The sequence below is a fragment of the Anditalea andensis genome, from assembly GCF_000714815.1.
Lineage (GTDB): Bacteria > Bacteroidota > Bacteroidia > Cytophagales > Cyclobacteriaceae > Anditalea > Anditalea andensis.
Genome location: NZ_JMIH01000014.1, coordinates 230,685 through 288,355, shown reverse-complemented (window position 1 = coordinate 288,355; position 57,671 = coordinate 230,685). Strand labels below are relative to the sequence as shown.

The 57,671-nt window shown below is 39.0% G+C and carries 54 protein-coding genes (2 of these 54 cut by a window edge); 24 read left to right on the top strand and 30 right to left on the bottom strand.

Translation table 11 applies throughout. From position 1 onward, the window contains the following. Nucleotides 1-175, top strand: partial view of a TIGR02757 family protein gene (locus EL17_RS04850; protein WP_035070953.1) — the end only. The gene continues 596 nt to the left of window position 1, outside the view; 175 of the gene's 771 nt are visible here — the last part of the coding sequence; its start codon lies off the left edge, out of view; the stop codon is at nt 173-175. Nucleotides 176-301: 126 nt separating this feature from the next. On the opposite strand, the gene EL17_RS04845 is transcribed toward EL17_RS04850, so the two are convergent. From EL17_RS04845 to EL17_RS24175, 3 genes are all read right to left on the bottom strand, one after another. Further along, on the bottom strand, nt 302-1,468 hold the full coding sequence (locus EL17_RS04845) for a DegT/DnrJ/EryC1/StrS family aminotransferase (RefSeq protein WP_035070950.1): 1,167 nt from the start codon (nt 1,466-1,468) through the stop codon (nt 302-304). Nucleotides 1,469-1,505: 37 nt separating this feature from the next. Then, nucleotides 1,506-2,096 carry a sugar transferase gene (locus EL17_RS04840; RefSeq protein WP_035070948.1) on the bottom strand — a complete coding sequence of 197 codons (591 nt, stop codon included), beginning with the start codon at nt 2,094-2,096 and terminating at the stop codon, nt 1,506-1,508. A 146-nt stretch (nt 2,097-2,242) separates the two neighbouring features. Beyond that, nucleotides 2,243-2,374: a hypothetical protein gene (locus EL17_RS24175; RefSeq protein ID WP_262482650.1), complete on the bottom strand. Its 132-nt coding sequence runs from the start codon at nt 2,372-2,374 to the stop codon at nt 2,243-2,245. A gap of 110 nt (nt 2,375-2,484) precedes the next feature. Between EL17_RS24175 and EL17_RS04835 the strand changes: the two genes are divergently transcribed. Next, nucleotides 2,485-2,988, top strand: a complete 504-nt coding sequence (locus EL17_RS04835; RefSeq protein WP_035070946.1) for a UpxY family transcription antiterminator — start codon at nt 2,485-2,487, stop codon at nt 2,986-2,988. 55 nt (nt 2,989-3,043) lie between these two features. Here EL17_RS04835 and EL17_RS04830 read toward each other — a convergent pair whose 3' ends face one another. Continuing rightward, the gene (locus EL17_RS04830; RefSeq protein WP_035070944.1) at nt 3,044-3,835 is read right to left on the bottom strand and encodes an SDR family NAD(P)-dependent oxidoreductase; all 792 of its coding nucleotides are present in this window, start codon (nt 3,833-3,835) and stop codon (nt 3,044-3,046) included. 237 nt (nt 3,836-4,072) lie between these two features. On the opposite strand from EL17_RS04830, the gene EL17_RS04825 reads away from it, so the two are divergent. Further along, on the top strand, nt 4,073-4,600 hold the full coding sequence (locus tag EL17_RS04825; RefSeq protein ID WP_164674960.1) for a hypothetical protein: 528 nt from the start codon (nt 4,073-4,075) through the stop codon (nt 4,598-4,600). 174 nt (nt 4,601-4,774) lie between these two features. Here the strand turns inward: EL17_RS04825 and purL are convergent, their stop codons facing one another. The 3 genes from purL to EL17_RS22525 form a co-directional block, all read right to left on the bottom strand. Continuing rightward, nucleotides 4,775-8,458, bottom strand: coding sequence for a phosphoribosylformylglycinamidine synthase (purL, locus tag EL17_RS04820; protein WP_035070939.1), 3,684 nt, complete (start codon nt 8,456-8,458; stop codon nt 4,775-4,777). Nucleotides 8,459-8,726: 268 nt separating this feature from the next. Then, nucleotides 8,727-9,398, bottom strand: a complete 672-nt coding sequence (locus EL17_RS04815) for a DUF502 domain-containing protein (protein ID WP_035070937.1) — start codon at nt 9,396-9,398, stop codon at nt 8,727-8,729. A gap of 203 nt (nt 9,399-9,601) precedes the next feature. Beyond that, the gene (locus EL17_RS22525; RefSeq protein ID WP_084166134.1) at nt 9,602-10,429 is read right to left on the bottom strand and encodes a helix-turn-helix domain-containing protein; all 828 of its coding nucleotides are present in this window, start codon (nt 10,427-10,429) and stop codon (nt 9,602-9,604) included. 192 nt (nt 10,430-10,621) lie between these two features. On the opposite strand from EL17_RS22525, the gene arfB reads away from it, so the two are divergent. Next, complete coding sequence (gene arfB, locus EL17_RS04805; RefSeq protein ID WP_051719810.1) at nt 10,622-11,029, top strand: alternative ribosome rescue aminoacyl-tRNA hydrolase ArfB; 408 nt, start codon at nt 10,622-10,624, stop codon at nt 11,027-11,029. Nucleotides 11,030-11,099: 70 nt separating this feature from the next. Here the strand turns inward: arfB and EL17_RS23990 are convergent, their stop codons facing one another. After that, the gene (locus tag EL17_RS23990; protein WP_035070935.1) at nt 11,100-11,318 is read right to left on the bottom strand and encodes a hypothetical protein; all 219 of its coding nucleotides are present in this window, start codon (nt 11,316-11,318) and stop codon (nt 11,100-11,102) included. Nucleotides 11,319-11,809: 491 nt separating this feature from the next. On the opposite strand from EL17_RS23990, the gene EL17_RS04795 reads away from it, so the two are divergent. Genes EL17_RS04795 through EL17_RS04780 form a run of 4 tightly spaced genes read left to right on the top strand, consistent with a single transcriptional unit; the run spans nt 11,810 to nt 18,329 of the window. After that, nucleotides 11,810-12,424, top strand: a complete 615-nt coding sequence (locus EL17_RS04795; RefSeq protein ID WP_035070933.1) for a TetR/AcrR family transcriptional regulator — start codon at nt 11,810-11,812, stop codon at nt 12,422-12,424. Next, complete coding sequence (locus tag EL17_RS04790) at nt 12,414-13,766, top strand: TolC family protein (RefSeq protein WP_035070931.1); 1,353 nt, start codon at nt 12,414-12,416, stop codon at nt 13,764-13,766. Before EL17_RS04795 ends, EL17_RS04790 begins: the two co-directional genes overlap by 11 nt. Nucleotides 13,767-13,786: 20 nt before the next feature. After that, on the top strand, nt 13,787-14,920 hold the full coding sequence (locus tag EL17_RS04785; protein ID WP_035070930.1) for an efflux RND transporter periplasmic adaptor subunit: 1,134 nt from the start codon (nt 13,787-13,789) through the stop codon (nt 14,918-14,920). Nucleotide 14,921: 1 nt separating this feature from the next. Further along, entirely contained in the window at nt 14,922-18,329 is a 3,408-nt protein-coding gene (locus tag EL17_RS04780) for an efflux RND transporter permease subunit (protein ID WP_035070928.1), read from the top strand. Nucleotides 18,330-18,731: 402 nt separating this feature from the next. Here the strand turns inward: EL17_RS04780 and EL17_RS04775 are convergent, their stop codons facing one another. Beyond that, a complete protein-coding gene (locus EL17_RS04775) occupies nt 18,732-20,567 on the bottom strand; it encodes a M1 family metallopeptidase (protein ID WP_035070926.1) in 1,836 nt (611 codons plus the stop codon). Nucleotides 20,568-21,008: 441 nt separating this feature from the next. On the opposite strand from EL17_RS04775, the gene EL17_RS04770 reads away from it, so the two are divergent. Both EL17_RS04770 and rfbB read left to right on the top strand, forming a co-directional pair. Continuing rightward, nucleotides 21,009-22,061, top strand: a complete 1,053-nt coding sequence (locus EL17_RS04770) for an NAD-dependent epimerase (protein ID WP_035070924.1) — start codon at nt 21,009-21,011, stop codon at nt 22,059-22,061. A 70-nt stretch (nt 22,062-22,131) separates the two neighbouring features. Beyond that, entirely contained in the window at nt 22,132-23,181 is a 1,050-nt protein-coding gene (gene rfbB, locus EL17_RS04765) for a dTDP-glucose 4,6-dehydratase (protein ID WP_035070922.1), read from the top strand. Between the two features lie 174 nt (nt 23,182-23,355). Here rfbB and pyrE read toward each other — a convergent pair whose 3' ends face one another. After that, the gene (gene pyrE / locus EL17_RS04760; RefSeq protein ID WP_035070919.1) at nt 23,356-24,003 is read right to left on the bottom strand and encodes an orotate phosphoribosyltransferase; all 648 of its coding nucleotides are present in this window, start codon (nt 24,001-24,003) and stop codon (nt 23,356-23,358) included. Nucleotides 24,004-24,089: 86 nt separating this feature from the next. Here pyrE and EL17_RS04755 point away from each other — a divergent pair, with 86 nt between their 5' ends. Continuing rightward, complete coding sequence (locus EL17_RS04755; RefSeq protein ID WP_035070918.1) at nt 24,090-24,776, top strand: NUDIX hydrolase; 687 nt, start codon at nt 24,090-24,092, stop codon at nt 24,774-24,776. Here EL17_RS04755 and coaD read toward each other — a convergent pair. The 4 genes from coaD to EL17_RS04735 are packed head-to-tail and all read right to left on the bottom strand — an operon-like array spanning nt 24,764 to nt 27,208. Beyond that, the gene (gene coaD / locus EL17_RS04750) at nt 24,764-25,219 is read right to left on the bottom strand and encodes a pantetheine-phosphate adenylyltransferase (protein WP_035070916.1); all 456 of its coding nucleotides are present in this window, start codon (nt 25,217-25,219) and stop codon (nt 24,764-24,766) included. The two genes, EL17_RS04755 and coaD, sit on opposite strands and share 13 nt — an antisense overlap. Nucleotides 25,220-25,228: 9 nt before the next feature. Further along, nucleotides 25,229-26,044 carry a DUF3822 family protein gene (locus EL17_RS04745; RefSeq protein ID WP_084166115.1) on the bottom strand — a complete coding sequence of 272 codons (816 nt, stop codon included), beginning with the start codon at nt 26,042-26,044 and terminating at the stop codon, nt 25,229-25,231. Nucleotides 26,045-26,067: 23 nt separating this feature from the next. Next, nucleotides 26,068-26,649 carry a hypothetical protein gene (locus tag EL17_RS04740; protein WP_035070912.1) on the bottom strand — a complete coding sequence of 194 codons (582 nt, stop codon included), beginning with the start codon at nt 26,647-26,649 and terminating at the stop codon, nt 26,068-26,070. A 55-nt stretch (nt 26,650-26,704) separates the two neighbouring features. After that, nucleotides 26,705-27,208, bottom strand: coding sequence for an NUDIX domain-containing protein (locus EL17_RS04735; RefSeq protein WP_035070910.1), 504 nt, complete (start codon nt 27,206-27,208; stop codon nt 26,705-26,707). Nucleotides 27,209-27,231: 23 nt separating this feature from the next. On the opposite strand from EL17_RS04735, the gene EL17_RS04730 reads away from it, so the two are divergent. Then, on the top strand, nt 27,232-28,659 hold the full coding sequence (locus tag EL17_RS04730) for an ATP-dependent DNA helicase (protein WP_035070908.1): 1,428 nt from the start codon (nt 27,232-27,234) through the stop codon (nt 28,657-28,659). Between the two features lie 25 nt (nt 28,660-28,684). Then, nucleotides 28,685-29,089 (top strand): DUF1573 domain-containing protein, encoded by a 405-nt coding sequence (locus EL17_RS04725; RefSeq protein ID WP_035072065.1) that lies wholly within the window; start codon nt 28,685-28,687, stop codon nt 29,087-29,089. Nucleotides 29,090-29,589: 500 nt separating this feature from the next. Here EL17_RS04725 and EL17_RS04720 read toward each other — a convergent pair whose 3' ends face one another. From EL17_RS04720 to EL17_RS04700, 5 genes are all read right to left on the bottom strand, one after another. Then, on the bottom strand, nt 29,590-30,207 hold the full coding sequence (locus EL17_RS04720) for an SGNH/GDSL hydrolase family protein (protein ID WP_240485936.1): 618 nt from the start codon (nt 30,205-30,207) through the stop codon (nt 29,590-29,592). Nucleotides 30,208-30,300: 93 nt separating this feature from the next. Then, a complete protein-coding gene (locus EL17_RS04715) occupies nt 30,301-31,344 on the bottom strand; it encodes a S66 peptidase family protein (protein WP_035070903.1) in 1,044 nt (347 codons plus the stop codon). A gap of 9 nt (nt 31,345-31,353) precedes the next feature. Continuing rightward, nucleotides 31,354-32,649 (bottom strand): D-alanyl-D-alanine carboxypeptidase/D-alanyl-D-alanine-endopeptidase, encoded by a 1,296-nt coding sequence (locus EL17_RS04710; protein WP_035070901.1) that lies wholly within the window; start codon nt 32,647-32,649, stop codon nt 31,354-31,356. A 20-nt stretch (nt 32,650-32,669) separates the two neighbouring features. Beyond that, a complete protein-coding gene (locus EL17_RS04705; RefSeq protein ID WP_035070900.1) occupies nt 32,670-33,044 on the bottom strand; it encodes a DUF423 domain-containing protein in 375 nt (124 codons plus the stop codon). A 7-nt stretch (nt 33,045-33,051) separates the two neighbouring features. After that, nucleotides 33,052-33,720: a YggS family pyridoxal phosphate-dependent enzyme gene (locus EL17_RS04700; RefSeq protein ID WP_035070897.1), complete on the bottom strand. Its 669-nt coding sequence runs from the start codon at nt 33,718-33,720 to the stop codon at nt 33,052-33,054. Between the two features lie 93 nt (nt 33,721-33,813). On the opposite strand from EL17_RS04700, the gene EL17_RS04695 reads away from it, so the two are divergent. Both EL17_RS04695 and EL17_RS04690 read left to right on the top strand, forming a co-directional pair. Next, nucleotides 33,814-35,358: a GH3 family domain-containing protein gene (locus tag EL17_RS04695; RefSeq protein ID WP_035070895.1), complete on the top strand. Its 1,545-nt coding sequence runs from the start codon at nt 33,814-33,816 to the stop codon at nt 35,356-35,358. After that, complete coding sequence (locus EL17_RS04690; protein WP_035070893.1) at nt 35,355-35,975, top strand: LysE family translocator; 621 nt, start codon at nt 35,355-35,357, stop codon at nt 35,973-35,975. Before EL17_RS04695 ends, EL17_RS04690 begins: the two co-directional genes overlap by 4 nt. A gap of 138 nt (nt 35,976-36,113) precedes the next feature. Here EL17_RS04690 and EL17_RS04685 read toward each other — a convergent pair whose 3' ends face one another. The 4 genes from EL17_RS04685 to EL17_RS04670 all read right to left on the bottom strand — a co-directional run bounded on the left by EL17_RS04685 (nt 36,114) and on the right by EL17_RS04670 (nt 40,418). Next, the gene (locus EL17_RS04685) at nt 36,114-37,334 is read right to left on the bottom strand and encodes a hypothetical protein (protein WP_035070891.1); all 1,221 of its coding nucleotides are present in this window, start codon (nt 37,332-37,334) and stop codon (nt 36,114-36,116) included. Nucleotides 37,335-37,617: 283 nt separating this feature from the next. Beyond that, a complete protein-coding gene (locus EL17_RS04680; protein ID WP_035070889.1) occupies nt 37,618-38,664 on the bottom strand; it encodes a vWA domain-containing protein in 1,047 nt (348 codons plus the stop codon). Next, nucleotides 38,651-39,547: a hypothetical protein gene (locus tag EL17_RS04675; protein ID WP_035070887.1), complete on the bottom strand. Its 897-nt coding sequence runs from the start codon at nt 39,545-39,547 to the stop codon at nt 38,651-38,653. The genes EL17_RS04680 and EL17_RS04675 overlap by 14 nt, the downstream gene beginning before the upstream one ends. Then, on the bottom strand, nt 39,540-40,418 hold the full coding sequence (locus tag EL17_RS04670; RefSeq protein ID WP_035070886.1) for a DUF58 domain-containing protein: 879 nt from the start codon (nt 40,416-40,418) through the stop codon (nt 39,540-39,542). The genes EL17_RS04675 and EL17_RS04670 overlap by 8 nt, the downstream gene beginning before the upstream one ends. Before the next feature lie 99 nt (nt 40,419-40,517). Here EL17_RS04670 and EL17_RS04665 point away from each other — a divergent pair, with 99 nt between their 5' ends. Beyond that, nucleotides 40,518-40,856, top strand: coding sequence for a DUF4296 domain-containing protein (locus tag EL17_RS04665; protein ID WP_035070883.1), 339 nt, complete (start codon nt 40,518-40,520; stop codon nt 40,854-40,856). 2 nt (nt 40,857-40,858) lie between these two features. Further along, nucleotides 40,859-43,249 (top strand): endonuclease MutS2, encoded by a 2,391-nt coding sequence (locus EL17_RS04660; RefSeq protein WP_035070881.1) that lies wholly within the window; start codon nt 40,859-40,861, stop codon nt 43,247-43,249. Nucleotides 43,250-43,361: 112 nt separating this feature from the next. Here EL17_RS04660 and EL17_RS04655 read toward each other — a convergent pair whose 3' ends face one another. Genes EL17_RS04655 through EL17_RS04635 form a run of 5 tightly spaced genes read right to left on the bottom strand, consistent with a single transcriptional unit; the run spans nt 43,362 to nt 48,491 of the window. Further along, nucleotides 43,362-43,997: an ABC transporter ATP-binding protein gene (locus EL17_RS04655; protein WP_035070879.1), complete on the bottom strand. Its 636-nt coding sequence runs from the start codon at nt 43,995-43,997 to the stop codon at nt 43,362-43,364. A 1-nt stretch (nt 43,998) separates the two neighbouring features. Further along, nucleotides 43,999-44,778 (bottom strand): acyl-ACP--UDP-N-acetylglucosamine O-acyltransferase, encoded by a 780-nt coding sequence (lpxA, locus tag EL17_RS04650; protein WP_035070877.1) that lies wholly within the window; start codon nt 44,776-44,778, stop codon nt 43,999-44,001. After that, nucleotides 44,775-46,169: a bifunctional UDP-3-O-[3-hydroxymyristoyl] N-acetylglucosamine deacetylase/3-hydroxyacyl-ACP dehydratase gene (locus tag EL17_RS04645; protein ID WP_035070875.1), complete on the bottom strand. Its 1,395-nt coding sequence runs from the start codon at nt 46,167-46,169 to the stop codon at nt 44,775-44,777. Before EL17_RS04645 ends, lpxA begins: the two co-directional genes overlap by 4 nt. A 53-nt stretch (nt 46,170-46,222) precedes the next feature. Beyond that, nucleotides 46,223-47,245, bottom strand: a complete 1,023-nt coding sequence (lpxD, locus tag EL17_RS04640) for a UDP-3-O-(3-hydroxymyristoyl)glucosamine N-acyltransferase (RefSeq protein WP_035070874.1) — start codon at nt 47,243-47,245, stop codon at nt 46,223-46,225. Nucleotides 47,246-47,255: 10 nt separating this feature from the next. Continuing rightward, nucleotides 47,256-48,491, bottom strand: a complete 1,236-nt coding sequence (locus EL17_RS04635) for an HD domain-containing protein (RefSeq protein WP_035070871.1) — start codon at nt 48,489-48,491, stop codon at nt 47,256-47,258. Nucleotides 48,492-48,556: 65 nt separating this feature from the next. Here EL17_RS04635 and porX point away from each other — a divergent pair, with 65 nt between their 5' ends. The 3 genes from porX to EL17_RS04620 are packed head-to-tail and all read left to right on the top strand — an operon-like array spanning nt 48,557 to nt 51,756. After that, nucleotides 48,557-50,116, top strand: coding sequence for a T9SS response regulator signal transducer PorX (gene porX, locus EL17_RS04630; RefSeq protein WP_035072063.1), 1,560 nt, complete (start codon nt 48,557-48,559; stop codon nt 50,114-50,116). Between the two features lies 1 nt (nt 50,117). Continuing rightward, the gene (gene tsaE, locus EL17_RS04625) at nt 50,118-50,552 is read left to right on the top strand and encodes a tRNA (adenosine(37)-N6)-threonylcarbamoyltransferase complex ATPase subunit type 1 TsaE (RefSeq protein WP_035070869.1); all 435 of its coding nucleotides are present in this window, start codon (nt 50,118-50,120) and stop codon (nt 50,550-50,552) included. Then, on the top strand, nt 50,542-51,756 hold the full coding sequence (locus tag EL17_RS04620; RefSeq protein ID WP_035070865.1) for an alanine dehydrogenase: 1,215 nt from the start codon (nt 50,542-50,544) through the stop codon (nt 51,754-51,756). The genes tsaE and EL17_RS04620 overlap by 11 nt, the downstream gene beginning before the upstream one ends. On the opposite strand, the gene EL17_RS04615 is transcribed toward EL17_RS04620, so the two are convergent. After that, nucleotides 51,753-52,223 carry a response regulator gene (locus tag EL17_RS04615; RefSeq protein WP_035070862.1) on the bottom strand — a complete coding sequence of 157 codons (471 nt, stop codon included), beginning with the start codon at nt 52,221-52,223 and terminating at the stop codon, nt 51,753-51,755. The genes EL17_RS04620 and EL17_RS04615 overlap by 4 nt on opposite strands. A gap of 250 nt (nt 52,224-52,473) precedes the next feature. Here EL17_RS04615 and EL17_RS04610 point away from each other — a divergent pair, with 250 nt between their 5' ends. From EL17_RS04610 to EL17_RS04595, 4 genes are all read left to right on the top strand, one after another. Next, nucleotides 52,474-53,577: a ThiF family adenylyltransferase gene (locus EL17_RS04610; RefSeq protein WP_035070859.1), complete on the top strand. Its 1,104-nt coding sequence runs from the start codon at nt 52,474-52,476 to the stop codon at nt 53,575-53,577. After that, nucleotides 53,567-54,280 carry a hypothetical protein gene (locus EL17_RS04605; protein ID WP_035072061.1) on the top strand — a complete coding sequence of 238 codons (714 nt, stop codon included), beginning with the start codon at nt 53,567-53,569 and terminating at the stop codon, nt 54,278-54,280. The genes EL17_RS04610 and EL17_RS04605 overlap by 11 nt, the downstream gene beginning before the upstream one ends. A gap of 100 nt (nt 54,281-54,380) precedes the next feature. Further along, entirely contained in the window at nt 54,381-56,411 is a 2,031-nt protein-coding gene (locus EL17_RS04600) for a 7TM diverse intracellular signaling domain-containing protein (protein WP_240485935.1), read from the top strand. Then, on the top strand, nt 56,411-57,496 hold the full coding sequence (locus EL17_RS04595) for a hybrid sensor histidine kinase/response regulator (RefSeq protein WP_164674991.1): 1,086 nt from the start codon (nt 56,411-56,413) through the stop codon (nt 57,494-57,496). The genes EL17_RS04600 and EL17_RS04595 overlap by 1 nt, the downstream gene beginning before the upstream one ends. A gap of 33 nt (nt 57,497-57,529) precedes the next feature. Here the strand turns inward: EL17_RS04595 and EL17_RS04590 are convergent, their stop codons facing one another. After that, nucleotides 57,530-57,671 carry the 3' portion of an SIMPL domain-containing protein gene (locus EL17_RS04590; RefSeq protein WP_035070847.1) on the bottom strand. 563 nt of this gene lie beyond the right edge of the window, so only the last 142 of its 705 coding nucleotides appear in the window; the start codon falls outside the window, past its right edge; the stop codon is at nt 57,530-57,532.

Sequence of the window (57,671 nt, the reverse complement as noted above, 5' to 3'; positions counted from 1 at the left end):
TCCATGCGATGTACATGTAGATAGGGTAGCACGTAAACTGGGGCTGATCACCCGGAAACAGACAGACTGGCTGACGGCAATAGAACTGACAGAAAATTTGAGAAAATTCGATGCTGATGATCCGGTGAAATATGATTTTGCACTGTTTGGGCTAGGCGTGGAGGAGAGGTTGTGATTTTATAGGCTAAAATGATATGGCTGGCTTGCCATCCATAATCATTGGTAGGCACTTTATGAAGGCCTATTTCTATACCTTTAAAAATAAGTAGCACTTTTAAAAAAGGTACCTGGATCAATATTATTACCTATTCAATGTAACCGGGGCCTTGGACCTTTTCAATAATCTAAGGAACACATCAAAAATTCTTTGGAAATCATCCTCTTTTAAATTACTTCCACTGGGAAGACAGATGCCTCTTTCAAATAAATTTTGGGCAATATCTGAACCAAAATACCTTGCATGCCTATAAACGGGCTGCAAATGGAGAGGTTTCCAAAATGGACGGCTTTCAATTCCGGCCTGCTCCATTTCAAAGGTCAATTTGGGTATAGTTATATCATCCCAGATAACAGGATCCAAAACTATAGTAGTCAACCAGCAATTTGAATAATATGCTGAACTGGGCTCTGATTGCATTTTTATACCTTTAAAGTCTGAAAAAAAGTTATGATATCTTTTATAATTTGCTCTACGGCTATGGATCCTGGCACCTAGCAATTCCATCTGGCCCCTGCCTATGCCCGCACTGATGTTACTCAAGCGGTAGTTATAGCCGATTTCCGAATGTTGATAATAAGCTTGCTGCTCTCTTGCATGGGAAGCTAGGTATCTAGCCCTTTGGATTAAATTCTTATCCGGAGAGACCAATGCACCGCCGCCACCTGTGGTAATAATTTTATTTCCATTGAATGAAAATATTCCAAAATCACCCATCGCTCCACAAGGGAAATTACGATAAGTGGATCCTAAGGCTTCAGCTGCATCCTCTATTAAAGGTATATTATAAGTGTGGCTGATTCTTAAAAAATCGGCCATATGAGCTGGCATTCCATATATATGGACTATAATAATCGCTTTTGGTTTTTTGTTCTCTAATAGGAGTTCTTGGATGGCCGCTTCACATAGGATCGGGCACATATTATAAGTGTCTTCTTCTGAATCTATAAATATGGGTTCGGCACCCTGATAGACAATAGGCGCTGCTGAGGCTGTAAAACTCAGAGTAGGACAGATGACACAGTCCCCAGGTTTAATACCCAGTATGACTAAGGATAGGTGTATTGCAGCGGTCCCCGAGCTTAAAGCTGCCACATGGCCACACCCCAGAAAATCAGATATGTCCTTTTCAAATCCATCCACATTAGGACCTATGGGAGCTATCCAATTACTGGTAAAAGCTTCTTCAATGTATTTTTTTTCATTGCTTCCAATATGTGGAGGGGATAGTAAGATTTTCTTTAAACCCATTGCAGTAAGGATTTTCTGATGTCAAACTTTATTTAGCCTATTTATTGTACTTTTGGACAAAAAGGTTCTCTTTAGGATATACTCCTTCCCCCGTACAGATTTTAATCAAGGTTAGGCATATTATTTTTAAATCTATCAAAAATGATATATTATTTACATACCATATATCCAAAGTAAATTTTTCTTCCCAAGGCAGATCGTTTCTTCCATGTACTTGGGCCCAACCTGTCATACCTGGTTTTACTTGGTGTCTGTTAAAGTGATGTGGACCATATAAGGGTAAATATTCCAACAGTAAAGGACGAGGCCCTATGATACTCATATCTCCTTTGATTACATTCAGGAGCTGTGGAAGTTCATCCACTGAATATTTTCTTAAAAGATAGCCTATATACGTAATCCTTTCAGCATCCGTCTGAGCAGGATGAGTGGGGGCAGAGAGTGTTTTAAATTTATAAATAGTAAAAGAGCGCCCATGCTTTCCTGGTCTTATTTGTGTGAAAAATGGGTTTTCCTTATATATCCATACTAAGAGTATGGATAATATGACCATTCCTGGTAATAGTAAAGTTATTCCTACTACAGCAATTAAAAGGTCTAAGCATCTTTTATAAAAAACATATGGCATATCCTTCAATAAAAATGTTAAATATTATAAAAATTGGAATTTTTTATATGATAAAAATATAACTGAAATTTTATTTTAACTTAATTTTAAGTACTTAATATTTGCAAATAATATTTTATAATGTTCTTAATAAGGATGGTATTTATCTATAATGCCCCGTCTATGGAAGATGATGTCTCCAAATGAGTCAGCTGCGAAAATGCTCCTTGGAATATGATGTGTTCTTTATAGGGCAATTTGCCTGTCTCCTGTTTGAGGTCTGGAAGTAGTTGGATCATTTAGCATCATGCATCATGGATGTATAAAATGATTGTATATGCATCTGAGCGATTTTATTAATTTTTTAATCTTACTATATTTTATAAATTTGTTGAACGAATATATTTATATGAGTGAAACTAGTAAGTGGTACGTGATGTATACTGCGCCCCGGGCAGAGAAGAAGGTTGCGCAAAGGTTGGTAGAAAATGGTCTGGAAGTTTTTTTACCTATGGTAGAAGAAGTGAGGCAATGGAGTGATAGAAAAAAAAAGGTGCAAAGGGCACTTTTTAACGGTTATTTATTTGTTAAGACTACTAAGGATAAATTATGGGAGTCGCTTCAGGTACAGGGTGCTGTTAAATTCGTTAACTTTTCGGGAGTTCATGCTACTGTGAGGGATGAAGAGATATTATTGATCCAGCGGGTATTGGAGACAGGAGTGTCTGTAGATGTAGAAGCTACAGAAATTGAGCCTGGTGAAAAGGTTAAAATATTAGGAGGTCCACTCCAAGGTTTTACAGGTGAGTGTATACAGAAAGGGAACCAGGATTATTTCATCATCCGTATTCCAGGCATCATGCAGACTATTATGGTGAATTTACCTAGAAAATACCTTGAAATTATATCTTAATATAGATAAGTTAAAACAAAGTCCTATAAAACAATATAGGACTTTGTTCTTTTAATTATTCTTTTGGTTTTTGCTGTTTGTTCATACTTTCAGCAGCCAGGTTATCTGGAAGGATATTAGCCATACCCACCATGATTTTATTCATCAGTCCTGAGGTTACGCTATGTTTGCCTGCCATCAGCGCATCATATCCATCTTGTGCTACTTTGGCCGGATCAGCAAGATTTCCATCCTGTACCATTTTGGATTCTTCCATATCTGCCTTATCAAAAAATTCGGTATCGGTAGCCCCTGGCCGTAATAAGGTGATGGTGATATCAGTATCTTTCACCTCATTACGAATGGCTTCTGTAAAAGAGTTTACAAAAGCTTTTGTTCCATGATAGACAGCCTGCCAAGGCCCTGGTGTCTCTCCTGCAATAGATCCCACGTTTAGAATCTTACCTCTATTACGTTCCACCATATCTTTAAGAAAATACTTGGTTAGGATCACGTATGAACCTATATTAAGGTGTATTATTTCCAGTTCCCTGTCTACATTGTTGTCCAGGAATTTGCCATATTCTCCCTGGCCCACATTATTGATAAGTACATCTACCTCACCTACTAATTCTTTAATGTCTTGATAGAGTTGCTTAGTATTTTCGTGATTTTTGAGATCTACTGATATTGTGTGGACCTTGACATTAAATTCCGTTTCTAGCGATTTTGATGCTATATGGAGTTTTTCTTCTGATCTAGAGACCAGAATAAGCTGATAACTGTCCTTTGCAAATAATCGGGCAAGTTCAAAACCGATTCCTTCGGTTCCACCTGTTATTAATACGGTTTTTTTAGTAGTTTCCATGGTTAAGTGGTTGATTTTTATGGTTAACAATTATAATGTGGACTACCTTATAGTAAGTTTTAAATAGCCTATTAATACTAACCTTTAACCTCATCCAATGTTTTTTAGGAATTATGTAACTTATTCAAAGCAGGGCCTTCCAGTATATTTTTGATAAAATTTATTTTTCAGCAATCCATTTTACAATAGCCCCTCGTATCTCATTCTAAATCCAACTTACTCACTTAAATATTTAATATGAAAAACGTAATGAATAAAATTCCGCTATTGATGGCCCTGGCTTGTATGATAATAGTATCAAGTTGTAATAAGGAGGATGACGAGCCTATGCTGAGAAGTCAGGTGTTTGAATATTCTTTTAATGATGGGCAACTAGTAGGGCCTGCTACTTCATATGTAGGAGAGCATCCGCGCAACCTTTCTGCTAGAATGGAAGTCATGGAAATGCCCAATGGCATGGCTAAGATCATGGTAACTTTAAATAATACTATGGCAGGTCAAATGTATATGATCCATGCACATGACATGGCTGATCCTGATACCACTCCTAATGGTACGCCATATAATGAAACACCAAATGCTAATGTACTCTCTGAAATGGTTACTCCTCAAGGTACTACTGCGATGGTGGAACATTTGACAATGTTGACCTATGATCAATTACTGCAGGAATATGACGGGTTTCTGGTAGTGCATGATCCTACCCAACCTTTAAGTACTACAGATCTCACCACTTACCTTATATTAGGAGTAGTGGCTAGATAAAATTACATAGTGGTTAATTTTTTATAAAGGGATGTTTGGTAGGCATCCCTTTTTATTACCCTATATTTTATTCTTTCATACAGAATAACCAATGCTCCGATAAAGAAAAACCGCAGAAGATAATTCTCCTGCGATCTTACTTTTGATGCCCTTTATAAATAATCACTATTCATACTAATCCTGCTCAGATACCCATATCCTAGCATTGACAAATGCTTCTACCCAAGGAGTAACTTCATCAGATGGATGCTGACCATCATAGTGAGGCCAGTTCCAGGGAAATAATGATCTTTCTATGTGTGGCATGATAGCCAAGTGTCTACCGTCTTTTGAGCTGATTCCGGCTACGCTATGATCAGAACCATTCGGTGCTCCAGGGTAGGCTTCATAGCTGTAGGACATACTGATATGGTAATTTTCCCTGCCTTCTGGAAGGTAAAATTTACCTTCTCCATGAGCCACCCATACGCCAAGACGCTGTCCCGCCAAAGTCCTAAACATTACGGAATCGTTCGCAGGAATGGTTACATTTACGAAAGCGGATTCAAACTTATGGCTGCTATTATGCAGCATTTTAGCTTTTTTCTGATGATCATGTGTAATCAGTCCAAGTTCTACCATTAGCTGGCATCCGTTGCAGACTCCAAGGCTTAGGGTGTCCTTCCTGGCGTAAAAATTATCCAGTGCCATTTTAGCTTTTTCATTGTAAAGGAATGCACCTGCCCAGCCTTTGGCTGATCCTAGTACATCAGAATTAGAAAATCCTCCTACAAAAACGATCATATTTACATCTTCGAGGTTTTCCCTACCGGAGATGAGATCTGTCATGTGTACATCCTTAACATCAAACCCTGCCAGCCAAAGGGCATAGGCCATTTCCCTATCACCGTTAACGCCTTTTTCCCGAATGATGGCTGCTTTATGACCCGAAGGTACTTTTCTGTACTGATCAAGCTGGAGGCTATCCAGCTTTCCGACCCAATTTTCCCTGAATTCAAAGCTCAGCGGCTGGTTTTTATAATTGTCAAATCTCTCTTTTGCCCACTGTTCACCACTTTGTTTTTGGTCAAGCAGGTAAGAAGATTTAAACCAAATATCTCTATAAGTAGGAATATCCAAAAGTAGGTCCATACCCTGGAGTGTGAGTGTGCTGTCTAGGGTCACGTCAGCTATAGAGATATACTCTATACCATAATTTTCCATCAGCGATCTGGCATTGTCAGCATTTTTTACCTGAATTAATATTCCCGGGTTTTCTGCAAACAATACTTTGATCAGATCAGCTTCCTTAAATTTATTCAGTTTTACCGATGCGCCGCAATTGGTGGTAGGGAAGGCCATTTCCAATAGTGCTGTAATCATTCCACCAGAAGATATATCATGCCCGGCTAATATTTCTTCCTTTTCTATTAGTTTTTGCACGGTCATAAATGCTTTGCCAAAGTAGCCGCTGTCTTTGATAGTAGGCACATCATTGCCTACCTTATTGTGAATCTGGGCAAAACTGCTTCCACCCAGTTTTGGTGCATCTTTACTGAAATCTATATAAAAAATTTTAGACCCTGCTACAGGTTTAAGGTCTGGGTTTATGGTTTTTTTGATGTCTGAACATTCGCCTATGGTGCTGATGATCACTGTCCCCGGGGAATAGACTGTCTTGCCATCAGGGTACTTTTGCGTCATGGAAAGGGAATCTTTTCCAGTAGGGATATTTATCCCAAGTTCTATGGCAAAATCACTCACCGCTTCCACGGCTCTATATAATCTGTCATTTTCCCCTTCATTCTTAGCTGGCCACATCCAATTGGCACTTAATGATATGCCCTGTAGCCCGTCATGAATCGGGGCCCATACCAGGTTGGTCAGTGCCTCGGCGATAGCAAGCCTGGATCCCGCTTCAGGATCCGCCAACGCCGCCACGGGGGCATGACCTATAGAGGTGGCTATGCCCTTGGTTCCTGTAAAATCTATGGCCATGACCGCCACATTATTTAATGGCAGCTGGATAGCGCCGGTTGTTTGCTGCGTAGCCACCCTTCCTGTCACAGACCTGTCCACTTTATTGGTCAGCCAATCTTTACAGGCCACAGCTTCAAGCTGTAGAACAGCTTGAAGGTATTCTGTAAACTTTTCTTTGGTATAACTGATTTCTCCGAAACTATTGTGAGTGGTCCGGTCTTCTAATATGGTTTTGGGAGAGCTGCCAAACATATGGCCAAGGTTCCAATCCACAGGTTTTTCACCACTGATACTATGCTCAAACTTAAAGTGCATGTCTCCGGTAGTTTCACCCACTACATAGAAAGGTGCCCTTTCTCTTTCAGAGATGCGCTTCATGGTAGCTACATCTTTTTCATGGATCACCAGGCCCATTCTTTCCTGAGATTCATTGCCTATGATTTCTTTAGCCGAAAGGGTAGGGTCGCCCACCGGTAATTTATCGATATCTATTGTACCTCCGGTTTCTTCCACCAGTTCAGAAAGACAGTTTAAATGTCCTCCGGCACCATGGTCATGGATGGAGACGATAGGGTTGTTGGGGTTTTCGGCCATGGCACGGATGACATTGGCCACCCTTTTCTGCATCTCGGGATTGGAGCGCTGTATGGCATTAAGTTCTATAGCATTGCTGAATTCACCCGTGGCAACAGATGAAACTGCGCTGCCTCCCATTCCGATTCTATAGTTGTCCCCTCCCATGATCACTACTTTGTCGCCTTTGGTCGGGGTGGTTTTTTTACTGTAGTCGCTACGGGTGAAGCCTACGCCTCCTGCCATCATGATCACTTTATCAAAGCCAAAGTGTTTATCCCCTTCTTGATGTTCGAAGGTAAGGACACTGCCACTGATGAGTGGCTGTCCGAATTTATTGCCAAAATCACTTGCTCCATTGGAAGCCTTGATGAGGATATCCATAGGCGTCTGATAAAGCCAGGGCCTTTCATTCAGGTTTTTCTCCCATATCCTTCCCGTTTCAGATCTGGGATATGAAGTCATATATACTGCAGTGCCTGCTAATGGGATGGAGGCCGTACCTCCGGCCATTCTATCTCTTATCTCTCCTCCCGCACCAGTGGCAGCACCGTTAAAAGGCTCTACCGTCGTAGGGAAATTATGGGTTTCAGCTTTTAAGGAAATGACGGTTTCAATATCTTCCGTGCTGAAAAAATCGGCTATATCCTGTACCGTAGGGGCAAATTGCTGGGCACGAGGTCCTTTTACAAATGCCACATTGTCTTTATAAGCCGATACTATTCTGTTGGGGTGAGCAGAAGAAGTTTTTTTGATTAGCTGAAATAGGGTTTTTTCCTTTTCCTGTCCATCTATGATGAAGGTGCCATTGAAGATTTTGTGCCTGCAGTGCTCTGAATTTACCTGGCTAAAACCAAAGACTTCAGAATCAGTTAAAGGTCTATCCAGTTGTTTACTGACACTTTCAAGATAATCCACTTCTTCCTGACTTAGTGCAAGGCCTTCGTCTTTATTGTAATCTTTGATGTTTTCAATATTTTTGACAGGCTCTGGCTGGATATCTATAGTAAAGAGTTGCTGGTCCAGGCCTTCATATTTTGCCTGCAGCATAGGGTCGTAGGTGTCATTTTCTCTGAAAGGGGAATATTCTTCTATGCGGAGGACACCCTGTATACCCATGTTTACAGTGATTTCCATGGCATTGGTAGACCATGGGGTGATCATCTCTTTTCTAGGGCCTAGGTAAGTGCCGTCTACTGCCTTACCTTCTATTCTGGAAGCTTCTCCAAAAAGCCATTTGAGCTTTTGGATATCCTGGTCTGGTAAGGGCTGCGTGGCTTCAAGCGCGTATATAATAGCATTCTGGGATTGGAAAAAAAGAATCATATCCTTGATTAATTGGATGGCTTTTTAAGAAGGAGCAAAGGTAATGAATTAAGGTTTAAAAAATTAATTCTTAATCTGCTTACTTTCTACTTTTTCCAGATGCAGCGATGGTATTTAACCCTCAGTTTTATTGAAAATAGTGGGTATGATAATGATTGGGGGGAAGGCTTATAGGTGTTTAAGTAGAATTAAGGCGCTCCATATGTTAAATTCCAGATGAGCTAGCCCCGGTATTTTTTATAAGCAATATTACCTGCTAAACATGAGTTTAATTCATGACCTGTTTATCTTGAATAATCTCTTTTGCAGCAAACAATGCAGATGAACCAGTGCCCATGCCTACGATAGACCGCATGGCTTTTTCAGGTTCTATATCTAAAAACCGTAACTGAGAAGCAGGGACATGATAAATGTTTCCGTTCATAGGGTTAGGTGCTGTAGGTACAAAAACGGTATATATATCCCCAACAATTATTTCCGTCACAAAACCCGTAAGCAAAACACCGGTATTGTATGCGTCTACTAAAACCACCTGGCTGAAAGGCATCTTCTTAAGTCCTGAAAATTGGGATATGGTCTCCCTGAGCGTGGAATATAAAGGTATCTGGAGTAGATATTTATTTTCGAATCTCTTGAAAGATCTTTTGCTCCTGAAATCTCTCATAATAAAACCGATGATAAAAATCAGGGTGAGGAGAATAAGCACAGCCAAAATGTTGGTAAACAAGGCATGTGACTCAGCATTTTTGTCCAAAAGTGCACTTATAGGTGCCACTAGATTGAAAACAAATTTAAATATTAAGGACAGCAAAAATAAAATAATGATGGTGGGCAAAATCAGTAATAACCCATTCAATAAAGTTTTGATAAAGAAAGATTTTGACCAGATAGTATCTTGGGAAATGGCCACCTCTTTTTGTATTGTTGGTGTATTTTTCATAGTAGTAGCATCAATAAGGCAAATCGGGTGACTTTATATTTACCTGATAAGGTAGCAAATTAGAAGATCGCTACAAGGATAAGTCTCCAAAAAATTTTTAATGTCTTTGCCTGATCATATTCAGTCTAATCCTGTCGCATAAAATTGTAATTGCCAAATTTGTTTTACCGCACTTTTATTAATCTTGCAGAGGTTATAATGATTCATTCTATAAGTGAAAAGGGCGTTTTTTTATTTGTAGTACTTCCCAGTTTATGGGAAGTACTGTATAGGATAACCAAAAGCAAAATTTCAAAAACAGTCAGCACGACCATTCCGGGTATGGCGAAAATAATAGAGATAAAAGCCACTCCGGTAAGGATTCCAAGACATCCTGACACTAAAGCTACCGTGCCAAATACTTTCTGAAAGCGGAGCAGACCTATACCAAAAAGAATATATACCATCCCAAAGTATATTGCTTCAGCCATTTTCCATTCTATATGAAATTCCCCGATATAGAAAAACATATATAGGTCTTTACCAATAGCAAGTAAAATACCTGCTATTAATAATATAGAGGCTACACTGATTAAATGATTTCCGGCATCTTTTCCTAATTTATAAAACCCGTACTTAAATGGAATATAAGTGAAAACAATGATTAATTTTAAGACCAAATACCCAAATCCCGATTTGCCTGGTGGTTCAATAGGAGCTTCCCAAATGGTGATGTCCACGAAAGCTTCCGCAAAGGCGGTGATCAAATATATTATTCCGAAGTAAAAGGAAAATTGGAACAGTTTATTGGGTTTTAAGGCTGATCCTTCCACTGTAGATCCTTCTGAATGCTCTTCTTTAAACTCTGAAGCATCTACACCCAATGCTTCCATGATAGTTTTCAGGGTAAAGGATCTGGGGGTCACCTCACCGGCTTCTATTCGCTGGATGGTGCGTACATTGATCTGGCACATTTCTACCAGTTCTTCTTGGGTAAGTCCTTTGGCTTTTCTCCATTGGAGAATTTTTTGGCCTAATTCCGGTTGTTTCATTTCGAATAGTTTTTTGTTTACCATCACAATTTCACTTTATTTGAAATAATCTGACCTGAATTTATATCGTATTTTACCCGACATTTGCCCGACAAAAGAGTTTGCGCTATCATATTGGGGCTTTTGACTTAAATATACTAATTTTATAAAATGCCATTTGCCTTATTTATAATTACCACATAAAGCATAATAATGAGTCATCCTATACAGTACCGTGGATTGGAAAGTGAAATGGACTTTGAAGTTTCCAGAAGTAGTGGTCCCGGAGGCCAGAATGTGAACAAGGTCAATTCACGCGTTACCCTGCGATTTAATGTGACAGGTTCAGTCTTGCTGGATGACCAAGAGAAAGCTGTCCTTTTCAAGAAACTATCATTGACCGCCTCTGGGGATCTGCTGATCAGCAGTCAGGCATCCCGCTCGCAGCTCAAAAATAAAGAAGCCTGTAAAGAGAGGTTTTACGATATACTTAGGGAAGCCTTCAAAAAGAAAAAAGTCAGGCGGGTCACTCGCCCCACTAAATCCTCTCAAAGAAAACGTCTCGACGAAAAAAAAAAGCAGGGAGAGAAAAAAAGGTGGAGGGGAGAAGTCGATTATTAGGTGGGATGATATATCCAATAGGTAGGTTAGTGTGGAAAGCAATTGGATGATCTAACTAGCTTTCTAGATTTTATTTTTTTTTAAAATAATTTATGGTCTCTTCTATAAGGGTATTGTGTCCAAAGGAAAGCGCTATATTTTGTATTTGAGATAACTTGGAACTGAATTGTGATAAGTTTTTGGAAGTGATCATATTGTCAAACGTGCCGGTCACCAGCATGATAGGAGTCTGGAAATCTTGGGCAGCGGTTATGATTTTATATGGATCGGGTTGGAGGGGTGTAAACATTGCTCATGTAATATACATTTGTGCCCTCATGGTTCGGATCTGCATCCGTGACCTGATAAATTTTATGATACTGCGTTTGCATTTCTCCAGCTGCTGTTGCGATGGTAGAACAGGTCAAAAATCAAATAGGGTTTTCTTTTTTTCTAAGGTCTAAAAAAGGCACATAAAACGCCATGTTCATGCCAAATCCATGAAGGAGCAAGTACCTGTTTTTGCCATGTCCATATTTTTTAAAAGAGAGCTGACCTAAATGAGTTTCTAAAAATTTAATCGTGTAATACAGGTTAAAGCGTGGTGGAAGCCCAATTTTCTTTTAGTAATATGATGCTAAGGTAGATTCCAGTAAAATACTAATTGTATTAAACGTATTAGTTTATTGAAATATTGATAACACATTCTGATGATCAATTAAAAAATGCGAATAAAATAAAACTCTGGAAACTTTGAACTTTCATAAAGTTTCCAGAGTTTTGTGTCCAAATATAAATCATTTGGAAACGAAAAAGAAAATCATTGAAGTAGCTACTGAACAGTTTATGCGTTATGGTATTCGATCGGTGACTATGGATGACATTGCGCGGCAGGCAGGAATCTCCAAAAAAACCATTTACCAGGAATTCAGCGATAAAAATCAATTGGTGCTCGAAACCTTTTCTACAGCCCTTCAAGAGGATAAATGTATGATAGAGCAATTTCCCCAAGTGAAGGATGGGGTGATAGAACACCTGATAGGTATGTCCGATTACATGAGAAAACGTTTTGCGGACATGAACCCCATGGCGATGAACGAGATCCAGCGGTATTATCCCGAGGCTTGGCAGGTTTTTGAAGAGTTTAAACAAAACCATGTTTTTCAGGAGATTGTGAGTTTGCTCGAGAAAGGTATTTCAGAAGGCATTTTTCGTTCTGAGATAGACCCCCAAATTATAGCTATGATGAGATTGGAGCAAATGATGACAAATCTTGACCCCGTTAAATATCCAGCTTCTAAATACAACATGGCGGATTTACAGATAGAAATTTTCGAACACTTTCTTTTCGGTATTTTTTCGGAAAAAGGAAGAGAAGCATATTTAAAACAGAAAACAGACCAGAATGAAAAATAAATACTCCATATCAACGATGCTGGTATTGGCTATGGCAATCATATTTTCTTTTGATAGCCATGCGCAGGAGAGCGTATCATTTACTCTTGAAGAGAGCATAAAGTATGCACTTGAAAACAATGTGGAAATGAAAAATGCCATATTGGATAACGCTGCCGCCAAGGCCACTATAGGCGAAAGAAGATCTGAAGGTCTTCCCCAGATCAATTTGAATGTAGGGGCTAATTATAATATGATTATCCCTATTACTCCTTTACCTGCAAGGTTTTTAAATCCAGAAGCGCCTGAGGATGAATTTATAGCGGTGAGATTTTCACCCGCATATACGGCTAACCTTACCGCTACAGTATCTCAAATGATATTTAATGGATCATACTTTGTCGGACTTCGGGCTGCCAGAACATTAAGGGAGCTTACAGAATTTGACCGGGTTAAAACAGAAATCGACGTAATAGAAAATGTGAAAAAGGCATATTATTCAGTATTGGTAAATGAGGAAAGAGAAACTTTGATTGGAGCCAACCTTGCCCGTATTGATACCTTATTAAGAGAAACCAATATTCTTTTTGAAGAAGGATTTGCCGAAAAGATTGATGTTTCCAGGATCAGGGTCCAATTTAATAATCTGAAAACTGAGTTGGAAAGAGCCAGAACTGCTACGGCTGTCAGTACGCAGCTGTTAAAGTTGCAAATGGGGCTACCGGTTAATTATGACCTTTTTCTTGAAGATGAAATTACTGTATTGGAAGACAATTTGGAATTGGATATACTATTGCAGGAGCAGGGCCAGAGGCGGGTGGAGCTAGATCAGGTAGAGCAAACATTACGATTGGCTACCTTGGATCTCAAAAACAACCAATCTCAATACCTGCCGAGGTTAGATGCGAATTATACATACCAGAGAAATACTTTTTCTGGTACTTTAGGGGGGATAGCTTCAAACAATTGGTTTCCGGGATCCATATTAGGAGTAACGCTTCAAATACCCATATTCGATGGATTGTTAAAATCGTATAGAATCCAACAAAACAGGATTCAAATGAAGCAATTGGAAAATCAGCGGGAGTTTACTCAGGATAATATTGATATTGAAAAATTTCAGGCACGGGCAAATTTACAAAACAGCCTGAATACTTTAGAAGTGCAAAAAGAAAACCGAGAACTCGCTATGGAAGTCTTTAATATTGCAAAAATTAAATTCCAGGAAGGAGTAGGATCAAATCTGGAAGTGGTAGATGCCGATGCGGCTTTAAAAGAGGCGGAAAACAATTACTTTGGAGCTCTTTTCGATGCATTGATCGCTAAAGTCGACCTTGAAAAAGCCCTTGGCATATTAAAATAATCTTAGAACTTAATAATTATATGAAAACATATTCAAAATTTTTCCTTGGTGCTTTGATACTGGCTGCAGCAGCCTGTGGCCAAAATGGCAATGATGAAGTGTCCCAGAAGAAAGCTGAACTGGACAGCAAAAAAGCAGAAGCTGCTAATCTGAGGCTAGAGATTGAAAATCTGGAAAAAGAAATCGCCACGCTGGATCCCAGCTTTGCTCGGTCCCAGCGTAAATCACTCTTGATCACGACTACTACTCCCCAGACGGAGTCTTTTGCTCACTACGTAGAAGTAACTGGATCAGTGATGTCCAGAAGAAACGTGAATATTTCAGCTGAACTCTCAGGTAGGGTTCAAGAAATAACCGCCGTGGAAGGCATGAGTGTAAAAAAGGGTGCTGTGCTGGCCAGGATAGATGATGAATCCATACAGCGAAATATCGCAGAGATAGAGACCCAGATGGAACTGGCCCGCACGGTATATGAAAGGCAGAAGCGACTTTGGGACCAGCAGATCGGTACTGAAATGCAATACCTGGAAGCAAAAAACAGAATGGAATCACTCGAAAAAAATATAGCTACCATTAGGACCCAGGAAGGAAGGGCCACTATAAGAGCCCCATTTGATGGAACAGTGGAAAGTATAACAGTGAGGGCAGGAGAGGTCATTCAGCCAGGTTCTCCGATATTGAATTTTATAGGTGAGAGCGATCTATATATAGAAGGGGATATTTCTGAACGATATGTAGGGATATTGGGCAGGGGAGATTCTGTTCAGGTTTCTTTCCCTTCACTCAATAAAACTATCCATTCTACTGTATCTGCAGTCGGGTCTGTGATCAACCCTAATAACAGGACTTTTAAGGTCGAAATATTTCTTCCCAGAATGGAAAACCTAAAGCCCAATATGATATCTGTTCTAAGAATAATGGACTATCAGCAGCCTTCTGCCGTGACCGTACCCACTTATCTAATCCTTCAGGACAATCAAGGAGAATATGTTTTTGTAGTAGAAAACGAAATAGCCAGAAAACAGTACGTAGATCGAGGTAAGACTTATAATGAGCGTACTGAAATACTTTCAGGCCTGTCCGGAGGAGAAGTTTTAGTGGACAAAGGATTCAGAGAAGTAGGAGAAAATTTTAGGGTGAACATTACTGAATAAAATGGCAAGTAACGAAGAAAATAAAAAAGGGGTCATCAGGGAATTCGGCATATCCAGCCTTTCGGTAGATAACCGTACCAGTGTGGTCATTTTGACCCTCATCATCGCATTCTTAGGTATATTCGCCTATAGGACGATGCCGAAGGAAAGTTTTCCTGAAATAGTGATTCCTACTGTATATGTAGGAACTGTTTATCCTGGAAACTCTCCCATAGATATGGAAAACCTGATTACCAGGCCCATCGAAAAAGAGCTCAAATCAATCAATAATGTAAAAGATATAAAATCAACCTCTATTCAGGATTTTTCCTCTATAGTGATCGAATTTAATCCTAATGTAGATATTTCTAAAGCCCTGCAGGATGTAAAGGACGCAGTAGACAAATCGAAAAGTGAACTGCCTACAGACTTAGACCGGGAACCTGATGTGATTGAAATCAATACATCTGATTTCCCGATCATGAACGTAAACATTTCTGGGAACTATACAGAACAGGAACTCAAAAAATTTGGCGAATATCTTGAAGATGAAATCGAAAAACTCCCTGAAATATCAAAGGCTGATCTGAGAGGTACTGTGGAAAGGGAAATTCGAATAGATGCTGACCTGTATCGCATGGAAGCCATGGGTGTCAGTTTTTCAGATATTTCGGAATCTGTTCAGGGAGAAAATATTACTATCTCTGGCGGTAACGTATTGAGTGGGGATTTTAGAAGGTCTCTACGGATCACGGGAGAATTTGATGATCCTTCGGAAATGCTGGACATCATCATCAAAACTGAAAATAACCGTATCGTGTACCTTCGCGATGTGGCCGAAGTAAGGGATACATTTAAAGAAAGGGAAAGTTATGCCCGTTCCAATAAGCTGCCGGTAGTCACCGTCAATGTGGTAAAAAGGAGTGGCGAAAACCTTTTGGATGCCTCCGATAAGATCAAAGAAATTATAGATAAAGCACAGATCAACAGGTTCCCAGAAGATCTGGACATAACGATAACTAATGACCAGTCAAAAGATACCCGTTCACAGGTGGATAACCTTGAAAACAGTATCATTTCAGGTGTGATATTGGTGATCATTGTTTTGATGTTTTTCTTAGGTTTCAGAAATGCATTGTTTGTAGGGATAGCCATTCCGCTTTCTATGTTCATCAGTTTCTTAATACTGAACAGCTTAGGAGTGACGCTAAACCTGATGGTACTCTTCTCACTGATTCTTGCCCTGGGTATGCTCGTGGATAATGGTATAGTAGTAGTAGAAAATGTGTACAGACTGATGCAGGAAGGTAAATCTCCTGTTCGTGCTGCCAAAGAAGGAGTGGGAGAGGTAGCATGGCCTATCATTACTTCTACAGCCACTACATTGGCGGCATTCTTACCGTTGGCATTCTGGGATGATATCATTGGAGAGTTTATGAAATACCTTCCTATCACCCTGATCATAGTGCTTTCCTCATCGCTTTTCGTAGCATTGGTAATCAATCCTGTCCTTACAGCTTTGTATATGAAGGTGCAGGATATCAATGCCGTAAAGCCAAAAAGGAAAACGTTAATTACTATCCTTGTGCTGTTCATACTTTCCATTATATCTTATTTGATAGGATGGGTAGCAGTCGGCAGTCTTCTTTTGTTAGGTGCATTTCTAATGTTATTCAACCTGTTTGTGTTGAGAAAGGCGATCAGATGGTTTCAGAATGTGTTTCTCGTCAAATTGGAAAACCTATATGAAAGTACATTGGCTTACGCCCTGATGGGTAAGAAGCCCTATTTGTTCTTTTTTGGAACTATTCTTCTATTGGTGCTTTCTATTGGCCTTTTAGTAATAAGAGCACCAAAAGTGTTGTTTTTCCCTGATAATCAGCCTAGTTTGGTGAATGTTTTTATAGAAAATCCGATAGGAACTGATATTGAAGCAACTAATAGGTTCGTAAGTGAACTCGAAGACCGGCTTATGGTGGTATTAGATCCTTATAATGATATTATAGAATCTGTCATCACACAGGTAGGTGAGGGTACAGGAGAGCAGGGGGATGGTCCGAGTATGGCCAGTACACCCCACAAAGCTAAAATCACTATAGGATTTCTGGAATATCAGGAAAGGAATGGTGTCAATACCAATCAGATAATGGAAGAGATCCGAGATCTGGCTGAAAGTTTTCCCGGAGTGCTTATTACTGTAGATAAGCAGAGAAATGGACCTCCGGTAGGTAGACCTATTAATATTGAAACGAGTGGCGAAAATTTCGAAGAACTGATTTCCTATGTGAATAGTCTAAGGGAACATTTGGCAGAAGCTAATATAGAGGGGATAGAAGAACTCAAAACTGACCTTGAATTAGGCAATCCAGAACTGGTGGTGAATATTGATAGGGAAGCAGCTCGAAGGTTTGGCCTGTCTACCTCGACCATTGCCAATGAGATGAGGACTGCTTTATTTGGTTTGGAAGTGTCTAAATTTAAAGAAGGTGAAGATGATTATCCTATTCAGCTGAGGCTGGCTGATGAGTATAGATACAACATAAACTCTCTGATCAATAAGAAGATTAATTTCCGGGATAAATTTGGTAATCAAAGAGAGATTCCGATCGCTTCAGTCGCAGACATTGAATATAGTTCTACTTATGGGTCAGTAAGAAGAAAGGATATGGATAGGGTTATTACCGTTTATTCCAATGTGAATGAAGGCTTCAATCCTACGGAGATCAATAACAGGCTTAAGGCCTTAGTGCAGGAGTATGAGACGCCTGAGGGAATAACAGTAAGGTTTACAGGGGAACAGGAGGAGCAGCAGAAATCCGCTGATTTCCTTACCCGGGCGTTATTGATATCCGTATCCCTGATTTTCCTTATTATAGTTGCTCAGTTTAATTCCGTAACTACTCCATTTATCATCATGGCTTCAGTAGTGCTGAGCACCATCGGCGTATTCTTAGGACTGGTAGCTTTTAATATGGATTTTGTGGTGATCATGACAGGTATAGGTATTATTTCGCTGGCGGGGGTAGTGGTAAACAATGCCATAGTATTGATAGACTACACCAATCTGGTACGTGAAAGGAAAAGGGAAGAGTTAGGCATAGATGAAGACGGGTTTCTACCTTATGATGAAATTCTAAATTCGATAATAGTAGGTGGTAAGACCAGATTAAGGCCAGTATTGCTGACCGCCATCACTACGGTACTGGGTCTGATACCTTTGGCTATAGGGATGAATATTAATTTCTATACCTTATTGACTTCATTTGATCCTGAGTTTTATGTAGGAGGGGATAATGCAGACTTTTGGGGTCCAATGGCCTGGACAGTAATATTCGGGTTAACCTTCGCTACCTTTTTGACGTTAGTTATCGTACCTGTCATGTATTTACTGGCAGATAAAATCAACATGGCTTTTCGTCGAAATAGCTGATAGATTTTAAATAAAGGTTGGTGGTTTTTAATTGTTCAAACCTCCGGGGCATTGTCCCGGAGGTTTTTTGTTTTTGCAGGTGGATTTCCAAACAGGGCGTACCCATAGTGGGGAGCTACTTTTTATAAATAAATTCATGTTAGATTTAGCATGAATTTTTTCAGGTCAAAGTATGCTGACATCCCTTCTTCAAAATCAGATCAAATGATTTAGCTATTGAAATTATTATATTAAAAAGTGAGGGTATGCATTGGGACGAAAAAAGTATCATTAAAATAGAAAAAATAAAGGGACGGAAATATTTCGCCCCTTTATATGCTTTATAGAGTGATATACATGGGATTTTAAAAGGAAATCTTAATCAAGTTTCAGCATACTTAAATCCTCCTACCATAAGCTGTCCTAAAACTCCATCCTATTATCTTCCCTATTGATGTCAGCCATTCTTCCTGAAGGATCAATCTCTACACTTTTAATGGCGGTCAGAGGCTTGTCCACTATCACTTCAATCGAGGGGTTGGTCCATGGCCATCTTTGGGTTTTAATTCGTTTAGGCATGCCTGCTTCATTGGGTTTTTCACCTCTCATCATGACCAGTGGAAGATATACCATTTCCTGAGTGCCATCCTGATAGGTGATCACCAAATCGATAGGCATTGGCATCAATCCTTTTCTTTCCAGGGTGATTTTACTTTTATTGGTGTTAAAAGATTCTACTCCCGAAACCGCGTAATCAATGGTTTTGGTGGTGTATACCCAATATTCTTTATACCAATCCAATTCTAATCCACTTTGCTTTTCCATAACCCTGATGATATCATTTGGGTTTGGATGCCTGAACTGCCAGGCATTCCAATAGCTGAGCATGCCTTTATCCCTGTTCTCTTTTCCTATTATGTAACCCATTTGCTCCAGAAATACGGCGCCTTTAGAATAGGAAGCAGCTCCATAGGCAGCGTTGGTATGGTAATGATCAGCATGAGTGGAAAGAGGTTCTTCTAGACCTGACTGGACCAGTCTTTCATATCCTACATAGCTTCCCCTGTGAGGAAATTCACTGTCCTCTTCAGTAAAAATAGCGTCCATAGCCAAATTACTGGCATAAGAAGTAAAGCCCTCATCCATCCATGGGTGCAATGCTTCATTGGTGGCCAGTACACCATGGAACCAGCTGTGGGCCAGTTCATGTACCATTACTCCGACCAGACTTCCCAGCCTTCTGTGACCGGTGATCAGTGTAGACATGGGATATTCCATTCCACCGTCACCGCCCTGTATCACCGAAAACTGTTTATAGGGATACTCACCAAAATTGTCACTCATGAATTTTATGGCAGCGGGAGTATATTCTTTTAGCTTGTTCCAGTTTTCCTGAGTTTGACTATTCTTGATATATAAATGATGCACTGTGACCCCATTATCCATTTGTATTTTGTCATGGGTATATTTGGGATCGGCAGCCCACATAAAATCATGTACTTTAGGTGCTTTGAAATGCCATGTAAGGGTTTTGCCTCGAGGCTGCTTTACTTTCACACCTTCTTCTTCATAGCCATAACCAATCTGATTTGCATTTTGAAGATAACCGGTACCTCCCAGTATATATTCTTTATCTATGGTGATTTTAACATCAAAATCCCCGAAAATTCCATAAAATTCCCTTCCAATATAAGGGTTGGGGTGCCAGCCTTGATAATCATAATTGGCTAGTTTGGGATACCACTGGGACATGCTGTACCTTACGTTTTCTTCATTGTCTCTACCAGCCCTCCGGATCTGTAAGGGTACCTGACCTTCAAAAGTAAGATCAAACGTAACAGTTGTATTTGGTAGGATAGGCTCCTCAAGATCCACTTCCAATATGGTGCCTACGTGTTCATAGGTCATTGATTTACCGTTCAGCATTAAGCTGTTCACTTTAAGGTATCCTATTTCATCTACCTTTAGGTTTTGGATCCTATCGGCTACCCGGCGGTCTGGGTCGGCTATGGTTCTGCTCCGTACATCCATCATGCTGTTAGGCTGGAAAGCATTATAATATAAATGGAAGAAAGCCCTATTAAGTGTATCAGGGGAATTGTTTGTGTATTCCAATTTTTGGGTGCCTGTATACTGGTTGGATGTAACATCCATATTGACTTCCATTTCGTAATTCACTTGCTGTTGCCATCTTTCTTGCTGGGCAACTGCTACCAAACTTATCAGGAATAGAAAAGTGGCTAAGAAGTATATTTTCATGTCGTATTTATTATTTTTTCTTCAAAATAAGCCAAAATTAAGGCAGTAGGCAAACCATTAATAAAAGAATCATCTGAAAAACAGCGCAAGGAAAGCTGTATTGGTATTATAAGGTATCGTTTTTTAACGATAGATAAAAACCAAAAGCACCGGCTCAGGAAAAAAGAATAAATTTAACCTTATAAATAGCAAGTGGAGTTAATGAAAAGGCAGTCGGAGGTTTATTATTTCTATGGAATATTGGCCCTCTTTTCTTAAGGTTAAAATATTTTTTTTAGTATATAGGATAATTATTTTTACCTGGTTAAAATTAGACAGCTGATATTCATTATACATTATTAGCAAAAAGTGCATTTAAATATTAATTTGCATCCGCTTTATAGGTATAAGAGGTGAGTCAACTTCTACAATAGGGGCTATTTTAAATTATAAAAAGGAAATATGAAATTTTTAATTACCGGAACAGCAGGCTTTATAGGTTATCATTTAGCCAAAAAACTATTAGAAAGAGGAGATGAAGTAGTCGGAATAGACAATATTAATGATTATTACGATGTCAACCTTAAATATTCCCGTCTAGAAGAAACCGGGATAGCAAAAGCAGATATAGAGTGGCATAAAAAAGTCAAATCTTCTATGTATCCATCCTATTCGTTTGTGAAAATGAATCTGGAAGATAAGGAGGAGATGATGGATTTATTTAAAGCGGAGGAGTTTGATGTGGTGGTGAACCTAGCTGCACAGGCAGGTGTCAGGTATTCTTTGACCAATCCAGATATTTACATTCAGGCCAATATCATAGGCTTTCTCAATATTTTGGAAGCTTGCAGACATTATCCAGTTAAGCATTTGGTTTATGCTTCTTCAAGTTCAGTATATGGGTCAAACACACAGATGCCATTTTCTATTCATCATAATGTGGACCATCCGGTATCATTATATGCCGCTTCTAAAAAATCCAATGAGTTGATGGCCCATACTTATAGTCATCTGTTTAACATCCCTACTACCGGTCTAAGGTTTTTTACGGTATATGGGCCATGGGGCAGGCCGGACATGGCACTTTTCCTTTTTACAGAAGCAATACTAAATGGTAAACCCATTCAGGTATTCAATGAGGGTAAGATGAAGCGGGACTTTACTTATATAGACGATATAGTAGAGGGGGTAATCCGTGTCTCGGATAAGCCTGCTACTAAAAATAATGACTACTCAAGTGATCTGCCTGATCCGGGGACGTCTTATGCTCCTTACCGAGTTTATAATATAGGAAATTCCAATCCCGTTTTACTGATGGATTTTATCAAAGCTATAGAAAAAACTTTGGGCCGAGAAGCTATAAAAAATATGCTTCCGCTGCAACCGGGTGATGTCCCAGCTTCACATGCAGATGTGGAAGATTTGATAAAAGATGTAGATTACCATCCGGCCACTCCTATCCAGCAGGGGATTGATTCCTTTTTGGATTGGTACAAGAGCTACTATAATAAATAGTCTCCAAAGCAAAAGCTTGTAACCTTTAGAAATTATACATTTAATCCATAAACTCTCAGAGTAATTTAAAATGAAAAAATCAATCCTTATTACCGGCGGCGCAGGATTTATTGGCTGCCATGTGGTTAGAAATTTTGTCAATAAATATCCGGAATATAGAATTGTCAATTTGGATGCTTTGACTTATGCCGGGAATTTGGAAAACCTTAAAGAAATAGAAGGTGCACCTAATTACCAGTTTGCAAAGATTGACCTGATGGATGAGGAAAATCTAAACAAAGTATTCCGGGACTATCAAATCACCGATGTGATACATTTAGCTGCGGAGTCACATGTGGACAGGTCCATATCGGATCCGCTGTCATTTGTCAGGACGAATGTGATAGGGACGGTCAACCTGCTCAATGCTGCTAAAGGATATTGGAAAGAATATGATAAACACCTATTCTATCATGTTTCTACTGACGAGGTGTACGGTTCTTTACATGACGGTGGTTTCTTTACAGAAACCACACCTTATGACCCCCAGTCTCCTTATTCGGCTTCCAAAGCAGCTTCGGACCACTTTGTAAGAGCTTATCATAATACTTATAAGCTTAAGACAGTAATCAGTAACTGTTCTAATAATTATGGGCCGAATCAATTCCCCGAAAAATTGATTCCACTGTGCATTAATAACATAAAAAACAGCAAACCGCTTCCTGTCTACGGCAAAGGAGAAAATGTGAGGGACTGGCTTTATGTAGAAGATCATGCAGTGGCTATAGATGATATTTTCCATAATGGCAAACCGGGAGAAACATACAATATCGGCGGCTTTAATGAATGGAAAAACATTGATATAGTAAAGACCCTTTGCAATATCATGGACAAAAAACTGGGGCGTACTGCAGGTGAATCTGAAAAGCTAATCACATATGTGACGGATCGTGCAGGCCATGATCTAAGGTATGCCATAGATGCTACTAAAATCAATACGGAACTGGGTTGGAAGCCTTCTTTGCAATTTGAAGAAGGAATAGACAAAACCATAGACTGGTACCTGGCTAATGAAGAATGGCTAAATAATGTCACTTCAGGAGACTATCAGAAGTATTATGATGACCATTATGACAGATAGGGGAAGAGGAGTAGAAAGGTTCCCATTCCTGTTTATGATGTTAAAAAATAAAATATGGTAGGGTTTTTCCTGTTGATATAAAAATTACAAAACCCTGGATAGTAGCATTAAGCGGATGTCCAGGGTTTTTTGATCTACAGGTAATATAAAAGGTATGTTGAATCTGCTTTTAGTCTATAAAGGAGACCATGTGGATGGATTACTTCTCCATTTTTCCAGAGTGCTTAGGTCATTTTCAGAAACATAGTCATATGCTACAGCCAAAGGAAGCAGCGAAGCATAATCACTTAAGCATACCAGTTTCACTCCTGCGCGTGCAAAGTTCTCTTTCGCCAAATCAAAGCCGTAAGTAAAGATTGCTACCATACCTAAGACATCGAACCCCGCCTTTTTGAGGTCATCTACTGCTTTTAGAGAGCTCCCACCTGTAGATACCAGGTCTTCGACGACGACTACTTTCTGTCCAGGGGATACCTTGCCTTCTATCATGTTTTCCATGCCGTGGCCTTTGGGCTTAGATCTGACATATATAAATGGGAGCCCCAAAGTATCTGCAAGTAGCGCACCCTGCGGAATACCTGCTGTAGCTACACCGGCTATTGATGCTACTCCTGGAAAATTATCTGAAATGGCTAAGGCCAGTTCATTTTTTATATATGTTCTTATTTCAGGATAGGAGAGGGACAGCCTATTGTCGCAATATATAGGAGATTTCCATCCCGATGCCCAGGTGAAAGGATTTTCTGGCTGGAGCCGTATCGCTTTTATTTCTAAAAGTTTTTGTGCCACCAGAGCGGCTGTGTTTTTTTCTGATATATCCATATGCTAAAATTAATTGATAAAAATTTATAGGGTGTTGTTATGTGCTAATTTTTTATGCATTTTTGACACATAATTTAAAAATCATTATGAAGATTTTCATAAACGACAAGCCTTTGGATATCATTTCTTCCTTCGAGTTATCCGTAGATAGAACTTTTGAATGCGAGTTTGATAATCCTTCTGATCTGCCATCCTATGTGAATTTTCATGACGATGTGCTGATCCGGCATCCTTCAAAGAACATTATATTAAAACTGCTTTATCTGCTTCGGACACGAAAGCTGAAGCATCTGGACAGTATCACGATAGTGACCGATCAAAAGGATGAACTGAAAGAATATGTTAAAGGTAGGTTTAATATTATAAAGGCTGCTGGAGGGATCGTGACTAAAGGGGATAAGGTGCTATTTATAAAACGACTGGGAAAGTGGGATCTACCAAAAGGGAAGTTTGACAAAGGTGAATCACCGGAAGCATGTGCTGTACGGGAAGTAGAGGAAGAATGTGGCGTGAAAGTGCAGTTAGGGGCAGAAATCATTAGGACCTGGCATACCTATACCCACAATAGGAAAAGTATACTGAAAAAAACCTATTGGTTTACCATGGAATGTACCAATGATATGCATATGAAACCTCAAAAGGAAGAGGGCATTGAAGAGGTGAAATGGCTTACCCATCAGGAAGCAAAGATCGCCTTGATCAATTCATATCCATCGATGAGATATCTTTACAAAAAATTTTTAAAGATGATCCCTAAAATTCAGACGTCATAAGGTAAAAAATCATTTATAGGGCCGCCGTATTTATGTACTTCTCTGAGGATAGTAGAATTGATAGAAGAATATTTTGGTGAAGTAATCAAAAATACTGTTTCAAGTTTGTCGTTTAAGTACCTATTCATCTGAGAAATACCATTCTCATATTCAAAATCAGTGGTGTTCCGCAGGCCTCTAAGTAGGTAGTTGGCATTTGAAGATTTTGCCAGACTTGATGTAAGGTCATTATATACTATTACACTTACCTGGGGGGTGTCTTTATAGACACTCCTGATCTTTTCCATAGTGGAGTTAATCTCAAAATACCTGTTTTTTTTGGCTGAGTTATACCCTATCGCAATGATGATCTCATCGAAAATATCCAGTCCGCGAACTACTATGTCGTGATGTCCAAGTGTGAAAGGGTCAAAAGATCCAGGGAAGATGGCGATTTTTTTCATTATGAAATTTCAAATTGTCCAGTGAGTGTCCAGATTTTTGGTGTCTTTGATCCTTTCAGCTCCGGGTAGATAATTAATATTTGAACTGGGATCTACTACGATGATGTTCCTGAAATATAATTCAAGGTTTTCTTTCCTGCTGTTTACCAATTTTAGATCGCCAAGGATATTTACTTTACAATATTCCTGACTGAAATTAATCTGTTTAAAGAGGATAAATAAATATTTCAGTAAATCTTCTTCACTGTCTACCTCAAATCTATTGAAGACCTGTAATTCATGGGAAGCAAAGGCTGACAGGTATACATGGCCATTATCTAAAATGATAAATACTTCCTGACCTATAAACTCATATTTGTTTACCAAAAGGTAAGAAAGACCTATTGTACTGCCATGGCTGATTTTGGCCACTGGAAGTTTATCTTCGAAAAGCTGAAAAATATCTTTTTCTAAAGCCCCTATTATATAAATGTTATTGCTGTCAACGCTGTTTGAGAAGATTACACATTCTTTTTCAGAAAGGATATCCGTGGCAAAATTTAAATAATCGGCTTTTTTGTCGGGGTCATAGACCAGTCCTGGCACCAGAGAGAAATAGCCATTATGTACATACAATCTACCGTGGATGCCGGTCAATAAAAACAGTTCGCATTCTTCAATTACGTTTTTCAGACCTTCTATACCAGTATAGTCATGTATCTGACTGTTCACGACAGCGTCATTATGATCCATGGCGAGAATGGTCAGAGAGCCGTATGATAATAAAAGCGATAAGCTTGACACTTTAGAAGGGTCAAACTTATCGCTTAAAAACTGTCTCGACATATTAGAGTGGATATTAGACAAAATTATTCCCAGTTACCGGCAGTAGAAGAATCTGTTCTAGATCCTACCCTTAGAGCTTTGGCTTTATTGTTTTCTCTTCTTGCTGGGTTTACTGGATTAGGATCCCTGATTTCAAATACTGCGATCTGACGGTTGTTTCTTTCTATTTTATCAGAGAAAAACTCGAATTCCTGACCACCGGACCCTGGTACAATATGTAGGTTTTCCAAATTAAAGTTTGGATGTTTTCTTTCATTAAACAAAGAATCCATTACAGGAATAGAACCCAATGTGTCATAAGAAACAGTAGTCTCCTCCTTACCATATTCCAATAAGGTAGTAGTCTCTCTTCTCTGTACAATGAAGATATCTCCGCCTTCAATGAAACTTTTCAAATCATTCCAGTTATCAGCATATTCTCCATGGTTTGCTTGATAGGCAATCTGGGCATCACGAAGCATCTGTAATTTTTCGATAATTCTGGCCTCTGTTCTGGCTATGATTTTTTCCTCCTCCATGACATCGTCCACGCCTTTGAATAATAGGTAGCCTAGTCCAAAGGCTATCAAAAGGAATACTATTGATAAGATTCTAGTTACATTCATTGTGTAAAGATAATTTTTTCGTCTAAATAAGGTTGATTGTATTTATAACAAGGTGCTATTTTATGCATTTATTTTCAAAATTAAAATTTCCTTTCCATATTCTTACATCATTCACTGAATTTATTCCCCAGAATATAGGATGTTTTTCTTCTTTGGGTATTTTGGCAAGATGTTCAATGTCCAAATAAGAGATTTCAGCTATCAATTGATTCTCCTTACTCAGCTCTGGATCTTCCCCTAAGTAAATCTCACCCTCCTCTACAATGATATCAAAAAACAATTCTATGGCATGAAGCGGAGGTTCCAAAAATTCATGGACAAATAGAAATGTCGTAGCTTTTACCCTTAACCCAGTTTCCTCCCTGAATTCCCTCATTAGGTTTTCCAAAGTTGAAGTGCCGTACTCCATACCTCCGCCAGGGACATTCCAGAAACATTTCCCGTGGCCCATCTGATGTTTTACCATGAGGATCTGATTATTTTTTATATGAATTCCATTTACCCGTACCCTTAGCCTATGGCCAAACTTCTCGTGAATTTCTTTTTCTATATTAGGCATATAGCTGTAGCTTCGCATTAATTATGACTAAAGATAGCATACCTACACCAAAGCCTGGTACTTTGATCAAAAGAAAATTTCCCCATCAGCCTACTAGCGGTCAGGATTTCTTTTTTGAACAGATGAACTTATTTTTATCTGGGGAGGTAGGGGAGAAGCCTACCTTTATTCTTAAAGGATATGCGGGTACCGGAAAGACGTCTGTCATTTCCGCCTTGGTCCGGGCCCTTCCTGAATTAAAATACAGGTCGCTGATGTTGGCTCCCACGGGAAGAGCGGCTAAGGTTATGTCCTCATATGCAGGTAAAGCCGGATTTACCATTCATAAGATCATTTATAGAACAAAAGGTGAACTTGGTGCAAGTTCCGGTTTTGATCTCCAGAAAAATTATTATCAAAACACTATTTTTATTATAGATGAAGCTTCCATGCTTTCTGATGATGGCGGATCTGGTGGCAATATCTTGATGGACCTGATAAATTATGTCTTTCAGCACGAGACTAACAGGCTGATGCTGATAGGTGATACTGCTCAGCTGCCTCCTGTAGGCAGCCCAAATAGCCCTGCATTGGACAGGGATCACCTCAGCCGCCAATATGGTTTACATCTTTTCCAGGCGGAACTGACAGAGGTGATGAGGCAGCAGCTAGATTCCGGCATATTATTCAATGCTACCAAACTCCGACTGGAGGTTTTGAAAGAAAAACCTATAATATCTTTTCAGGTAAAACCATTCAAAGACTTTTTTCGAATGACAGGTGAAAGACTGGAGGAAGGATTGAGATATGCCTACGATAAATATGGCACCGAGAATACCATTATCATCACCAGGTCCAATAAGGCAGCCGTCCAATATAACAAGTACATTCGCCAGACCATCCACTTCTTTGAAGATGAGATTTCTACTGGGGATATCTTAATGATTGTTAAAAATAATTATCTCATCATGGCTGATTCAGAGAAAGTTAATTTTTTAGCTAACGGAGATTTTGCAGAAGTAAGAAAAATTCGTTCTTTTGAGGAAATTTATGGATTGCGTTTTGCTACTCTCGAACTGAGCCTGATGGATTATCCTGATGAGCCGGGTTTTGAAGCCAAAGTCATATTAGACACACTATATTCACCTTCTCCGGCACTGAGTCCGGAGCAGTATAGAGAACTTTATAGACAGGTTTCAGAAGATTATGCTGATCTGGCAAAAAAGGGAGAAAGGCAGGAAGCTATAAAAAAAGATCCGTATCTTAATGCACTCCAAGTGAAGTTTGCTTATGCGCTGACCTGTCACAAATCTCAGGGCGGCCAGTGGAAGGCGGTCTTTGTAGATCAGGGGTATCTGACAGAAGAGCAACTTGATAAGGAATATATACGTTGGTTGTATACTGCGGTAACCAGGGCATCAGAACAACTGTTTATGGTGAACTTTAATCCAAAATTTTACATTAAAGCATAGAATTCAACACTTAATGAATATTTACATGAGAAAATTAGTCTTAGTAATGGTGATGGCGATGATGGCGTTTGCCGTTAAAGCACAGGAAAAAGCGCAGGCAATGAACAAAGCAGATGGCCCCGTGATTTCATTTTCCGAAAAGTCAAAAGATTTTGGTGATATCACTCAGGGTACCAAAGTGGAGCATACTTTCAAGCTGGAAAATACCGGAACGGCTCCTTTGACCATTTCCAATGTAGCCACCACCTGTGGCTGTACAGTACCGGCCTGGCCGAAAGAACCTATTCTACCTGGCAAATCAGCAGATATCAAAGTGACATTTAATTCTGCAGGAAAAATGGGCAAACAAAATAGCATAGTAAGGATCTATTCCAATGCCTCTGAACCGATAGAAAAAATCAGTATGATATCAAATGTGATTCCAAAATAAATTGTCGAAATCATACAACTTGGTCATGAAGTCATTAAAAGCTAAGTGGGACCTAACTACTTCATGGAGAATATTACATCAAATCAACCATGACGTTAAGCATCACACAATGGGATGATGATATAAACATGAGTGATCCCATTCCGTTTCCTTCGACACGGGTCAAGATCTAGCCTTTAAAAACAAAATATAACCTGGTGAAATTTATACACAAAGGGCTTCCGGTGGGAAGCCCTTTTTATTTTTAAATCATGAAATAAGACTATATGAAAAGTTTGCTAAAAATGAAGCTGGTGAGTTTCCAGATTGCATTTTTAATCAATAACATAATTACATTTTCATACGATAAAATATAATAGTAAACACCGCTCAATCATAAAGAGCTTTTATCATTATTATAGATTGTCACATAAAATGGTCACCTAGAAAAAGATGATATGATTGAAGGTTCTGTGGTTCAAAATAGTAAAGGCGTTACCCTTGCCTGCTATTCCATCTTATTATCTGGCCTTTAATATCTTAGATCTAAGCTGCTCTGCCCAGTGTAGATATATTTTTGCGCTAGGATGTAATTTATCGGCTACTACTCCTCCTTCTTTATCCCCATGCATTCGGTAGTGGTCGGTAATGTCGGTATAGGATACGCCTTTTGATCTGCTGATTTCTTCCTTGGCATTGTTAAAGCTGTCAATCTCTGCGGCTACTTTTTCCTGATCCACTTCTTTACCCTTAGCAAAGGGAGTGATGCCCCAGTCAGGGATAGAAAGGACAAAGACTTGATCGGGATGATTACCGGCAAAGGCTATCGCCTTATCCAGCAGAGAAGCAAATTCTTCTTTAAAATTTTCTAGATCTCTCCCCCTATACTGATTGTTTACGCCTATCAGCAAAGTTACCAGATCATATGCCTCATTTAAACCTGAAGTATCGGCTATTCCTTTTTGAAGTTCATCAGTAGTCCAGCCGGTAGTGGCGATAATCATTGGTTTGTCAAACAGGATGTTTTCTTCCTTTAAGAGCTCTACTAGGACCATAGGATATCTTTCCGATTCCTGGACTCCTTCACCTATGGTATATGAATCTCCCAAAGCCAGATACTTAAATTTTTGCTCTTTCATACTAGACTTTTTAGGCAGTGAATTTTTTATGGAATGGCAGCCCAATGATATCAAGGAAACTATAACTAAGGCAAGCAGTGAAGTATATTTCATTTAAGACTGGAATATTTTTTCCTGTAAAGTAAAACTGCCTTCATCTGCATCCATAGATACTTTGGCCCCTATGGGAATGATAAACTGCTTTGGGACATGTCCTATCATCGCACCCCGATAAGCTGGAATATTTAAAGGAAGAATATAGTCATCGAAAATATCATCCAGGGTGAGGGTACCGTATCCCCCGGTAGGGTTACAGTCTGTGCATTGGCCAAAGATGAATCCTTTTAGATTATTCAGTGCCCCCATCAGTTTTAGTGTGCTCATCATGCGGTCAATTTTATAGGGTTCCTCTCCTATATCTTCTAAGAAAAGAATTTTCCCGTTAAAATCAGGTAGGTAGCCAGAACCTGCCAGCGCAGTCAAAACTGTAAGATTCCCCCCCACGATCACTCCTTCAGATTGGCCACTCTTGATGGTCTGAATCCGGTTCTGTTTTACCACAAGATCATCTCCTTTTATTTTTTCATTCTCGTATTTGATTAGGGTTTGTTTGAAAAATACTTCTTCAAATTGGCTCACATTAAAATTGTTCCAGCTTCCGGTGCCATTGGGCCCGTGGAAGGTGACCAGTCCAGTTTTGGCATAGATGGCATTATGAATGGCCGTGATATCGCTATAGCCTAAGATTGGTTTGGGATTTTGTTTTATAGATTCATAATTGATCAAGGGTAGGATCCTGGCCGCCCCTGAACCGCCCCGGATACATATGATGGCCTTTATTTCCCTGTCCACAAACATTGAATTGAGATCATCGGCGCGTTCATCGTCAGTGCCGGCCAGATGGCCCCGTCTTTTCTCAAGATGGGCCCCAGCCTTTACTTTAAAACCCAGTGCTTCCAGTGCTTCTTTGGCAAACTGGAACTGGATCCTTTCGGCAGTAGCAGCTGATGGACTGATCAGCCCTACTGTATCCCCCTTCTGCAAAGATCTTGGAAGGATGGTGGAGGGAGATGAATTTCGTAGAGCCCGTTGCATTCCCAATACAGGGAATAAACTCAATGATAGGCCCAGAGACTTGATGAATGTTCTTTTGTTCATAAATATAGACTAAAAATTATCACGTACATAGACCAGTACTTTCTCCATTTCACGCCTTACCTGGCTAGCCTTATAAGGATAATTATTGTTCATAAATGAAAAGGCATATAATTTATTGCTTTTTGTTCTGATAAAACCTACCAGGCAATGATTCCCTGTAATGGTACCTGTTTTACCAAACACATAAGGCTTGGGAGCGTGATAATTGTTTTTCAGAGTACCACTTACCCCCCCTTTGGGAAGGTAATCAAATAATTTGTCATCCGGCATTACTCTATAGATTTTTTCTACGAGAGTGACCATAGATCTTGGGGTCATCAGGTTATGCCTGGAGAGTCCTGAACCATCTACCCAGAGTGGTTCGTCTGGTAGATCAAATAGGTAGGTCTTTTTAATATAATCTATGGTTTTCTCCGTATTGAGCTCTTGGTAAAGGGCATCCGATACCATCAGTAAAAGGTGTTCGGCTATGAAATTATCACTTTCCAATAGCATTTCCCTGTAAAGGGATTCTGTTCGTATACCTTTTAGCACTTGGTGATCTTTGGGTAATTTTCTGTTGCTAGGAATTACTATCTTTTCCAGTTCTGCACTTGCCAGCTGTACAAAAGTCTGCTGCGAAGTCAGAAAAGGAACATATGTGTTCATGCCGTTGTAGGTCCGTGGATTATAGAAGAATTCATTCGTGTGAAATTCCCGCTGTACATTCCTGACAGTTCTTTCACTTGTATTTAAGCTGTTGCGAAAAAGAGAAGGACTGATCTGGGGGCGATTGTTTACATTGATGACTTTTGCCAGGTTTCCATATATGGGGAAGGGGGATTTTTCTGCCGAATAGGAAAAATAATAATCGTCCCATTGCCAGCCAAAACCAAATGCCTGGTCATTCCAGTTGTTTTCGGAAAAATTTATTTTGTCGTAGGCCGCAAAAAACTGTTTGAGCCTTGGCTGTGGGAGGGCATGATATTTCCAGCTGGGATCACCTGTCCCCCAAAAGGTTATTTCTTTTCCGTTTGGGACGTAGCGCAGTACTGTGGTGCTATCTCCAAGTGACATAATAGCTGCATAGAAAGTAAAGAGTTTGGTGGTAGAGGCTGGAATGAAATACAAATGACTGTTTTTTTCATAAACGGTCTGTTGCTCATCCAGATCATATAAACTGAAACCTGTCAGGTGATTTTCAAAAAAAGATCCTCTACCGAGGAATCCATCTAATTCTACTATACGATCTCTGGTAGTAACCTGACCAAATGAAAGATGGGCCAGTAAGATCAGCAGGATGGTTAATACACTGTACTTTTTCATTTTTACTTTTAAAAACAAATCTATTTCTTAGATGAAACCGCAATGGCCAGAAAAATCCAACCCAATATAAAGGCTATTCCTCCGAGGGGGGTAATTGCGCCCAACCAGGTAACGCCGGTTAGGGATAAGGTATAAAGTGATCCTGAAAAGATTAATATTCCAGAAATAAAGCCCAAGCTCGACCACTTCAGCCATTTTTTTGAATAGGGATGATGACCTATCAGGCCTGTTAGTACCAATGCGATAGCATGGTAAAAATGATATTTGACTCCTGTTTCAAATGTATCAGTTCTGCCATGTACTTCCAATATCTCAGCCAAGCCATGCGCGCCAAATGCTCCTATACCTACTGCCAAAACCCCGAATAAGGCTCCGGCCTGAATAATTTTGTTCATAATGATGTTAATTTCTGCTCCCAAAGATGGCACTCCCTATCCTTACCATGGTACTGCCTTCCTTTTGAGCGATGAGATAGTCCCCGCTCATTCCCATGGACAGTTCATTCATCTGTACATTCTCGGGTAGGGCTTTATTTTTCAGTAGGGTTTTTAGGTTACGCAATGCTGAAAATTCTGATCGTATAGTCTGTTCGTTTTCAGTATAGGTAGCCATTCCCATCAGACCTTCTATTTTTACATTTTTAAGAGGTTTAAGCGCTTCTCCTTCTATCAGTTCCGTAAGTTCCTTTTCATCAAAACCAAACTTAGTTTCTTCTTTGGCTATGTGAATCTGGAGCAGACAGGGGATCACCCTATCTGCTTTTTTAGCCTGTTTATTTATTTCTTGTAATAATTTAAATGAATCCACTCCATGGATAAGATAAACGAAAGGAGCAATGTATTTGACTTTATTTCGCTGCAGGTGACCTATCATATGCCAGTGGATATCTTTTGGCATTTGCTCCTGTTTTTCGACCATCTCCTGAACTTTGTTTTCACCAAAATCCCTCATCCCAGCTCGATAAGCTTCCATTATTTTCTCTACTGGTTTGGTTTTGCTTACCGCTATCAGTTTGCACTCGTGATTTAAAAAAGTGTTTTTTATCTGCTGAAGGTTTTCTTTTATGCTCATTCTTTTAAATTTACACTTTCAAAGATACTGTTTAGGACGGGGTTCGGCAATCGAAAGCCTCCAATTTGTTTGATATTCAGGAAAAATAAAGCAATGGCGATATTAGGTACATTATTAAAACGAGGAATTAGATTGAGGGAATCTCTCGAACAGGAATACAGTTCCCCTATAGAACTCCAGAAACTGGAGCTTAAAAAGCTCCTGATCGCTGCATCCAAGACGGAGTTTGGCCATAAATATAAATTCAAGGAAATATTACATGAATTTATCAAAAAGGGAAATACTTTCTATGATGTATACAAAGCAAATGTACCTGCTTATAACTATGATAAAATTTACGAAGAGTGGTGGTACAGACTTAAAGAGGGGGATCAAAATATTACTTGGCCGGGAGCTATAAAGCATTTTGCGCTTAGCTCAGGTACCTCCGGCAGTACCTCTAAATACATCCCTATATCCAGGGAAATGGTGAATGCCATCCGAAAGACAGGTGTAAGGCAAATACTGGCGCTATCTAAATATGACCTACCGGACCGACTCTTTACCACTGGGATTCTGATGCTGGGTGGAAGTACTGATTTGGAGTTTAATGGGACTTATTTCGCAGGTGATCTCAGTGGGATCACCACTGGTAGGCTTCCTATCTGGTTTCAGCGGTTTTATAAGCCTGGATTGGAAATAGCCAAGAATAAAAACTGGGGTGAGAAGCTGGAAAAAATTGTAGAAAATGCTCCGAAATGGGATATAGGCATCATAGTAGGAGTGCCCGCTTGGCTTCAGATCCTTCTTGAAAAAATAATAGAAAGGTATCAGCTAAATACCATTCATGACCTATGGCCCAACCTTACAATTTTTGTACATGGTGGAGTGAATTTCGAGCCTTATAAAAAAGGGTTTGAAAAACTGCTGTCAAGGCCTCTGATATACATGGAAACTTATCTAGCAAGTGAGGGGTTTTTGGCTTTTCAAGCTTTCCCAAACAGAAAGTCAATGAGACTGGTATTGAATAATGGGATCTTTTATGAATTTATTCGATTCACTAAGGAGAATTTTGATGAGGATGGTGAAATAAAGCAGGGAGCTGAAACGCTTTCCATCGATCAGGTAGAAGAAGGAGTGGAATATGCTATCCTTATCAGTACCTGTGCGGGTGCATGGAGATATCTTATAGGCGATGTAATCAAATTTGTCTCCCTTGCCCAAAGTGAAATAGTGATAACAGGACGGACCAAGCATTTTCTCAGCTTATGCGGAGAGCACCTGTCTGTGGATAATATGAACAAAGCCATAGAGCTGGTAAGCAATGAACTGAATATAGATATCAGGGAATTTACCGTACTGGGCAGGCCTCATGGTACACTGTTTGGCCACCACTGGTACATAGGAACAGATGACAAGGTAGATGCTGCCCAGATAAGAGCGTTACTGGACGAAAAACTTAAATCTCTTAATGATGATTATATAGTGGAGAGGCAGCATGCGTTAAAAGAAATTAAAGTGAAAATTTTGCCACAGGCCATTTTTTATGAATGGATGAGATCTATGGGCAAAGAAGGGGGACAAAATAAATTTCCCCGGGTACTGAAAGGGAATAAAGCCGAGGAATGGCTCGCTTACGTACAAGAGAATAATAAATGAACATTTTAGAAGGTATTGGGATGGGGCTGCTGTTATCACTGATAATAGGCCCTGTTTTTTTTGCATTGATCCAAAATAGCATAGCTAAGGGATTTAAATATGCTGTGGCTATGGCTGCAGGAGTAATCCTTAGCGATGCCGTATATGTGTTTATTTCCTATTTTGGAGTTTCTGCATTATCCAAAACTCCAGAAATAGAAATATGGTTAGGGTACCTTGGAGGGGCATTTTTGATTGGGTTTGGTATAGTTTCGTTCTTTAAAAAAGGTATGGAAAGACCCAATTCGGGTGGTATAGCTATTAATGAGCCCAAAAAAAGATTCGGGTTTTTAAAAGGTTTTTCCCTCAATGGTATCAATCCTTTTGTTTTGTTGTTTTGGGGGTCTATCGCCGGGCTTGTACAGCTAAGGGATGATTTTACCACTTTAGATATTTGGGGTTATTACTTTGGGGTATTAATTACCGTATTCTGTATAGACGTGGCAAAAGCATATGGTGCCCATAAAATAAAAAGGTATATCACTGCCAGGCTGATGATGTATTTGAATAGAGGAGTGGCTATAGTACTGATCGGATTTGGGATCAGGCTTTTAAAGTTTGCATTGGAGAGTCAGTAAGCTCAGAAGGAATTGTTCAAAAGTAAGACTCCTGTTAATGGTAGTTTGTTTTTTAAATATTATATAATGGATGCGAAATTTTAAGTGTTAAAACTTACTCCCTGATAAAAGCATTCATTTATATCTTTATTATAAAAATTATAATCCGCCGAAAATTGTATTCATAGCAGCATTGATTTTAGGTTTATCCAATTCATTAGCGGGTTTATAAAATGCTCCTGAACGGGAAGAGACCATCACTAAACTATCTTTTTGATAATGGCTTATACCAGTGATTTTATGGCCTTCTAAACCTGTGTTATCCAACTCATTTATTGCAAAGTGATTGGGTGTGATTGAAATTTTAAATAGCTGGGAATTATAAATCCCATATAATTCATCATTATGGTGAATGTACCTGATCATATCTAATGTACTAAAATCATTACTGGAATGAAAATCTTTTAATAAATCCCAGGTTTCCCCATCATCCATAGAATAGTATGAATCTAGCATATTGCTAATATCAAGACAAAGTATAACATTGGTTTTCGGATCTTTGATAAGAATACTTTCGGTATATCTTTCATGATCATTTTTATCAATATTATTTCTTTCAAATACTTTAACAGTTCCGTCAAAGTAAAATTTAAATAATTTAAAAGAGGTAGAGATTACAAATCCATCATTTACAGGTAGAACAGATGAAAAGAGATTTCCGAATAAATCCTCCTTTTGCGGTGAATTTATAGTTTTAATAGAAACCAATTCGGTACCCACTCCAAATCCTGAAAGATCCTGTTTCAATTCAATAATAGCAAATTTGAGAGGGTGAGGGTTTGTTTCAGCTTTTACATTGTATGCTACGAAGAGAAAGTCATCTTTTAGTTCAATCATATTTCCTCTAAATGAACCTATAATATAAAAATCTCTAAAATCAGGATCTATGTCTTCACCTTTAATTTCCAATCCACTTATAGCTGTATTAATCTGCATGGGAGATCTGAGGGAATACACAAAAATACTTTTTGGTATTTCGACAAAACACACAGGGAAGTATTTTTCATTGACCGGAAAAGACAAGTCTATGTGCATATGCTTCCTTCCAGGAACCTGAGAAACTAATAGATTTACAAAAAAATTACTTAATTGTTCATTTCCCTGTTCATATATTCTTACCCCATACCCAAAGTCATGTTGTGTCAAAATATAATTATCCAGTTGGAAGATACCCCGCATTGCTTTCAAGTCATGCTGATAAAAAGGATGCTGAACCCATATTATTTCCTCTTCTATAATAGACTCTATATCTTCCTCATTATTGATACAGGAAAAAAAAAGTAGATTGAAAAGTGAAATGAATATTATTGGATTTTTCATAATAAAATCAGGTCTAAAAAACAATCAATTTAAAGTAAAGAGGCTTTAGATTTTTGTGTTGCTAAGAGACAATTTCTCTTGAGCAACACTTTGATTTGATCATGAATTTATAAAAAGATTATTTAATAAATTACAAAAAAGTAAATTTTTCTCTTTTTAGAGTATTATTTACCAAAATAACAACCAATATTAAAAGAACATTAGTATCAACATTAATGTAGGAATGGATATTTCCATGTAATAACTGCCTTACTAAATAAGCCTTCACCTGATGAAATTTCCCTTAATCCAACAAAAAGTTATTAAGGAAAGTACTTTTCAGCCCCATCCAGATAAAGAAGAACAACAGTCCCCAGAAAAGATAAGCCCTATAATAATCCTGGGTTTCTTTGTATCGGTTTTCTATGATTTCTGCCTTTTCCAAGGCATCTATTTGCTCAAAGATGCTCTCAAGTGCATCATCATCCCCTGCTCTGAAAAACTGACCGTTACCTATAGCTGCTATTTCCCTTAAGGTAGATTCATCCAGATAGCTTTCTATCATCTGAGGTCTACCGAAAAAGTCCGTACCATAGGGTACCATTCCGTCTTTGCCTACAGCTATGGTATAGATTTTTATATCCATAGCAGCGGCCAGCTGTGCAGCGAATATGGGATCCACATTCCCAGCATTGTTATCTCCGTCACTCAGCAGTACCATAACTTTAGAGGCCGCTTCTGATTCTCTCATCCTGTTAGTGCCTGCAGCCAGTGCACTTCCTATAGCGGTGCCTTTAGCCTGAATCATATCAAATGATATATCTTCTATCAAATCAGTCAACAGGGAGTAATCTGTGGTAAGTGGGGTAAGTGAATAGGCTTCTCCTGAGAATACTACCATTCCGATACGGTCACCAAACCTTCCGTTTATAAACTCTACCGCTGTTTCTTTGGCAGCCTCTAGCCTATTAGGCTTGAAATCCTGAAGGTCCATAGATTCGGAAATGTCCAGCACCAGCATGATGTCTATCCCTTCGGTGAACTGTTCCACTCTCTCATTGGTCCGCTGGGGGCGGGCTAGTGCCACAGCTATCATCCACATGGCCAGAATAAAGAATAGGCTAGGTATAAGCCTTAAATACGTCCAGGGATTAGTCTTAGCCACACTGCGTGGGAGTGTCAGCTCTAGTGATGAATTTTTAAAGTACTTTATCATTTTCCTGAGTAGGATCAGGGCAGGGATGACCCAGATAAAGTGAAGTGCCCAGAGGTTTTCCCACTCAAAAGAACGGAAGGTTTCCGGTAAAAACCACTGCCATGAAAGAAGATCGCCTATGTTATTTACGTTCATGGATGCGTGCTATTTTTTTATTATACATGATTAAGCAGTCGGCCTTCAGGTTTTGGCAGATCTGTGGTAAGTCTTCTGCTTGCCGACCTGCATAGATGATCAGTTCTATACCGCGTAGGTCTTCCAAAATACCTTCTCTGGGGAGATCCAAAGCGATTTCACTGGCCGTCCACTCCCTATATGGCTTGTCTGATACCAGCTCTAAATAATGTTTCCATAGTCCCAACAGTTCATCAGCTCTATCAGGTTCGGGCTTTTGTATAAATGCACGGCTGGCTTTGTCCCATCTTTTGTTAAATCTTCCCAATCTTCTTTTTTCTATCCAGATCAGGTACTGTTGCCTGATATTTTTTCCAAATATGATGTAAGTCAGAATCAATATGACCAGTAAAGCCACCAGTGCTATGGTGAAATAAATATAATTGAATTCCCCTCTTATGTTCTGGTAGTGATCATTGTCCCGAAATATAGGCTGGTCAGGAATCTCATCTATGGTAAGTTTTAAAAACAGTTCATCCTCCTCAGCAAAGTATACCAAACTATCGTACCTGAGTACTTCATATGCCGGTAAAGCAAAATTCCTTATCGGGTCAAGTGAAAAATTGGAAAGATAATAGATAACGCTGTCCTGGGTAAGACTATCCTGGGTATAAGATATATATGTTTTTTTACCCAGATATTCCATTTCACCATAATTATAGGTGGAATCAGGAAATATGACCTGTTTTTCAGGAGGATAGGTAGCTTTTAAAACATAGGATACCCTTTCACCAAGCCGGGCAGAATCCTGGAGAAAATAACCTTCCACTTTAAGCTCTTGTCCAAAGACAGATAGGTGGATCAGCAGAAATAAGGTGATAAAGAAAGCCTTTGATTTACCCACGTTTCATGGTTTTATTTCGGGTTTTAAATATTTCTATTAAGGGTAAGACGATGTCCTCCTTGGTATTGATAGAAAGGTAATTTATCTGACTTTTTTTACACAGTTCCTCAAAAGCAGATCGCTCTGAAATGAATGTAGAGGATATTTTTTTTGAAAAAGACCTAAAAGCGGTATTTACCCAAGTGATTTTATCTTCTTCCTTATCATATATGGGGATGATGCCTAGAGAGGGGAGTTTAGATTCTCTGGGATCGGTTATCTGTATGGCCACCACATCATGTTTTTCTGCCATGGCCCTAAAAGGGCGCTCATAATCGTCATCTATAAAATCCGATATCACAATGATTATACTTCTTTTTTTTATCAGGTTCAGTGCAAAGATAAACATGTCGTTAAGATTTGTCTTGAGCGACTTGTTTTCATGCTTGAATATACCACGGATGATCTTCACTCCCTGTCTTTGGCCTTTGCCTGGCAGGATTACTTTTTCTTTTTGATCTGTAAATGAAATCAGTCCCACCTGGCTTCCTTCAAACAAAGCAGCCAGCGTAAGCACACCGGCTATTTCCTTACCGACATCTAATTTTTTTCTTTTTTTATCTCCTATATTTTGGGATCCGCTTATGTCCAAAAGGAAATACACTGACTGATCTTTCTCTTCTTTAAAAGTTTTAACAAATGTACCATGGCCTTTTGCAGATACTTTCCACTCTATCGTTCTGACGTCATCACCGTATTGGTAGGGCCTAAGGTCATCAAATTCCAGACCGGCACCTTTGAAAATAGACTGATAATCACCCTGTAGGTGATTATTGGCCACTTTTCTGATCATAATTTCGTACTTTCTGAGTTTCTTAAGCAGATGCTTCATTCAAGTATTTTTTCCAAATTTAATGGACTCATTGGAATAATAAAATCTGTACAGGACATCATATTATTTAATTTCCTCAGAATTGGCTAATTTTGTGTTGTGAAAAAGTTATTAATACTCATTGCTTCAATCTTTTTGGTAAGTTCCTGTGGCAATAACGACAAACCTAAAGGATTATTGGACAAAGATAAAATGGTCTCTATCATGGTAGATATTCATTTGGTAGAAGGTATAGCCAGTTCCCTGCCTATCCCCTATGATTCATCTCAGAAAGTATATCCCTACCTCGAGCAGCGGGTTTTTGAAAAACATGGCGTCCAAGATTCTGTTTATCTTCAAAGTTTGCAATATTATCTTCGAGATGCTAATGTGATGGAGGAACTTTATAGCCGCACGATTGATTCACTCACAGTAAAACAAAACATAGGAGAGCAATAAATATGTTATATCCGAATAATCTTGAGAGCAAGATTAATTTTGATAAAATCAAAGAGCTAATAAAATCAGAATGTACCAGCATCATAGGTGCTGATTTTGTCACAAAAATATCATTTAGTAAAGACCCGTCTCTGATCCAGAAATTATTGGACCAGACAGAAGAGTTTAGACAAATTCTCCTTTCGGGGGAAATGTTTCCCACTTCAAACTTCCTGAACATATATCCCTTTTTGGACAAAGCTAAAATAGAAGGCACATTTTTATATGAAGATGAATTCTATGAAATAAAGCTTTCTCTGATCACTTTGGAAGGGTGTACATCCTTTTTGGCAAAACATCAGGAAGCATATCCGGTGCTTTATCAGCTGGTAGGAATGGTCACGCTGAACCAGACCCTCCTACGTGCCATTGAGCGTATAATAGATGAAAAAGGTAAGATAAGAAGCAATGCTTCCAAGGATCTCGGACTCATCAGGTCCAGTATATTATATGAGGAAAACCGGCTAAGGAAAGTCCTTGATAGAATATTCCGTGAAGCCAAATCCAAAGGCTATACACCAGATGATGCCTCTTTGACTATAAGGGGAGGCAGAATGGTGATGCCTATACTGGCTGAAAATAAGCGAAAAATCAAAGGGTTTGTCCATGATGAATCTGCCACTGGTCAGACCGTATATTTGGAGCCTGCAGAGGTGCTGGATATCAATAATGAGCTGAAGGAGCTGGAATATATGGAGCGCCGAGAAATCCAGAAAATCCTCACACAGCTTACCGATACCCTTCGGCCTTTCATCCCCGAACTCAGAAAGGCATTTCAATTTCTAGGCATGATAGATTTCATAAGAGCCAAAGCCAAGCTAGCCTTAAAAATGAATGCAAGTAAGCCGCTTTTAGAGAAGGCAAAAGTTATAGAATGGCACAATGCACGCCATCCCCTACTTGAAATGGCCCTCCAGCAGCAGCATAAAACCATCACACCGCTCAATATTAACCTTGATCATAACAAAAGATTATTGGTCATCTCCGGTCCCAATGCGGGCGGAAAGTCAGTTACGCTTAAAACGGTAGCCCTGCTTCAGTATATGATTCAGTGTGGGCTTTTGATTCCGGTAGATCCCCATTCCAAATTCAGTCTTTTTAACCACCTGTTCATAGATATCGGTGATGAGCAAAACATAGAAAATGACCTGAGTACGTATAGTTCTCACCTGATGAGCATGAAGTACTTTACTGAGTTTGCTGATAAGAAAACGATCTTTTTTATAGATGAGTTTGGTACGGGCACAGAGCCACAGTTTGGAGGAGCAATAGCCGAATCCATTTTGCTACAGCTTAATAAGAGTGGGGCATATGGTATCATTACCACCCACTATGGCAATCTCAAGCAACTGGCTGATAAAAACCAGGGAATGGTAAATGGGGCCATGCGCTATGATGTGGATAAGCTGGAGCCATTATATCAGCTGGATATAGGCAAGCCAGGAAGTTCCTTTGCCCTAGAGATCGCTACCAAAATAGGGATCTCTAAAGAGATCATAGCCTATGCTAAAGAACAGATAGGAGAGGAGCGAGTGCGCTATGATCGGTTACTAAATAAGCTGGAGTCGGAAAAAAACAAGTATGACCAGATATTACTCGAAACCCAGCGTAAAGACCGTATCCTGACGCTCAGGATGAAAGAATATACCGATCTAAAGGAAGTGCTGGAAAATAGTAAAAAACAGCTGCTCCAAGATGCCAAGGTAGAGGCTAAACAAATCTTAGATCAGGCGAACAAACAGATAGAGGCTACTATCCGGACCATTAAGGAAAGTAAGGCGGATAAAGAGGTTACCAAAAAGGCCCGAACAGCACTTGATGAGCTGAAGACAAAGGTGAAACCGGAAAAAATAAAAGTAAAGCAACCTGAAATCAAAGTACTGGAAGGTGAAATTCAGCCAGGAGATCATGTAAGGTTAAAAGATAATGGGGCCATAGCTGAAGTTATAGCTATCAAGAACAAAGATGTAGAAATCAGCATCGGTGATCTTAAGTCCAATGTAAAACTTTCCAGACTAGAAAAGATCAGTAATACCGCTCTGAAAAAAGAAAAGAAATCACTTATTAAAAGGACCTCTGGCTATGATACTACTGCAGCTATGAGGGATTTCAATATTAACCTTGATCTAAGGGGAAAGCGGGGAGAGGAGGTTCTTGCTCTTGTGGAAAGATTTATAGATGAAGGGCACATGCTGGGAATCAAAGATCTTAGGATAGTACATGGAAAAGGGGATGGCATACTAAGAGAAATATCCCGAAACCTTATACGTACCATGCCATCAGTAGCTAAATTTGAAGATGAACATGCCGATAGGGGAGGTTCTGGCGTGACATTGGTAACTTTAAAACAGTAATGCAGAAGGTGGTATTTATCACCTTCGCTACTATTTTTTATAGGACTACCTTTTTAATTATATATTATAACTGTGGAATCCATTACCGCTTCACCTTCAATATATGAGGAAGTTAATCCCTTCGTTTTATTTTGAAATTTTCCATTTCAATTATTTTATGGCAGTTGGCATATTCCCGAGTGTCATTTGAACAGATGAGAATGGATTTAGAACTGCCATATAGAGCTAACATCTCCAGGTACCAGTCAACACCTTTTTGGTCTAAATTAGAGGTAGGCTCGTCTAGCAGTAATAAGGGAACATCTGAAAAAAAGCATAATCCCAGTTTGAGTCTTTGCTTCATTCCACTGGAAAAAAATTGAACCTGTTTATCTTTTGATTCATTTAAATACATGATATCCATCATCTCCTGAATGGAAACATTGGAGATTTTATTTTTAAATTTAAAATGAAAATGCAGTAATTCTATCAGTGTAAACTCTTCCGGAAGCTCCATGTATGGAGCACTGATGGCAAGATAAGAGAAAATATCTGCTTCAGATATAGCCGTTTGACCTAAGTGATAGCTTACCTTGCCTTCAGTAAAAGGGATAAGGCCAGCCACGCATTTAAGGAGTGTGGATTTACCTGAACCATTACTTCCGGTGACAGCTATCCTGTTATTAGGCTCAAAGTCCAAGCTGAGGCTTTTAAATATCCATTCATATTGGTATCTTTTCCCAGCTTGGTCTAATTTGATACCTAGCATATCAATTAATATATCCTTTCATCACACCTCTTTCAGAAGACCGGATGAAATTAATGATTTCATCCCTTTCTTTGGTGGCGGGGAGGTTTATTTCTATTTCTTCCAGTGCTCTGGAATTATTCAAACTGTTAAGGAAAAGATATCTATATACCTCCTGTATATTACTGATCGCTTCACTGGAAAATCCTCTACGTCTAAGTCCAAGTGAATTTATTCCAGCATAACTTAGGGGTTCGCGAGCTGCTTTGGTATAGGGAGGTACATCTTTTCTTACCAATGACCCGCCGGAAATCATAGAGTGTACGCCGACTTTGACAAATTGGTGTACCGCACTACTGCCTCCTATAAAAGCGTAATCATCTATGTTTACATGGCCTGCCACTTGGACGGCGTTGGCGATGATTACATGGTTACCTAATATACAATCATGGGCTATATGGACATAAGCCATTAGCAGACAGTTGCTTCCAACTTTGGTCATTCGCTTGTCGATGGTTCCTCTGTTGATAGTTACACATTCCCTGATGGTAGTATTATCTCCTATTTCTACGGTTGATTCTTCCCCTTGGAATTTAAGGTCCTGGGGTACTGCAGATATTACCGCACCAGGGAAAATCTTACAGTTTTCACCTATAATAGCACCTGGATAGATGGTAACATTGGAGCCTATCCAAGTCCCCGCTCCAATCTTTACATTTTCGTGAATGACTGTAAAAGGATCAATGGTAACATCTTTACCTATAACAGCTTGGTCATTTATATGGGATAAATTGCTTATCATACTTCTTTTCTTACAATACTAGCAGTCATCACGGCTTCACAAACTAAAGTAGTGCCTACATAAGCCTCTCCTTTCATTTTTGCTATTCCTCTTCTGATGGGGGCTAACAGTTCACATTTAAAAATTAGGGTATCTCCTGGAATTACCATTTTTCTGAACTTACAATTTTCTATACCTAGAAAATAAGTCCAATAATTTTCAGGATCATCTACAGTGCTGAGCACTAGGATGCCTCCGGTCTGTGCCATTGCTTCTACTTGAAGCACACCAGGCATGACCGGATTGTTTGGGAAATGGCCCATAAAAAATGGTTCGTTTATAGTAACATTTTTTACACCTGCCACCACAGTATCATCTAGGTAGATTACTTTATCCAATAATTGGAACGGATATCTGTGGGGAAGTATATTACTTATCTGATTTATATCCAGAACAGGAGGCAGCTTAGGGTCATAATGGGGGATATGACTGGGCCCAGATTTTTCCATAGCCCTTTTAAGCTTTTTGGCAAAGGCCACATTGGCGGCATGTCCAGGTCGGGCTGCAAGAATCTGTGCCTTCAGCGGCCTGCCGACCAACGCCAGGTCACCCACTACATCTAATAGTTTATGCCTGGCTGGCTCATTCTTATACCTTAACTCTACATTGTTTAGAATCCCTTCCTTTCTTACCTCTACCTTTGGTTTATTAAACATTTTGGCCAGTGAGGCAAGTTCTTTTTCCTCTACTACCCGGTCTACGACCACAATAGCATTGTTTAGATCACCACCTTTGATAAGGTTTTGGTTATAGAGCATTTCCAGTTCATGAAGGAAACAGAATGTTCTACAGGAAGCTATCTCAGATTTAAACTGGCTTATATCAGTGATAGAGGCATGCTGGCTTCCGAGGACAGGGGAGTTGTAATCTACCATCACGGTAACCCTATAGTCATCCAGTGGCAAGGCTGCCATTTCCACTTCTCGGCCGGTATCTCTATAATGGATGCTTTCAGGTACTTCAAAAAACCTTCTCAATGCGTTTTGTTCTTGCAGTCCTGCTTCTTCCAGAACACTTATAAACTGGATCGAACTGCCGTCCATGATAGGAGGTTCTGGTCCATCCAGTTGGATCAGGACATTGTCTAATTCTAGACCTACCAATGCAGCCAGCACGTGCTCGACTGTAAATACCCTGGCCCCACTTTGTTCGAGAGTAGTGCCTCTTGAGACATCCACTACATTGTCCACGTCAGCATCTATGATAGGCTGCCCTTCTAGATCTGTTCTCTGAAATTTATAGCCGTGGTTCGGAGGAGCTGGGACAAATGTCATGGTAGTCACCACGCCAGTGTGTAATCCCACTCCGGTGACGGCTACCTGTCTTCCTATGGTATGCTGTTTTACTTTCATTAAGAATGTTAATTTCGAATTATAAAAAATCCGTTATATTTTAACCTGCGAATTTAAAGTTTTTTTTCGAGATCTATCATTTTGTTTTGTAGCTCAGGCAATTTTTTAAATATGGCATAGGATTTTAGAAAATCCTTGATTTTGAATCCCATGTATCCGTGTACTGTGGTACCTTCTTCTATTATAGATTTGGAAATACCTGTATTGGCTCCTATAGTGGTCCTGTCTGCTATTTTCAAGTGGCCAATCAAACCTGCTTTACCTGCAAGAATGCAGTTTTTGCCCACTTCCGTGGAGCCCGAAATACCGGCCTGCGCTGCTATCACCGTGTTTTCACCAATGACCACATTATGTGCTATTTGTACCAGGTTATCTATTTTTACCCCTTTTTTAATAACAGTAGATCCTAATGTGGCCCGGTCAATGGTAGTCCCAGCTCCTATGCTCACATAGTCCTCTAGTACCACATTCCCCAGCTGGGGGATGTTTTTATAGGTCCCGTCTGACTGAGGAGCAAATCCAAATCCATCCGAACCGATTACTGCATTAGAATGAATCTCACAGTGGTTGCCTATTTTGCTTTGATTTAGAATCCTCGCCCCAGGATGGATGATACAGTGGTCTCCAATGCTTACGTCATCCCCTATTACTGCCTGAGCATGGATTTTTACATTATTACCTATAACTGAATTTTTGCCAATATACGAAAAAGCTGCTCGATATCCATTTTCCCCCATGATGCTGGACTCGTCCATAAAGCTGGGCTGCTCTACCCCTGATTTATCTGCCCGGATCATTAAAGCATAGGCTTCCAGAAGCTGGGTAAAACCGCTATAGGGATCTTTTACCCTGATCAGATTCGTATGTATGGCTTTCGAAGGTTTTAGATCTTCCTGAACAATAACTGCACTGGCTTGGGTAGTGTATAGGTAAGGTTCATATTTCAGGTTAGACAGGAAACTGATGCTTCCGGGCTTACCTTCCTGTATTTTATCAAGCCTGCTTACCTTGAGTGAGCCATCACCTTCCACTTTTCCATTCAAAAGCTCAGCTACTTGATTGACGGTAAATTCCATGGGGTTTAATTTAATGTGAAGGCAAAGTTAAATTTTTAGCGCGACAAGCGTAATGTTTTTTCACTATTTTGCTCATCGCTTTTATATTTGGCAGGTCTGCAGCTTTGGCCACATCCATCACTTCACCTTTTTTGGTGTAGATAAGTATCCTGTCTTTGGCCACATAGGCATTATTACTGATACTGCCATATGAATAGAAGTAACGTAGGTCCTCTTCAGGAATATTGAGTTTTTTAATTGTTCTCCGCTTTATTTCTTCTAGTTCTGAAGGCCCAAAAGGTGCGCTTCTTAATTCTATTTTAAATAGGTTTCTGTTTAAGAACATATTAGATATGTTGTTCAGTACATAATCGCCGTCTTTTTTCCACTGTTTTACTGCACCCCATATATCATAATCATCCAGTTCTGTGAAGATTTCCAATAAAGCAGGGGACTTTTTAAAGTCTTCCAGCGTATAATTGTTTTGCAGTAAATGGATAAAGGCCTCAGAACCTTTTAGATTTATGCCTGACTGCTGTACATCTTTTGCCCTGGAGATGAGGTTGATCAGCATCTTTTCAGCACTCACGGTTGTTTTATGTAAATATACTTGCCAGTACATCAATCTTCGAGCACTCAAAAAGTTTTCTATACTATAAATGCCTTTTTCTTCTATGACCAAGGCATCATCTTTGATGTTCATCATTTTGATGATCCTGTCTGCACCTATAGTCCCTTCCGATACGCCGGTGAAATAACAGTCACGCTGTAGGTAGTCCAGACGGTCTATATCCAACTGGCTTGATACCAATTGGTGGAAAAATTTTCTTTCATACTTGCCTGTAAAGATTTTAAGGGCAAGGTCTAACTGGTTGTTGAATTCTATATTCAATGACTTGATGATCATAAGGGACATCGATTCATGATGGATGTCCTTTAGCAGGCTAAATTCCAGGGCGTGTGAAAAGGGCCCGTGGCCTATATCATGAAGAAGAATGGCGATAAGTGCCGATTCATATTCATCATTATTTATTTCATGACCTTTATTTCTTAAATTGTCCAAGGTGATGCTCATCAGGTGCATAGCCCCTATAGCATGGTGAAACCGAGTATGAAGAGCACCTGGATAAATGAAGTCAGTCAAACCCAATTGTTTGATTCTGCGTAACCTCTGGAAGTATGGGTGGTCTATGATGGCAAAGATAAGCTCGCTGGGTATGGTAATAAAACCATAAACAGGATCATTAAGAATTTTATGGCTTTTCAAGGACCTGTGTTTTTGTGATAAAGGCCAAAAGTAATTATAATTTTAAAAGATATAAACCAATTAATATGCAAAAATTTAAAATCCTTTGGGCTGATGACGAAATTGATCTGTTAAAACCCCATATAATGTTCCTAGAACAAAAGGGATATGAGATTACTACAGTAAATAGCGGAGTGGATGCTATAGAAAAAGTAGAGGAGCAAAACTTCGATGTTATTTTTTTGGATGAAATGATGCCTGGGATGACTGGACTGGAGACACTTCAGCAGGTAAAAATCCTCAAGCCTCAGACCCCAGTGGTGATGATCACCAAAAGTGAGGAAGAGCATATTATGGATGATGCCATAGGAGGCAAAATAGCCGATTATCTCATTAAACCTATCAATCCAAACCAGATCCTGCTTTCTGTAAAAAAGATCCTTCAAAACAAGCAGCTTATTACCGAAAAGACCAATCTTTTTTATCAACAGGATTTTCGAAACATCAGCATGGCCTATAATGATGCCATAGACCATAAAGAATGGTCCGATATATATACCAAACTTACCTACTGGGAACTCGAAATAGATAAAACAGAGAATAAAAGCATGCAGGAGGTTCTGGACACTCAGAAAACTGAAGCCAATGCCAACTTTGCTAAATTTATAAAGGAAAATTATCTGGATTGGCTCAATGAGCCAAACATCGAAAAACCAATACTCTCCCATCAAGTGATGAAAGAAAAAGTATTTCCTAAACTCAAAGAAGGGAAACCGCTGTTCTTTATTGTCATTGATAACCTAAGGCTAGATCAGTGGGAAATTATAGAACCACTGCTAAGTCCTCACTTTAATGTGGAGAGTGATGAGACTTATTATAGTATTCTTCCTACCACCACTGCTTATGCCCGTAATGCATTGTTCAGTGGTATGATGCCGATAGATATGGCACGTTTCCACCCTGATCTTTGGGAAGGAGAGGATACTGATGAAGGTAAAAATAATCACGAAGAGGAATTTTTGAAGGTAAATATTCAGAAGAACCGGTTAAACATAAAATCTTCTTACCATAAAATTCTTCAGGTGAACCAAGGAAAAGCCGTTCTGGATAATTTTACTAATCTGATCAATAACGACCTGAATGTACTGGTATATAATTTTGTAGATATGATGTCCCATGCCCGGACAGATATGAAAATGATCAAAGAACTGGCCCCAAATGAATCAGCTTATCGGTCACTTACTGAAAGCTGGTTTACCCATTCCTCCTTGTTTGAGTTATTTAAAAAAATCAGTGAGTCAGGGGCGGAAGTTGTCGTAACTACAGACCATGGTACTAAAAGGGTGCACAGGCCATATAAAATTATCGGTGACAGAACTGTCACTACCAACCTAAGATATAAACAGGGCAAGAATTTAAATTTTGAGTCTGGAAAAGTTTTTGAGATCAATAAACCAGATGAAGCTAAACTTCCAAAATTTAATATTTCTACCAGCTACGTCTTTGCAGTGGAAGATTATTTCTTTGCCTATCCAAACAATTATAACTATTACGTAAATTATTATAAGGATACCTTTCAGCATGGAGGAGTATCTTTGGAAGAAATAATCGTACCTTTGGTGCACCTTACACCTAAGAATTATTAATTTGGAACGTATCTATTGTTCAAAGCTTTCCCAGCTATCGGAAGCTGTCATGCGCATTATAGACATCTGTAAAAACGAGACCATATGGGTGTTTAAAGGGCAGATGGGAGCAGGGAAGACTACTATAATAAAAGGGATAGCTGAGCATTTCCAAATAGTGGATCAGGTAAGCAGTCCTACCTTTTCCTTAGTAAATGAATATCAGGATACTAGGGGGGAGCTATATTTTCATTTTGATTTTTATAGGGTAGAAGATCCTGTGGAAGCATTGGATATAGGAGTGGATGAATACTTTTATAGCGGCCAATATTGCTGGATAGAATGGGCTGAAAAAGTAGCCGCATATATTCCAGGTGATTTTGCTTTAATAGATATATCGGTAGGGGAAAATCAAGAAAGGATCATTACCATAAACATCATCAGAGATGGCAGATAAGTTGGCAGAAATAGCTTCAGAGACTAAGCTTTATCCGAAGGAGGCAGTAGAAAAAACTAAAAATTCTAAAAATGCTTTATTGATAGGGCTGCCCAGAGAAGTGGCTTTTCAGGAAAAGAGAGTGGTGCTCACTCCAGAAGCAGTAGCATTGCTTGTCAATAATGGACAGCGGGTGATGGTGGAGTCAAACGCAGGTAAATACTCCAAGTTTTCAGATAAGGATTATTCTGATGCAGGCGCAAAAGTGGTCTACAGTGCCAAAGAGGCATTTGATGCCGAAGTAGTGCTTAAAGTAGAGCCGCCAAAGGAAGATGAAATCGCATTTATGCGCCCAGGTGCCTGCCTGATTTCTGCTTTACAGCTTGGGAAGCAGAATGCTGATTTTATCCATGCCCTAAATAGGAAAAAGATCACTGCAGTAGCTTTTGAAAATCTTGAGGATAAGGTCGGGGGCATGCCAGTGGTACGTGCCATGAGTGAAATAGCAGGAAGCACCGTGATGCTGGTAGCAGCCGAGTACCTAAGCAGTGTTAATGATGGAAAAGGGCTTATATTGGGGGGGATTACCGGTGTGCCGCCTACCCAGGTAGTGATAATAGGGGCAGGGACAGTAGCAGAGTATGCTGCCCGGACGGCTTTAGGGCTAGGAGCCACTATTAAGATTTTCGATAACCATATCTATAAATTGAGGAGGATTAAACAGCTTTTGGGCCAGCAGGTTTATACTTCCACTATAGACAATTACACCCTAGGCCAGGCGCTTAAAGAGGCTGATGTGGTCATAGGAGCATTAAGAGCGGAGAAGGGCAAAACCAAAATAGTGGTGTCAGAAGAAATGGTGGCGGCTATGATGCCCGGCAGCATCATCATAGATGTCAGTATAGACCAGGGAGGCTGTATAGAAACTTCAGAAATGACTACGCATGAAGAACCTACATTTAATAAATATGATATCATTCATTACTGTGTTCCCAACATTGCATCCAGGGTCTCCCGTACAGCTTCGGTAGCATTGAGTAATATATTTACACCGATCTTACTTCAGATGGCAGACCTGGGTGGTGCAGAAGAGATGATATTTAATTATAAATGGTTTATGAAAGGAGTATATACCTATAGAGGTAGCCTCACCAATGCCCATTTGGGAAGAAAATTTCTAATGACCCATAAAGAGCTACAGTTACTTTTAGCCGCGCGTTATTAAGAAAGCAGATTTTGTCTCAATAAAAACTCCAGCTGATCATTGGCTTTTAATAGGCTTTTGGTGAGCTGGGCATTTTTTCTTCGAAGTTCAAATACCTCAAATGCATTTTTTACTACAGTCCTCATATAATCCTCCTCCCAAGGCTTAGTGAGATAATGATAGACTTGACCTTTATTTATGGCATCTATTACTGCCTGTATGTCTGTAAATCCTGTTAAGAGAATCCTCATAGGATCAGGATGAGGGGGGATGATAGATTCTAAAAACTCGACACCAGTCTCATTAGGCATCCGTTGATCAGTAATGATGATCTCGATATCCTCCTCATCTAGGATTTTCCTGGCTTCATCAGCTGATTCTGCTAAGAAGATCTGGTATTCCCTTCTAAAGGTAGCTTTGAATGCATGAAGGTTGTTAACTTCATCATCTACATATAAAACCTTAATTTTTTCTTCTGAATCTTTCATTTATTGCTCTCCGACACATTATAGAATTATATGCTAAATTAGGTATTTTTTTGGATATGATTTAATTAAAATTTAGATCACGCGGTGGTTTTATTTTATTATAAAGCTATCCTGTTGTTAATAAGCTTTTTTATTATGGTATAATACGTTTTTTTAGGTACCAATAATTATTTTTATACAAATATGTTCTATTTTAAATTCTTAAATATAACTTTACCTGCAATTTAGAACTATTTTTATCAAAGCTTTCATGAAAGAATGTTTACAGTCCTTTAAGGATACTGATTTTAGACCTATTATATTAGACCCCACGTCAGAGACAGATATCCAGATATTAAATAAAATCCGCAACATTCCGGGTTTAATTATCAAAGACACCCTTTCTTCCCAGATAGGGGAATTGATTAAGATAGAACATCCTTCCAGACGGTATACACAAAGTGAATTGGCACTGGAGACGGAGGAATATTTAAAAACACATCCGATAGATACCCTGAGTAACTATATATATTATCCTTGGAGAAATACTCTTGTGGTCTTACTGAAGGAAGCATATTTTATCAGGGTGCGTACTGCAAGAAACAAGAACAAGATTACTCTAGAAGAGCAGGAGGTATTATCTACCAAGGCAGTCGGGGTGATAGGTTTGTCTGTAGGCCAGAGTGTGGCGGTCAGTTTGGCGATGGAGCGTTCTTTCGGCGAGCTTAGGATTGCGGATTTTGACACTTTGGATTTAAGCAACCTGAACAGGATCAGGTCCAGCGTATGTAATCTGGGTGATTCAAAAGTCAATATAGTGGCCAGAGAGATAGCAGAACTTGATCCGTACTTAAAGGTAACCGTATATGATAAGGGTGTAACGGCTGAAAATATGCTTCAATTTTTTACAGAGGGGGGGAATCTCGATCTATTAATAGAAGAGTGTGATAGTCTGGATATAAAGATAAGTAGCCGCCTGATGGCCAAATCATTAAACATTCCTGTCTTGATGGATACCAGTGATAGGGGAATGATTGACATAGAAAGGTTTGATTTGGAACCCAAAAGGCCTATATTTCATGGTAAGCTTGCTCAATTTGGAGAGGAAAGTCAATTATTGGCAGGAATGTCTGAGCATGCGCAGGCTTATTTTATGAGTATCGTTGATTTTGATAAAATTTCTATAAGGGGTAGGGAAAGTTTCATGGAAATAGGAAGAACCCTGTCTACATGGCCGCAGATAGGTTCCTCAGTACTGTTGGGAGGAGCTGCTTGTTCCCATTTTGCTAGAGTAATACTATTAGGGGAAACAGATGTCTCAATGAGATTATATATTGATTTGGATGAATATTTAAATGCTAGATATGAAGGTTAAGGTAAGAATTATAAAAGCTAAAGATGATTCGGAAGCTACGGAGAAATATATACAAGGACATTTAAATGTCTTGGCAACCTATGGAGTAACTAAAGTTACCTCTGCTGATACATCTTGGACTGAAGATTCCAATGTCTATTTAATATTAGTAGAAGCTATTGATGATAATAGAATTTTGGGAGGCGCTAGAATTCAATTAAATTCAGAAGCATTTCCCCTTCCAGTAGTAGAAGCGACTAAAGATTTAGATGCTAAGATTTTAGATTATATAAGTGATTTTAAACCATTAGAAATGGCAGAGCTCTGTGGATTATGGAATTCTAAAGAAGTAGCAGGATATGGGATCGGAAGTATATATTTAGGCAGGGTAGGTGTAGCCATTAGCTCACAATTAAACATAAAAAGATTACTGGCATTTTGTTCACCAGCTACATTAAGAAACTGTTATAAAGTTGGTTTCAGAATTATATCGACTTTAGGAGATAATGGAAAATTTTTTTATCCTAAGGAAGGATTAATAGCAACTGCTCTTGAAATAGATGATATTGAAAATCTATCATCTGCTCATTTCGAGGATCGAGACTTTATTTTTAAATTGAGGAATAATTTAAGCCATTTATCGCAGGAAACAGGGCCAAAAGGTTCTATGGATGTGGAATTTGATTTGAAGTTACCACATTTGACATCTACTAGTCATGGATAGTAAAATAAAACCAAATAAAAAAATTGCAATAATTTTATTTTTTTTTATATTAATTTTAATATCATTGGTTGTAAGTTTGCAATATTTTAATGCAAACAATGTGAATCAAGTAAAAGTTTTTAGTTTATACCACAGTGATACAGACTATATTAAAAATATAAATGAGCTTAGTTTAATAGATGAAATTAATGGTAATATATCTCATGGATTTATAAAAGATAAATTTATAGTAGGGTTTAATTTTAAGGGTAGGACTTTTAATGAGAATGAAGCCTATGTATTGGAGTTCACAAGTCCATTGTTTCATAAACTGGATTTATATATAGAAGAAAATGGCCAGTTAAAATTATTTAATAGCTCAGGGACAAGTAATAAATTATCTAACCCTTTAACATATCCCCGTCCTATTTTTGAAATATCTTATGCTGATTTAAAGGAAGGAGAGTTTATAGCTGTAATTACATCCAATGACCCTATCGGATTCAATGTGATTGTAGAAGAAAAAGAGTCTTTTTTAAAAATATATTCCAATAGAATGCTATTAATTAATATATATGTTGGGTTAATGCTTGCCCTATTTTTGTATAATATTATACTGTATTTTATCATTGAAGATAAGGTTTATATGTATTATTCCTTATATGTATTATTTATAGGATTAGCACAGTTATCTTTACTTGGATTTTCCCATATTTATATACTCGGAGAAAATCCTTATTTATTCAGTTTAAGCATAATAGTCTTCCCAGCTATTGCTGGGGTATTAGCTGTCTTATTTATAAAGAGTTTTTTAAAAACTAAATATTTTGTACCTGCTTTAGATAAACTTCTAATAATCATTATTATTTTATATATAGCAGGTATAATAGTGAGATTATTGGGTTTTGTTGAGATTAGTTATAGAATTATAGATATTACAGGATTTGTGGGAGTGATATTATTTATAACTATAGGAATCACTATTGCCCGGAAAGGTTCAAGACCAGCAGTTTTCTTTTTAATAGCTTGGGGTACTTTTTTAGTAGGTCTTTTAATATACGTTTTTCAAAATCAAGGAATAATTCCTTCCAGTTCATTATCTACTTTACCTATGCTTTTGGGAACAGCGATAGAAGCCATATTATTATCCCTCGCACTGGCAGACAGAATTAATATACTAAAAAAAGAAAAGGAACAAGAGCAGCACGACAGACTAGAAGCAGTAAAAGAAAATGAAAGGCTTATCCGCGAACAGAATGCCATCTTAGAGGAAAAAGTACAAAGCCGCACCCATGAACTGGAAGTCACCTTGAGAAATCTCCAGAATACCCAAACTCAACTGGTCAACCAAGAAAAAATGGCTTCTTTGGGTCAATTAACCGCAGGTGTGGCGCATGAAATCAACAACCCTATCAATTTTGTGAGTTCAAATATCAATCCACTGAAAAGGGATATCGGGGATGTACTGGAAATAATGGAGGCATATAGAGATAAAGGGCTGCAAGAATTCAATGCTGAAACTTTAAAGGAACTATCCAGACTAGAAAGGGACATCGACCTGGAATATGTGAAGGAAGAAATTACCCAGCTGCTGCAGGGTATGGAGGATGGAGCCAAGCGTACTGTGGAAATAGTCAAAGGATTAAAACTTTTTTCGAGAGTTGATGAACAAGATGTCAAGAAAGTAGATTTACATTCAGGGATCAACAGTACCTTGGTTCTCCTGAACAGTTCTATGTCCAATAAAATCAAGATAGTAAAAGACTTTGGTGAATTGCCAATGGTGGATTGCCTTGCTGGTAAAATAAATCAGGTGTTTATGAATATAGTCAACAATGCTGTACATGCGCTTACTGAAAACCTAGCCACTAACCCTAATCCAGTTATAGTCATCAAAACTTCCACAGAGGGAGAATTTGCCAGAATAGAAATAATAGACAACGGACCAGGGATCCCTGCTCACGTTAAAGAAAGGATATTTGAGCCTTTCTTTACTACCAAACCTGTAGGTAAAGGTACGGGACTAGGCCTATCCATCGTTTATTCGATTATCGAAAAGCATCATGGATCATTGGAAGTAGAAACGGTGCCGGATGCCGGAACTTCATTTATCATCAAACTGCCGATTAACCAAAAGTCCAGTATGATATGATAGGACAGAAAGTTAATGTACTGTATATAGATGATGAAGACAATAATTTGAACTCATTCAAAGCCAGTCTTAGAAAAGAGTTTAACGTCAATACCGCTTTGAATGCCAAGCAGGGGCTAGAGATGGTCAGGGAGTTTGAATACCAAGTGGTAATAGCGGATCAGCGTATGCCAGAGATGACGGGAGTGGAATTTTTTGAAAAATTGATTCAGGTCAATCCATTGCCTATCAGGATTCTTCTGACTGGATATTCGGATATACAATCAGTCATCGATGCCATCAATAAAGGAGAAGTACACCGTTTTATTGACAAACCATGGAACATAGAACAGATCAAAAATGCGGTAAGAAATGCAGGGGAAATTTATTTTACGCGTAAAGAACTGGCCTATAAAAACGAGAAACTGCACAAAGTCCATTCTGAAATGAATCAGTTTGTCTACAGTCTTTCCCATGAATTGAGAGGGCCACTGATGAGTATTTCTGGTATATCCAAATTAGCTAAATTGGAAGTAAATGATCCAGATATTCTTGAATATTTTAATATGATAGATCTTGCTACGCATAAGCTGGATAATTTTATTTATAAAATGCTGGATTTTTATAGATCTACTAAAATAGACAATAAATTTACTAAGATAGACGTGGCCCACTTACTGGAACAGCAGTATGCAGCTTATCAGGAGAAATGGGACTTAAGCGAAATCGATGTTCAAATGAATGTAGTGCAGGAGCAAGAGTTTTATTCGGATGATGCCAAATTAAGGGTAATCGTGAACAATCTCTTCAGCAATGCTTATAATTTTCAGAAGCAGCACGAAAAAGATAAAAAAATCAGCTTAAGTATAACTGTTAAAAATGATGGGTGTACCATTCTATGTATTGATAATGGGATAGGCATAGATGAAAAATACCAAAAGGAAGTCTTCAATTTATTTCAGCGGGCCACCCAGCAGAACGTTGGCTCTGGTATAGGGCTTTATATGGTGAAGGAGTCAGTAGAGCAACTCAGTGGGGAAATAGAACTCAGCTCCGCACTGAATGAAGGAACCAAAGTGAAAGTCTCTCTTCCCCATATAGTATAGAGGAAGAGAGCGCTAAAATTTTTATAGTATTTATCAATTAACAAATCTGTAACTAACTACTACTCTATCAGAAATTTTTTGCTCGTCGGGCTGTAATACGGGCATAGCTTTGGCACTGGCATCCATACTAAATTCCGCTGCCTGTCTGAATATAGGGAAGTTAAAACTGTTCTGT

Coding starts and splice junctions, on each gene's coding strand:
- EL17_RS04735 (WP_035070910.1), bottom strand. CDS start 27,208: ATGCCTAATATAGAAAAAGAAATTCACGAGAAGTTTGGCCATAGGCTA.
- EL17_RS04670 (WP_035070886.1), bottom strand. CDS start 40,418: ATGAAGCATCTGCTTAAGAAACTCAGAAAGTACGAAATTATGATCAGA.
- EL17_RS04775 (WP_035070926.1), bottom strand. CDS start 20,567: ATGAAAATATACTTCTTAGCCACTTTTCTATTCCTGATAAGTTTGGTA.
- EL17_RS22525 (WP_084166134.1), bottom strand. CDS start 10,429: ATGAAACAACCGGAATTAGGCCAAAAAATTCTCCAATGGAGAAAAGCC.
- coaD (WP_035070916.1), bottom strand. CDS start 25,219: ATGAAAAAAATCGCCATCTTCCCTGGATCTTTTGACCCTTTCACACTT.
- EL17_RS04680 (WP_035070889.1), bottom strand. CDS start 38,664: ATGAACGTAAATAACATAGGCGATCTTCTTTCATGGCAGTGGTTTTTA.
- EL17_RS04710 (WP_035070901.1), bottom strand. CDS start 32,649: ATGAAAAAGTACAGTGTATTAACCATCCTGCTGATCTTACTGGCCCAT.
- EL17_RS04615 (WP_035070862.1), bottom strand. CDS start 52,223: ATGAAAGATTCAGAAGAAAAAATTAAGGTTTTATATGTAGATGATGAA.
- lpxD (WP_035070874.1), bottom strand. CDS start 47,245: ATGGAATTTACCGTCAATCAAGTAGCTGAGCTTTTGAATGGAAAAGTG.
- EL17_RS04720 (WP_240485936.1), bottom strand. CDS start 30,207: ATGAAAGAGCAAAAATTTAAGTATCTGGCTTTGGGAGATTCATATACC.
- pyrE (WP_035070919.1), bottom strand. CDS start 24,003: ATGGATATATCAGAAAAAAACACAGCCGCTCTGGTGGCACAAAAACTT.
- EL17_RS04715 (WP_035070903.1), bottom strand. CDS start 31,344: ATGAACAAAAGAACATTCATCAAGTCTCTGGGCCTATCATTGAGTTTA.
- EL17_RS04620 (WP_035070865.1), top strand. CDS start 50,542: ATGGCAGATAAGTTGGCAGAAATAGCTTCAGAGACTAAGCTTTATCCG.
- EL17_RS04660 (WP_035070881.1), top strand. CDS start 40,859: ATGTTATATCCGAATAATCTTGAGAGCAAGATTAATTTTGATAAAATC.
- EL17_RS04730 (WP_035070908.1), top strand. CDS start 27,232: ATGACTAAAGATAGCATACCTACACCAAAGCCTGGTACTTTGATCAAA.
- EL17_RS04815 (WP_035070937.1), bottom strand. CDS start 9,398: ATGAAAAATACACCAACAATACAAAAAGAGGTGGCCATTTCCCAAGAT.
- porX (WP_035072063.1), top strand. CDS start 48,557: ATGCAAAAATTTAAAATCCTTTGGGCTGATGACGAAATTGATCTGTTA.
- EL17_RS04755 (WP_035070918.1), top strand. CDS start 24,090: ATGAAGATTTTCATAAACGACAAGCCTTTGGATATCATTTCTTCCTTC.
- EL17_RS04655 (WP_035070879.1), bottom strand. CDS start 43,997: ATGCTAGGTATCAAATTAGACCAAGCTGGGAAAAGATACCAATATGAA.
- EL17_RS04605 (WP_035072061.1), top strand. CDS start 53,567: ATGAAGGTTAAGGTAAGAATTATAAAAGCTAAAGATGATTCGGAAGCT.
- purL (WP_035070939.1), bottom strand. CDS start 8,458: ATGATTCTTTTTTTCCAATCCCAGAATGCTATTATATACGCGCTTGAA.
- EL17_RS04700 (WP_035070897.1), bottom strand. CDS start 33,720: ATGAGCATAAAAGAAAACCTTCAGCAGATAAAAAACACTTTTTTAAAT.
- EL17_RS04690 (WP_035070893.1), top strand. CDS start 35,355: ATGAACATTTTAGAAGGTATTGGGATGGGGCTGCTGTTATCACTGATA.
- EL17_RS04695 (WP_035070895.1), top strand. CDS start 33,814: ATGGCGATATTAGGTACATTATTAAAACGAGGAATTAGATTGAGGGAA.
- EL17_RS04705 (WP_035070900.1), bottom strand. CDS start 33,044: ATGAACAAAATTATTCAGGCCGGAGCCTTATTCGGGGTTTTGGCAGTA.
- EL17_RS04845 (WP_035070950.1), bottom strand. CDS start 1,468: ATGGGTTTAAAGAAAATCTTACTATCCCCTCCACATATTGGAAGCAAT.
- EL17_RS04780 (WP_035070928.1), top strand. CDS start 14,922: ATGGCAAGTAACGAAGAAAATAAAAAAGGGGTCATCAGGGAATTCGGC.
- rfbB (WP_035070922.1), top strand. CDS start 22,132: ATGAAAAAATCAATCCTTATTACCGGCGGCGCAGGATTTATTGGCTGC.
- EL17_RS04785 (WP_035070930.1), top strand. CDS start 13,787: ATGAAAACATATTCAAAATTTTTCCTTGGTGCTTTGATACTGGCTGCA.
- EL17_RS23990 (WP_035070935.1), bottom strand. CDS start 11,318: ATGTTTACACCCCTCCAACCCGATCCATATAAAATCATAACCGCTGCC.
- EL17_RS04830 (WP_035070944.1), bottom strand. CDS start 3,835: ATGGAAACTACTAAAAAAACCGTATTAATAACAGGTGGAACCGAAGGA.
- EL17_RS04725 (WP_035072065.1), top strand. CDS start 28,685: ATGAGAAAATTAGTCTTAGTAATGGTGATGGCGATGATGGCGTTTGCC.
- EL17_RS04770 (WP_035070924.1), top strand. CDS start 21,009: ATGAAATTTTTAATTACCGGAACAGCAGGCTTTATAGGTTATCATTTA.
- EL17_RS04790 (WP_035070931.1), top strand. CDS start 12,414: ATGAAAAATAAATACTCCATATCAACGATGCTGGTATTGGCTATGGCA.
- EL17_RS04685 (WP_035070891.1), bottom strand. CDS start 37,334: ATGAAAAATCCAATAATATTCATTTCACTTTTCAATCTACTTTTTTTT.
- EL17_RS04825 (WP_164674960.1), top strand. CDS start 4,073: ATGAAAAACGTAATGAATAAAATTCCGCTATTGATGGCCCTGGCTTGT.
- EL17_RS04745 (WP_084166115.1), bottom strand. CDS start 26,044: ATGTCGAGACAGTTTTTAAGCGATAAGTTTGACCCTTCTAAAGTGTCA.
- EL17_RS24175 (WP_262482650.1), bottom strand. CDS start 2,374: ATGATCCAACTACTTCCAGACCTCAAACAGGAGACAGGCAAATTGCCC.
- arfB (WP_051719810.1), top strand. CDS start 10,622: ATGAGTCATCCTATACAGTACCGTGGATTGGAAAGTGAAATGGACTTT.
- EL17_RS04840 (WP_035070948.1), bottom strand. CDS start 2,096: ATGCCATATGTTTTTTATAAAAGATGCTTAGACCTTTTAATTGCTGTA.
- EL17_RS04835 (WP_035070946.1), top strand. CDS start 2,485: ATGAGTGAAACTAGTAAGTGGTACGTGATGTATACTGCGCCCCGGGCA.
- lpxA (WP_035070877.1), bottom strand. CDS start 44,778: ATGATAAGCAATTTATCCCATATAAATGACCAAGCTGTTATAGGTAAA.
- EL17_RS04610 (WP_035070859.1), top strand. CDS start 52,474: ATGAAAGAATGTTTACAGTCCTTTAAGGATACTGATTTTAGACCTATT.
- EL17_RS04740 (WP_035070912.1), bottom strand. CDS start 26,649: ATGAATGTAACTAGAATCTTATCAATAGTATTCCTTTTGATAGCCTTT.
- EL17_RS04645 (WP_035070875.1), bottom strand. CDS start 46,169: ATGAAAGTAAAACAGCATACCATAGGAAGACAGGTAGCCGTCACCGGA.